Below are 56,055 nucleotides of genomic sequence, written 5' to 3'. Positions count from 1 at the left end.
TGACCAGGCTGACCGAAGCGCGCAAATCCGTCGCCATCACGGGGGCGCCTTTCAGGCGGGGCACGCCGCGCACCACCGCCTCATTGCCATTGACGCTGATATCGGCGCCCAGACGGGTCAGCTCGGGGGCGTGCATGAAGCGGTTCTCGAAGATCGTCTCGCGGATCACCGACGTCCCTTCCGCTGTCGTCATCAGCGCCATGAATTGCGCCTGGGCGTCCGTCGGGAAACCCGGATAGGGCTGGGTCTCGATATCGACACCCTTCACACGGGCGCCATTGCGCTCGACCCGCACGCCGCCCTCGACCGGCTGCACCGTCACGCCGGCCTCGTTCATCGCATTCCACAGCGCCTTGTTGTGCGCCCAGACGGCGCCGTCCAGCACCACATCGCCGCCGGCCGCCGCAACAGCCAGCGCATAGGTCGCGGTCTCGATCCGGTCGCCGACGACAGCGTGGGTGACGCCCTTCAGCCGCTCGCGCCCCTGGATGCGGATGGTCGAAGAGCCCGCGCCCTCGACCTCGGCACCCATCGCCGTGAGGCAGGCCGCGAGGTCGGCGATTTCCGGCTCGCGCGCGGCATTCTCGATCACGGTCTCGCCCCGCGCCAGCGCCGCAGCGAGCATGGTGTGTTCGGTCGCGCCGACAGAGGCGAAAGGCAGATCCACCTCGCCGCCGACCAGGCCGCCCGCAGGCGCCCTAGCGTCGACATAGCCCTCTTCCAGCGTGATCTGTGCCCCCAGCGTCTCCAAGGCCTTCAGGTGCAGATCCACCGGACGCGCGCCGATGGCACAGCCGCCCGGCAGCGAGACACGGGCCCGGCCTTCGCGGGCGACCAGCGGGCCGAGCACATTGAACGTGGCGCGCATCTTCCGCACCAGGTCGTAGGGCGCGAATGTGTCGGTGATCTCGTCCGCATGCAGCTGCATCTGGGCGCCGGGGCCCTCCTCCACACGCAGCCCCAGACGCGCCAGCAAATGCCCCATGAAGCGGGAATCGGCCAGGCGCGGCATATTGGTGAGAATCAGCGGCTCGTCCGTCAAAAGCGCAGCGGCCATGAGTTTGAGCGCGGAATTCTTGGCGCCGCTGATGGCGATTCGGCCGTTGAGCCGGGCGCCACCCTGGATGACGATACGGTCCATGCTTACTCCCCGGTACAGATTGGTCGGATAATGCGAGCCGGCATGCAGCCCGGCGAAGCAGGCGGCATTATGACGGCTTTCCGGGCTTTTCCGGGGCCGTTTCCGCAGCTGCGGGTGTTTCGGGTGCAGTCGCGTCCCCGGCAGGCTTCGCAGCAGCCTTGCGGCGGCGCAGATTGGCCCGCAGGGCCTCGGCCAGACGGGCCTCGCGGGACCCCGGTTCGGGCTTGCCGGACTTGCGCGGGGCGGACGGACCGCCATTCTGGGATGGTGTCTTCATGTAATTGGTCATGTCGAACGCTGCACATCGCGTCAAGACACTCTTGGCCTCGCTCCTCCCTTGGGTTATACGCCCGTCTCTCGATCGCCGACAGGCGAACCCGGTGCGCCGCTATAGCTCAGGGGTAGAGCGTTCCCTTGGTAAGGGAGAGGTCGAGTGTTCAATTCACTCTAGCGGCACCATTTCTTTCATTTCCATCCGAAACGCCCGTTCAAGGGCCGATCCTGCGTCGCCCGGCGCTAGGATATGGACGGCACACAGTCCCGGCGATAACGTCCGCCGCCGAATATCGGGGGACGGTCCGGGGAATGCTGGGTTCAGATCTTTTTCGTGCTGCGGGCCTGCTGGCCGCAACGGCAGCCGGTGCGGCTGCACTGGCCGGTTTTGCGCCGGAACTGCGTGCCGCCGGCGTTCTGCCCGCACCGGCCGGACGCGAGACGCTGGTCTATACGGTGATCGAGATGACCGAGCGCTTCGACACGCGGCGCGCCTGCCCGCTGGATCTGGACACCGCGCGGCAGAAGATCGAGCGGCAGATCGACCGTCTGGGCTTCCAGCCCGTCTACAGTCCGATCGCGGATGGGCCGGACGTTCTGACCCATGAATTCCTCGCCGAACATGACGTCAGCGCCCCGGCGTCGGCTCCGGCCTGCGCCTGGCAGGTCGCCGCCTTGCTGAACGGCCGCATGACGCCGGCCAGCCGCGATATCGACGGCCAGCCCTTGTCGGCGGTCGACCGGCTGACGCCGGCGCTGACACATCTGCTGGCCGACCGGTCCGCAGCGCCGTCATCCTGACTGCAGCGCGCATTGGAACCCATTGCGATCTGGCCGGTTACTGCTCACGCGCGGGCGGAGCCGGTCCATCCCGGATCGCCCTCCGGCCCCTCTCCGGCTTCGCCCGCCATGCGCTTGACGTCGGCCCGGCATAACGCACCATTGAGGCGATGACCGATTATTTCCCCTCCATCCCGCCCCGCAAGGCCGACGACCTGCCCGTCTCCGGCGGTCACACGCTCTATTTCGAGGAATGCGGAAATCCGGACGGGCTGCCGCTCGTCTTTCTGCATGGCGGGCCGGGCTCAGGCGCTTCGGCCAAATACCGGCGCATGTTCGATCCGGACGTGTTCGATCTCATCCTGTTCGACCAGCGTGGCTGCGGGCGTTCGACGCCGCATCTGTCGATCGAGGCAAACACCACTGCCCATCTGATCGAGGATATCGAGCGGCTGCGCGAACATCTCGGCTTCGAGCGCTGGATGGTGTTCGGCCCGTCCTGGGGATCCACCCTCGCCCTGGCCTATGCCGAAGCCTTCCCGGAGCGGGTGAGCGGACTGGTGGTGGAGGGTGTTTTCCTCGCCCAGCCATCCGATCTCGACTGGATGCACGGCCCCGACGGTGCCCGCAATGTCTTCCCCGATGCCTGGGCGGATTTCGCCGCTCCGGCGCCGGAGCGGGCCCGCAAGTCACCGCGCGCCATGATGGAATGGTGTTTCGAACAGATGCAGGCGGAGATCGCCGACGGTCTGACGCTGCTGCGCCGCCTGGACGACGCGAGTGTCAGCCTGGAGGAGATTCGCCAGTCCACACTGTACCGCTGGACCGAGTATGAGGACCGCCTCTCCTATCTCGACAATCCGCCCGAAGCGGTGCTGTCGGGCCTGCGGGCCCGCGGCGCAGAATTCGTGGCCGCCCACTCGCTGATCGAGGTGCACTATTTCCGCAATGGCTGTTTCCTCGAGCCGGACCAGCTGATCCGCAATGCGCGGCAGCTCTCCAACATCCCCATGCACATCCTGCATTCACGCTATGACATGGTGTGTCCGGCCAGTGCCGCCTTTCGACTGGCCCGCGCCTGCCCCCATGCCGGTTTCGACCTGGTCACCGTCAACGGCCACGCCATGACCGAGACCACTCAGCCCATCCTCAACCGCATCATGGCGCGCATGGCGTCCGTGGTAGAATAGCTGTATATCAAACTGCCGGCGCCACCGGCCGCCAGGCATGGATGGCAAGCGCGACGCTGCCACCGGTGAAGTCGCCGCCATTCGCGGTCAGTTCGACCGGCGTGTCGGCATAGAAGGCCGTCGGCCCGATCACACCGATATTGCTGGCGCCGGGCGATACCCCCAGCGAGCCGCCGAATTTCGACGCCTCGCCGGATATCCCGCAATCGAAGGAGGCCGCGCCGGTGATCGCGCTGCGTGTTGTCACCGAGACGGCAAACACGATGGAGCGCGCCGGGATCACAACGCTGCTGGCGGCGCTGGCACCGGAAAGCCCCGTCAATATGTCCTCGATCAGTACGGCCTCGGTGGCCGCACCGCCCTCGCCGGCCGTCAGGATGGTGTTCGCAGCCGCAGCGATCCAGGTATTGCGGCCTGCATCGAACGCCACGCTGCGCGCCTCGTCGCGCACATGCACCCGCCAGCCATCCGCCGGCACGATCGCTGTCCAGAAACCGTCGCGCCAGATCGCCAGCGTGCCCGCCGCCATTGCTGCCCAGTCATCGCCGCTGGCGCCGGCCGGCACGATCCAGACATCGCCCTCGCCAGGCGTCTCGGGCTGGACGGCCAGCGCCCGGCTTTCCACACAGGCCTGCGTGAGGGCGTCGAGCCGTAGCAGCGCCTCGTTCACGGTGACATGTTTTTGCGCCTGGGCCGGCATGACCAGCGGCAGGGACAGGTTGGGGGTGGTTTCGCTCATGCTGACGGTCTCCCGGTTCGTCCCGTCATTGTGCAGCCGGTTTGGCGTGCGGGGATTTCCCCCATGCACTGTCCACGCACCGCAGCGCCTCTTGACGCACGCGCCGTGCGCGCCTTTTCTCCGCGCCAGAACAAGAACACACGCTTCGAGGACAATCGCGCATGACCGACGATATCCGCGCCCTGGCCGGGGGATTTCCGGCCTTGAGCCCACAGGATTGGCGGCCCCTCGCCGAGAAGGCGCTGCGGGGCGCGGACTTCGAGGAGACGCTGTCGCGCACCACGGTCGACGGGATCGATCGCGGACCGGTCTTCTTCGACCGGCCCGAGGGCGCACATGCCGTCGACGCGGCCCCGCGCGACATCCACCTGCCCTGGGGCATGCGCCAGACTCTGGTCGAGGCCTCGCCGGAAGCGGCCAATGCCGCGGCGCTGGCCGATCTGATGGGCGGCGTGTCCGAGCTGGAATTGCGGCTCGATCCGGAAGGCCGCTTCGGTCTCAAGGCCAATGATGTCGACCTGATGGACGCGGCCCTGAAGGGTGTCGACCTCACCCTCGCCCCGGTCCATCTGGACAGCCTGGGCGGCCAGGGCCACCACGCCCATGCCTTCCTTACGCTGATGGCGCGCCGCCGGGTCGATGGCGAACAGATCGAGGGCGGGCTGGGCATTTCCCCGGTCGAGCGCGCCGCGCGCCAGGGCGTGGCGCTGGACGATCAGTGCTTCCCCAAGGCGATCGAGATTGCCGAACTCGCCCATGCCGCCTTTCCCAATCTGAAAGTCTTCCGCGCCGATGCCGCCCTTGCCTTCGAGGCCGGCGGCAGCGAGGTGCAGGAACTGGCAATGATGGCCGCCTCGGCCGCAACCTATATCCGCCTCGCCCTCAAGGCCGGACTGGGTGCCGACGCCGCCGCGCGATCGGTCGAGGCACGCCTGGTCGCCGATACCGATATTCATCTTACCATCGCCAAGCTGCGCGCGGCCCGTCGCATCTTTGCCCGCATCGCGGAAAGCTTCGGCGCGTCGGACCAAGCCCGCCGTCTCAGCCTGCATGCCACCACGGCACACCGCATGCTGTCGGCCAGGGATCCGTGGACCAATCTCATCCGCAATGCCTGCGCAGGCTTTGCTGCAGCCGCCGGCGGTGCCGACGCGATCACCGTGCGTCCGCTGACCGAAGCGATCGGACGGCCGACACCCTTTGCCCGCCGCGTCGCGCGCAATCTCCACATCCTGCTCGCCGAAGAGAGCCATCTGGGCAAGGTGACCGACCCGGCTGCCGGATCGTATCTGCACGAAAGCCTCGCCGATGCGCTGGCGCAGAAGGCCTGGGCGCTGTTCCAGGAGATCGAGGCAAAGGGCGGGCTCGCCTCGGCCCTCTCTTCGGAATGGTTCCAGTCGGAAATCGCCAAATCCCGCCGGGCCCATCTCAACCGCTACGAGGCCGGCACCGACCAGATCCTGGGCGTGACCCAATATGCCGACCCGGATCCGCGCGCCGTGGAGACGGACGGCAGCTGGCCCGATGACGACCTGCCCGCCTGCGCCCTCGCCCCGATCCGCTTTGCCGCCCAGTTCGAGGAGGCCGCCCAATGACCCGTCCCGGCCCCGACTTCACGCAGATCGATCTTGGCGACACGCAGAATCCCGGCAGCGGATCGCGCGAGCCCTGGGACACCGCCGAAGGCATTGCCGTGAAATCGCAATACCGGGCGCAGGATGCCGCCGGGATCGATTTCACCGGCTCCATCCCGGGTGCGGCGCCCTTCGTGCGCGGCCCCTATCCGACCATGTTCCTGCAGCGTCCCTGGACGATCCGGCAATATGCCGGCTTCTCCACCGCCGAGGATTCCAACGCCTTCTACCGCCGCAATCTGGCGGCCGGCCAGAAAGGCCTCTCCGTCGCCTTCGACCTGGCCACCCACCGCGGCTATGACAGCGATCATCCGCGCGTGGCGGGCGATGTCGGCATGGCCGGCGTGGCGATCGACTCGATCTACGACACCCGCACCCTGTTCGACGGCATCCCGCTGGACGAGATGTCGGTATCGATGACCATGAATGGCGCGGTGCTGCCGGTGATGGCGCTCTACATCGTCGCCGCCGAGGAACAGGGCGTGAGCCCGGACAAGCTCTCGGGGACGATCCAGAACGACATCCTCAAGGAGTTCATGGTCCGCAACACCTATATCTACCCGCCGCGGCCCTCGATGCGGATCATCTCCGACATTTTCGAGTACACCTCGACCCACATGCCGCGGTTCAACTCGATCTCGATCTCCGGCTATCACATGCAGGAAGCCGGGGCGCCGGCCGATCTGGAGCTGGCCTACACGATCGCGGACGGTCTGGAATACATCGCCACGGGTATCGAGGCCGGCCTGGATGTCGACGCCTTTGCGCCGCGCCTCTCCTTCTTCTTTGGCATCGGCATGAATGTCTTCATGGAGATCGCCAAGCTGCGCGCCGCGCGCCTCCTGTGGGCCAGGCTGGTGAAAGAGCGGTTCTCGCCGAAGTCCGACAAGTCGATCTGCCTGCGCACGCACTGCCAGACCTCGGGCTGGTCGCTGGCCGCCCAGGATGTGTTCAACAATGTCGGCCGCACGGCGCTGGAAGCCATCGCCGCGGTCGACGGTCACACCCAGTCTCTGCACACCAATTCGCTGGACGAGGCGCTGGCCCTGCCGACCGATTTCTCGGCCCGCATCGCCCGCAACACCCAGCTCCTTCTGGCCGGAGAAGCCCATCTGTGCGACGCGATCGATCCCTGGGGCGGCAGCCACTATATCGAGCGCCTCACCCACGATCTCGCCGTCCGGGCGCTGGACCATATCGCCGAAGTCGACGAACTGGGCGGCATGGCCAAGGCGATCGAGGCCGGTATTCCCAAACTGCGGATCGAGGAAGCTGCCGCGCGCACCCAGGCGCTGATCGACAGCGGGCGCCAGACCATCACCGGCGTCAACAAGTTCCGCCTGGACGAGGAAGAGGACGTGCCCGTCCTCAAGGTCGACAACTACATGGTCCGCAAACAGCAGATCGAGAAGCTGGAACGCCTGCGCGCCGAACGCGACCCGGCGGCCGTCGAGGCTGCCCTCAACGCGCTGGCCGAAGGCGCCCGCACCGGCGAGGGCAATCTGCTCGCCCTCTCGGTCGACGCGGCCCGCGCGAAAGCCACGGTCGGCGAAATCTCCGACGCGATGGAGACCGCCTTCAACCGTCATGTCGCGAAGATCAAGGGCGTGACCGGTGTCTATGGCGCGGCAGCCGGTGAGGACGACAAGGTGAAACGCGCCCTCGCCCTGGCGGAAGCCTTTGCGAAACGCCATGGCAGGAAGCCGAAAATCCTCATCGCCAAGCTTGGCCAGGATGGCCATGACCGCGGCCAGAAAGTCGTCGCCTCGGCCTATACGGATCTGGGCTGGGATGTGGTGATCGGCCCGCTCTTCCAGACACCCGACGAGGCTGCCGAACTGGCCGTGTCGGAAAATGTCGATGCCGCTGCCGCCTCATCGCTCGCTGCCGGCCACCTCACCCTCGTTCCGGAACTGCGCGACGCGCTGCGCGACAAGGGGCGCGAGGACATCCTGGTGATCGTCGGCGGCGTCATCCCGCCGGATGACGAACCCGTGCTGCGCCAGATGGGCGCCGCTGCCGTCTTCCCCCCCGGCACCGTTATCGCGGACTCGGCCCTCATCATGCTGGAACGCATGGGGATGGAGGAGGAAGAGGCGTAGCGCGTACCTTCATCCTTCCCTTGACGGGGAAGGTGTCCGGCGAAGCCGGACGGAAGGGGTAAATCCCGGTGGTGGCACGTTGGCAGAGACCTCGCCCCCCACCCACTCCACCGCGCATTCGCGCGGTCCCCCTCGCCCATCAAGGGCGAGGATGGTGCGTTTCAGATCACCAGGCCGTGCAGGGCCAGCCAGGCGAAGCCGAAATAGAGGGCGGAGAGTATGGCGGTCATGCCGGCGCCGGTGAGGAAATAGGGTTTCAGGGTCGGCCAGGAGAGCCCGTGAGCGATGGCCGCGACCTCGCGGGCGATCTCCTCGACCAGCCGGTCGCGCTTCTGGCCGGCCAGCGCCAGCAGGAGATCGTCATGCCAGAGCTGCGGCTGCTGGGCACTTTCCGCCAGCACTTCGTCGAAGGTCTGTGCGGCGATGATCTCGGCCACGGTCAGGCGCGGCCGCCAGCCGTGCTTGCGCAGCTCGCTGGCGGCAAAACTCAGCGTCGGCCAGAGCATGTAGAGATCGCGGATCAGGAAGGCCGTCAGCAGGAAAAGCAGCATCGCGCCGTATAGCCAGCCCTGCAGCACACCCAGCCGCTCCAGCGCGACCACGCCCAGCAGCAGACCCGCCTTGACGACCAGGGCGATGGAAAAGCGGCGCAGATGGTCGACCACGAAACCGCGCGCCTGGGTGCGGATGCGTTCGCGCACTTCCGCACCGGCGCGCTGGACCAGCGCCGCCTTCTTCTTCTCGACCTGGCCGGCCAGCAGCTTGCGCCCGATGAAGACGCCACCGGACACCGCCGACACGACCAGCGTGGCGATCCTGAATACGCTCATCGTCCCTACCGTCTGCGGACCGCGAACAAGCGGCCCTGTCATGCCCTGATCGCGCGATTCTGGCGCCGGCTGGCGGCGAAATCGCGGCAAGGCCTGACGACTAGATAGAAATCGCGGCCGTTCAGAGCAAACCGGCGATGACACGCTGCACGCCCCGGGAGGCGTTTTCCGGATCCCGGGCCACGACATAGCCGGCGGCGAGCGCGATCGCGACGGCGCTGAGCGGGTGCTTCTTGACGATGTGCTGGACCGTGTCGAACGGCAGATCCGCCAGGGTTTCCGCCGCCAGGCTTTCGGCCTGTTGCGCTTCGGCCTCTGCCGGCTTGTAGGGCAAAAGGAAGAAGTAGAGACACAGGCAGGACAGGCCGATCAACACAGCCCCGACGCTCACCGTCGCCCAGGCCAGTCCGAGGACCGGCGTCAGCACGACGACCAGCGCATAGGCCATGGACAGCGCCCCGGCAAAGCCGAACAGGGCGCCGCCCACAGCGGCCAGCAATCTGAGCTTGGCCTTTTCCATGACGCGATCCTCGTGCTGCCCTAGCGCCGCGACGACACGTAGGAGAGGAGCGCGCCGACGCCCATCGCGATACCGATGGCGGCCAGCGGGTTCTCGCGCACCTTGTCCTCGACCGTGGTGCGCGCCTCGTCGACGCCTTGCTGGGCGCGATCGGACCATTCCTTCGAGCGCTCGATACCCTCGCGCGACTTGGCGGAGGCGTAGCTGCCCGTATCCGAAAGCAGTTTCGACAAATCGCCGCGCAGCGCCTTGAGGTCATTGCGCAGTTCGTCGATATCGGAATCCACGGACTGGGCCGCATCCTTGGCATTCTGCTGGCCCGCCGCGATCTTGGCCTCGGTCTTCGTCGGCATGTTGCATGCTCCTTCGGCTGGTTTCCGGTTCGGGTTCCCCTTTGCAACACCTGCCACGGGCAATCGTTCCATCATTCCGCGCATTCATGCAGATCGCCGCTCCCCGGTCGCAAACGGACAGAGCCAAGCGGAACACTTGCCCGGTTTCACACGTTGTCCTTGCAGTTGGCCGGCTGTGTACCGCCTCCCCGCGTGTCGAGCCGGCGCCTCCGGGAGCCGCCCATGCCGATGAAGCGCATATTCAGGACAGCCCGCCGCCCCGCCAAGCGCGCGGCCGGTTATGCGCTGATCGGGCTTGGCAGCGTGCTCGCAATCACGCCGCTTCCCGCCGGCATCCTGCTGGCCGGGGTTGGCGCTGCGATCCTGATACCAGCCGACTCGGGGTTCCGGCGCTGGGTACGCGAGCGTCGGCAGAGCTGGAAGTGGCTGGACGGCACGCTCAACCGGATCGGACATGCCGTGCCCGGTTCCCTGGGCCGCTATCTCATCCGGTGAGACCGCCATGCCCCGCAAATCAGAACAGAAGCGGGCGGCCTGGCACCGCCCGCCCAGATGTGGCAGCCGGACCGGTCTAGCTTTCGATCAGGCAGTTGGTGGTGTCGTCGAGCGTGGTCATGACGCGCGATTCGGGATGGTCATAGCCCATCGAGATCTGGAACATCACCCGGAAGACATGCTGCTCCTCCAGGGCCGCCGGCACACCGTCGGACATGAAGGCGTAGATGCCCTGGATCCCCAGCGGGAACAGGTCGACCGCCGTTCCCTGGACCGTCGAGTTCGCCGACATCATCATCGATTGCGGATCGATGCGGTATTCGGTGGTGACGCTCTGGCCGATCCAGTCGCCATAGGTGGACTGGCAATCGGCGTCGCGGGACGGGTCCGGCTGGCCTGTCTGGTTCATGGCCGAGATAGACTGCAATTCCAGTGTGACGTCACCGGTATGGTCGTCCGCCATGGCCGGCCCGGCGAACAGCGCCGCAGCAAGGCTTGCACTCACAATCATGTGTCGTTTCATCGTCAGCGCCTTTTCCATTTACGGGGGAATTCCCGCCCTGAATATCTACAGGTTGCACAACCACTCGGCAATCCGCGCTGCGCGAACACGCATCCGGTTCATCGCAGCGTCAGCCTGGATGTGCCACAGTGAAGACCGGACACAGCAAAGCGAGGTTATCCGACATGCGCTCCCTCATCTGCCTGATTGCGCTTGCATCCGTGACGGCCTGCGCCTCGACACCGACCGCCTATCAGCCGATGGCCGGCGGCGATCGCGGTTATTCGGAAATGCGCATCGAACAGGACCGCTACCGCATCCGCTTTGCCGCCGGCAGCGACGCCTCCTTCCAGCTGGCCGAAGACTATGCCCTGCGCCGGGCGGCCGAGATCACCCTGCGCGATGGCGGCGACTGGTTCCTCGTGGTCGGACGCGCCCGCGACGGCAATGACCGCGATCCCGTCGGTGTCGGCGGCTCGGTCGGCCAGACCTGGGGATCCGGCGGTTTCCGCGCCTCCGGCGTCGGCATCGGGCTGCGCTTTGACGGCAGCGCCGGCGAAAAGGAAGTGATGCTGGAAATCGTCGTGCGGTCCGGCGAGCGCCCGCAGGATCCGCAGGCCTATGATGCCCGCGCCATCCTGGACTTCGCACCGCGCTAGCCGCGCGCCTACTCCGCCAGAAGGCCCAGCTCGCGCTGCTTCTTCTTGCTCAGGCCGGACGCGACCAGCTCGTGCGACTTGGCGATATAGGCCTCAAGATCGCTGTCCGGCAGACCGGGCGTATCATAATGCTGGATCCAGCTCATCCCGCGTGAGGCGAGATAGGGCGCCGGGCGCAGGCCGGGCTGTTCCTGCAGGATTTCGAAGGAAAGCGGTGTGACCTTGAAGGTGATGCCCGGATAATCCCGCTGGCCCCAGCCGCCGATGGCGAACACCTTGCCGCCCACTTTCCAGACATTGGCATCGCCCCACTGCACCACATGCGTGGTGGCAGGCAGTGAAGCGCAACAGGCGTTGAATTCGTCTTCGGTCATGGCCGGATGTCAGCCGGCAAGATCGCGCGCCTGGCTGACCCAGCTGTCGCGCTCGATCCGGCCTCGGCCATTGATGCGGTCATCCCAGACATCCACATCGGTTTCGCTCCAGGCGGCGATCTGGGCGAAGGTCGTGATGCCGCCGGCCTTGAGGGCCGCTTCAGCCTTGGGGCCCAGCCCCTTGATCCGGGTGAGATCATCCTCGCCGGACGCGGCCTCCGCCTTTGCCGGCTTCTCGGCAGCGTCTGCCGGCTTCGAGACAACCGGCTTGGATGCGTCTGCCGGCTTGGCTTTGGCCTTCGGCCTGGGCGCAGCTTGGGCGGCAGGCTCAGGCTGGGACACCTCAGGTGTTGCGGGAGCCGCCGGTGCGACCTGGGGCGCGGCCTCGGCAGACGGTGCGCTGCGGGCCGACGCCTCGCCGAGACGGCGGGCGAGATTCTCGTTCTCCTGACGCAGGCGGGCATTGTCGGCCTGGGCCTTGTCGGCATCGATGCTGCGCGCATCGCCGCTCCAGACCAGATAGCCCACCAGGAGGCCCAGTCCGGAGAAGATCACCAGCAGAACACCCATTTGCCAGATCAGCCAGAACATGCGTCAGTCCTCATTCGTCGAGATGGTGAATGATATCGCCGCATCCTGGTCCTGGACCAGTTCGACGGAAATGCGCGGGGTCTCGGCCCCGCCGGCATCGACCAGCCGGCTCACCTCGGCCATACGCGCCTGGTCCAGGCCGGCCTGCACGGCTTCGCGCAGCACGCCGACCGTCAGGACCGCATCGGCGGGACAGGCGGCAAAGGCGCGCGCCACACGGCGCAGCGCAACGACCGTCAGCGGGCTCGGCGCCGCACCGGCCCGGTCGAAGCGCAGATTCTCCGTACCCTGGGCCGCGCGCACGATTGCTGCGCACCCGTTGACATCGGCTATGCGGCTGACGGCCGGCGCGCCCGCAGGCATGACGATCCAGGCGGCTTCATAGGGTTCGGGCATGCCGGACAGCGCCGAGGCGACCGATTGGGCGATCTGCGGATTGGCCGCCTCGCCGACCAGGGCACCGGTTTCCGACTGCAGCACGATTGCGCCGCGATCGAGCCGGGCCAGCTGGCCGAGCAGGCGCCTGGCTGCGGCCTCCCAGTCCGGCGCGGCACCGCCGCCCGGAACCAGGGTGAGATCGGTATCCGCACCATTGGCAAAGGTTGTTTCGGCGAAGGATGCAATGGCGGCGCGGGCCGCAGCATCGGTGGCATCGCCGCGAATCAGCACCCGGCCATTGACCGCCATGTCGGCGCGGAAAACGAATCCATGCCGCAGACGCGCCTCGACCGTCTCGTCGGTGATGGCTGTCACGCCGCCGGCGACGCGGCCGCCCGACCAGGTCGAGGCCATGACAGTGGCCAGGGCATCGTCGCGCGCGGTGCCGCTGGGCGCAGCGCCGGTCACGATCGCGCGCTGCCCGTCGAAACGGACCGACGCCCAGTCATGTCCACGCAGGCTCAACGCCTGCTCTGCATTGGCCGTCAGCCGGTCCTCGAGCGCGCGGATCGAAAACGGACCGACGCTCATTGCGAGGGCCGACACGGCGACCAGCCCGGCGATCGCTCCGAGGAGGATCCGGCGCTGTCTCGGTGTCGTGGCGAAATTCGTCATTGCGTGAAAAACCGTCCCGCGGAGCATACAACCGACAGATATCGGCGGTTTCAGGGCAAGCCTGCACCGGAATTACCATTAAAAATTCGGCATCTCCAGTGGGCAAACCCCAGATTGGACACTCGATTGCCGCAACGCACAAACGCAGCGGCGAAAAAGAAGAGGGCCGCAGCACCGGCTGCGGCCCTCCCCTGTCCGGATTGCGCAGCCTGTTAGCGGCGGACGCGCAGGGTCACGCCATAGGTCCGCGGACGGCCCAGGAAGGCGTTGAAGGAACCGGACTGGAACGGCGCATCGAAGCCGACCTGGATGTAGTCCTCGTCGGTGATGTTCTGGCTCCACAGTTCCAGGTTCCAGCTGTCGTCGACCGCGCCGATACCGACACGGGCGTTGAACAGGGCATAACCGTCCTGGATCTTTTCCGGGTCGAGGTCGGAACCGGTGTTCTGCTCCGACATCCAGCGGCCGTCGAGGTGGGCCAGCCAGCCCATGCCGTTCTCGAACGTGCCTTCATAGGTGATCGCGCCGGAGGCATACCATTCCGGAGCGAGCGAGAAGTTCTGGCCCGACAGACGGTCGACATCCGGCGTACCGGTGGCCGGGAACTCGTCATAGGTGGCGTCGGCATAGGTGACACCGCCCTGCAGGGTCAGACCGTCGATCTCGCGCGGCAGCCACATGAGTTCCAGCTCGGCACCCTGGGTCTGGGCGCCCGGGATCGACGTCACGAAGAAGCCGATACCGTTGAACGTGTTCAGCTGGTAGTTCTCGAACTCGGAGGAGAACAGGTAGAAGTTGGCCAGCACGCTGTCATTGGCCCACTCGGTCTTGATACCGATTTCGAAGCTGTCGACCGTCTCCGCGTCGAAGGAGGCCGGATAGAGTTCCGGATTGGCAATGACGGCTTCGAAGTTAACCGGATCGCTGCCGGCCTGGGTGAAGCGGTCGAGGTTGAAACCGCCCGCCTTGTAGCCGCGCGAATACGTGCCGTACATCAGCAGGTCTTCGTTGAAGCGGTGCGACAGCGAGAGCAGGCCGGACATTTCCTCTTCCTCGAGCGACTGTGTGTGGTCGATCATGGAATAGACGTCGCGGCTCTGCGGCAGGCAGGAGAAGGTGCCGAACTGGGCCAGCGTCGCCCCCGGCAGGCCGGTCGCACCGGACAGCGCACCCAGCAGGGCCTGGTTGCCCGGCGAAGCAAAGTCGAGGGCCGGACCGAAAGCATGTTCCCAGACCGCACAGGCCGGGCTGTCGCTGTCGCTCCAGTCGAACGTCGCCGTCTTCTCGGTCGAGGTGTAGCGCAGGCCGAAGGTCAGGTCCGTCGCGTCCGTCATGTGCCACGTATTGTGGGTGAAGAAGGACAGGGCCTCGGCTTCCTGGTTGTAATAGTCGCCGCCGGAATTCCAGGCGCCGGCCGGAATGGCCTGGCCCGGGGCCAGCGGAGTGAATCCCGGGACCGGGTTGCCGAACGCGGCCGAAACAGCGGCCACGCCATTGGCGAGGTCAGCCACCGTCGTTGCCGAAGCACCGCCGGAGGCCAGCAGCGACAGGAAGGGCTCGAAGGCCGCGCCGACGACGATGCTGTCGCGGCGTTCCAGGGTCTCGTCGGAGAAATAGGTGCCGACCATCCAGTCGAAATTCTCGGTCGCACCGGACAGACGCGCCTCGAAGGTCGTCACATCGACGTCGACCGTATTGTCTTCCGGCAGGCGGTAGACGATGTCGGCGCCGGTGAAATCGACGTCCTGGCCACTGGTGATGCCGAAGGAGCGGTCGGAGGCGATCACGGTCAGATCGAAATTCTCGAACGCCCAGTTCAGCTCGCCGGAGAAACCATAGTCCTCGATCTGCTGCAGCGTGGTGCGGTTCGCCTGGACGACGCGGCTGAACGGATCTTCCTGACCCGGCAGCGGGCGGCCGCCCGGCTGCAGGGCATTGATGATGCCGGCCGTCGGACCGGAAACGATCGCCGCACCGACGCAGCAATCCTCGTCACGGTCGGTATAGTCGGCGCTGAGCAGCAGGTTCACATCGTCGGAGATGTCGAACAGGAGCTGGCCGTTGATCGTGTAGAAATCCTGGTTGGCATCCTCGGTCTCGCTGCGCGGACCGTTGAAGGTCTCGACCGACTGGAAGCCGTCACGCGCGCGGCGGGCAACATAGATGCGGCCGGCCACATTCTCGGAGAGGCCGCCGGTCATGCCGCCGGCAACGCCCCAGCCATCGGCTTCGCCGCCGGACAGGGTGGCTTCGGCATGGGCGCCGAACTCGTATTCCGGACGCTTGGTGACGACGTTGATGATACCGGCAGAGGTGTTGGCGCCGAACAGCGTACCCTGCGGGCCGCGCAGCACTTCGATCCGCTCGATCTCGCCGAGATCGCCGAAGCCGACACCGTTACGGGCGCGCGGCACGCCGTTGATGACGACACCGACGGAGGATTCCAGACCGGGATTGTCACCCACGGTACCGATGCCGCGGATGCGGGCGGTCGTCTGGAACTCGTTCGAGGTCGAGGTGACGTTCAGGCCCGGCGCGATAACGGCGAGGTCTTTCAGGTCGCGAACGCCGGCGTTGGAGAGGAGTTCCTCGCTGTAGGCCGTAACGGCGACCGGAACGTCCTGGATGCCTTCTTCGCGTTTCTGGGCCGTGACGGTGATGACGTCGACCGTGCGGCCTTCATTCTGGGCCGCGGCGTGACCGGCCGTCAGCGCAGCCGCCGAGGCGGCGGCGAACAGAATCGTGCGCTTGGTGAGTGACATGCTTTAACTACCTCCCGTATCGGCGGTCATTGCCGCCGTTTTGTTTTGAACGCGGACGAGCCGACGCCGTCCGGTTCTTCTCCGAACACTTCTCGATATACCGGGTCGGCCCGGGCTGAAAAGGCGCGAAGGCCGCCTGCAGACCGGCAGGACGCTTTGCGTGTCGGTTTTCCACCGCCATGTTGCAGGACTGTCACATCACAACCCGCAGCAGCGCCATTGCTGGCGCCTCGAAGGCGGGCTTAGATGGCCGGGTATTCGAGGAGACTGCGCGTGATCAAGACGACAAGCTGTGTTCTGGCCCTCATGGCCATCACCCTTCCCGCCTCTGCCCAGGCCATCCGGCCGCTGTCCCAGGAAGACGTGTTCCGCCTGGAAGCCGCCGCCGACCCGCAGATCGCTCCGGATGGCGGTATGGTCGCCTATGTCCGCCGCAGCAATGACATCGCCACCGACCGCACCCGCAGCGAGATCTGGATCGTCGGCGCCGATGGCAGCGGTCACCGCCAGCTCCTGCCCGGCGAAGGCGAGACCGGCAGTCCGCGCTGGTCGCCGGACGGCGCGCAGCTGGCCTATGTCCGCACGCACGACGAGACCACGACGCTGGAAGTCCTGACACTCGCTGACGGCGCCTCGCGCACCCTGACGACACTCCCTGCCGGTCAGTCCGGCCTGGCCTGGTCGCCGGACGGCACACAGCTGGCCTGGGCCGCCTTCCGGCCCGCTGCAGGCCCTGCCGCCGCAGACCTGCCCGAACGCACCGAAGACATGGACTGGGCAGCCGGCGCGCAGGTCGAGGAACGCCTCTCCTTCCGTTTCGATGGGGCCGGCGAACTGCCCATGGGCCGTCAGCAGCTCTTCGTCATCGATCTGGCCGGCGGCGAGCCGCGGCAGCTGACCGATGACGAAGCCGGCGCCGGCGGCGATTTCGCCTGGTCGGCCGATGGCCGCGCGCTCTATTTCTCCGCCGACCGCCGCCCCGACAATGGCGCCCTCGCCCCGGACAGTGAACTGCACCGGATCGACCTGGCCACCGGCGAGATCGAGACGCTGACCGGACGCACCGGTCCGGACACCACGCCGCGCCCCTCGCCCGACGGCACGCAGCTGGCCTGGCTGGGCTATGACGATCACCGGATGGGCTATCACAATGTCGAGCTATACGTCGCCGGTCCGGACGGAACCGGGCCGCGTTCAGTGACTGCAGAGCTCGACCGGTCGGTCTCGGCGCCGCAATGGAGCGCCGACGGCCGCATGATCTATTTCCTGTACGACGATTCCGGCCAGACCCGTCTTGCGCGGACCAATCTGGAGGGCCATATCGAGATCGGTCTGGACGACCTCACACCGCCGACCTTCGGCCGCCCCTATACCGGCGGCAGTTTCTCGGTGTCGATGAATGGGCATGTGGCCGCGACAGTCGGGTCATCCATACGTCCCCCGGACGTCATCCTTATGTCACCGCTAGGTGATACGCGCGTGCTCACTTCACTCAACGAAGATGTCCTCGCGGAGATCGATCTCGCCCCGGCCGAGGAGATCCACTGGGCCTCCCCGCATGACGGTCTCGATATCGAGGGATGGGTGCTCTACCCGCCCGGTTTCGACCCGGCACGCGAATGGCCGATGATCCTGGAAATCCATGGCGGCCCCTTCTCCGCGTACGGTCCGACCTTCTCGGCCGAGCTGCGGCTGATGGCGGCGGCGGGCTATGTCGTCGTCTACACCAATCCGCGCGGCTCAACGAGCTATGGCTACGACTTCGCCAACCTGATCCACCACGACTATCCCGGCCATGACTATGACGACCTGATGGGCGCGGTGGACCACATGATCGGCCGCGGCTTCATCGACGAGGACCGGCTCTTCGTGACCGGCGGTTCGGGCGGCGGCGTGCTGACGGCCTGGATCATCGGCAATACCGACCGTTTCGCAGCGGCGGCCGTCGTGAAGCCGGTGATCAACTGGACCAGCTTCGTGCTCTATTCCGACCTGCCGCAATTCTTCTACCGCTACTGGTTCGCCAGCGCGCCCTGGGAGGATCCGGAGGAATACTGGCGCCGCTCGCCGCTGTCGCTTGTCGGCAATGTCGAGACCCCGACGCTGATGATGGTCGGCGGCGCGGACCTGCGCACGCCGCGGGCGGAGACAGAGCAATACTATTCCGCCCTCCACCTCAACGGCGTTCCGACCCGGCTGGTTGTGATCCCCGACAGCTATCACGGCATCTCGAACTCGCGGCCCAGCCGCCTGCTCACCAAGGTCGCGGAAATCCTGCGCTGGTTCGAGGAGTACGATCCGGCGGCACAGGCCGGCGGGTCAGAGCCGGAGGCTGCGAACGACTGACCCGGCAGCCCGGTCAGGCCTCGCTGCTTGGCCGGGCGCCGACCGTGGCCCGCCACTGGGCGAGATGGGTCAGCGTGTCGGCCGGCTTCAGCTTGATCCAGCCGGCAAAGTCCACGAACACAAAGGCTGCGATATCGGCAGCGCTGAAGCGCTCGCCGGCCAGATAGGGCGCCTCCGCCAGACGCGCGTCCAGCACCTGGAAGAAAGCTTCGGCGCGGGCCCGGCCGCGCTCGACCAGTTCGGGCACCTGGGCATAGCGGTCCGGTCCGGTGATCGAGGAATCCTTGAAGAATTCGGAGCGGTTGCGCAGCGCCTCGGCGACGCCGAGCAGCCCCTCGCCCTCGGCCCGCGACATCCATTCTGCCACCAGCGCCTTCTCGACCGGTGTCGTGCCCAGCAGCGGCGGATCGGGAAAGACTTCCTCCAGATAGCGCGCGATCGAGGTATTGTCGCTGAGCACCGTGCCGTCATCGAGGACGAGGGCCGGGACCGTGCAGCGCGGATTGACGGCCCGGTAGGCTGGCTCGAACTGGGCCTTCACCCCCAGATCGACCTGTTCGGTTTCGATCTCGATGCCCTTCTCGGCCATGAAGATGCGAGCACGGCGCGGACTGGGCGCCGCGCGATAATCGTAGAATTTCATCGGCTTATCCTGACTGCCAGCTGACTACGCAAACCCGGACGGGCGTTCGGTCGCGACACCCAGCCGCGCCTCGATCGCACGCCCCAGCGCAATGATATTGCCTTCCTCGAAGAGGGGCGCCCACAGGCTGGTGGCCTGGGGCACGCGGAACTCGGCCTCGCCGGCATCCTCCTGCGCCCCGCCGAAAATCGTCCGGGTGCGCTGCCGGGAGTAGCCGGAGCGGAAGGCGAGCTGCGGGTGTCCGGTATAGTTGGTGATCAGCAGCATTCCGCCGGCAAAGTTCGGACCGATCACCGCGTCCAGCCCGTCGAAGGCCGCATGCACGTCCTGCATCACCTGACGCCGGAAACGGTCGATATTCACATAGTCGACGGCCGAGATGAAACGGGCCCGCCGCCAGGTATTGGGCCAGGCCTGCGGCGCCTGCCAGACCAGGCTGTCATCGCTGTTGTCCAGGGTGAGGTGCTCGAAGGCCGCAGCCGACTCCACCTCGACGCTCGCCAGCAGCGCGTCATAGGGCCGGTCCGGCAGCGAGAATTCGACAAGCTCGACACCCGCATCGCGTGCGGCCTGCAGCGCAGCCCGGTCGGCATCGGTGCCGTTTTCGAACCAGGCCGGATTCCACCCGACCCGCATACCGCGCACATCGCGCCCGGCATCCGCCTCGAACCCGGCCTCCAGCGAGCCGGGATCCAGCGGATCCGCGCCGTTGATCGCCGACAGGATCAGCGCGGTATCTTCCACGGAGCGCGCAATCGGTCCGATCTTGTCGAGCGACCAGCACAACGCCATGGCGCCGGAACGCGACACCCGGCCGAAGGACGGGCGCAGCCCCGTCGTGCCGCATCGATGCGAGGGCGACACGATCGAGCCGAGCGTTTCCGTGCCGATACCGAAAGCGACCAGTCCGGCCGCCGTCGCCGAGGCCGATCCGGCACTGGAGCCGGACGAGCCCTCCTGCGGGTTCCAGGGATTGCGGGTCTGCCCGCCGAACCAGCGGTCGCCATAGGCCAGCGCACCATTGGTCGTCTTGCCCAGCAGGACGGCCCCCGCCTCGCGCAACATCACGGCGATACGGGCATCCTGTCCGGCGACACGCTCGCGATAGGGCGTGGCCCCCCAGGTCGCCGCCACACCGGCTACATCGATGATGTCCTTCATGCCGTAGGGAATGCCGTGCAGCGGCCCCAGAAGGCGCCCCTCTGCCAGCGCGCGATCGCACTGATCGGCCTCGGCGCGGGCGATTTCCGGCGTCACGGTGACGAAACAGTGCAGCGTGCCGTTATACTGCGCGATCCGGTCGAGATAGATCTCGGTCAGCCGGCGCGCGGACAGGGCCCCGGAGCGTATCCACCCGGCCTGCTGCCAGACCGGTGCGAAGGCGATATCGGCATCATTGCCCGGCAATGGCCCGGCCCCATGCCCGGACAGGCTGACCGCGTTTGGCTGGGACCGGTAGGCCACACCCGGCAGACGCGGATCGAACATGCAGGACGGCGCCAGCGTGTTCGGCTTTTCCACCGCGCGCTGCTGCGAGGTTCGTGCAATCCAGTCATCGAGACCGGCAAGCACCTGCTCACGCTCGGCGTCCGTATAGCGGATATCGAACAGCGCCTCGGCGCAATGCAGCGTATCGGTTGAAACGGCCGGTGCAGCAGCATCCGCCGCCGCGGCGGGCGCCGCGTCCTGGCGCGCCAGTGCAGGGCCGGCCGCCCCGGCGGCAATGACAGCCACCGCTCCCCCCTTGAGCAGCTCGCGCCGCGTCGAAACCTTGTCAGACATTGCTCCCCTCCCCGGATTCTGTAACGAAGAGCGTGGGCGCCAACCCTCCGGAATTCAATACACAAGCGGCAGAGAAAGACCGGCCGACCCACAAATCGCCGCATTCCGCCCCATTTCGGCTCACAATTGGCGGTTAACCATGGTGTGAACGCCAATGCGGCGCGCGCCAACCGGGGGGAGGCCATGCCCTTAGACCAGATGGAAAACACCGTGCTCGACCGAAGCGATTTCGGCAGTACCCAGGACTATTCGACCGAAGCGACCGAGATGCGCGAGACCCGCGCACCGGCCGCCATGATCCAGCTTTCGCGTGCCCGGGCCATTGCCCGCGCCCGTCACGCCGATCTCCTGAAGTTCCGCCGCACATGGGGCGGTGCGATCAACGACCCGGCCGAGGACGGCAAGGCCGACGAGGCCCGTCCGGCCGTGAAGCCGATCGACCGGGCGGCGGTCTATCCCAAATCCCACATCCTGCACTTCTCGGTACTGGCAACCCTGGTGCTGTTCGAGGGGCTGGCGAATGCCTATTTCTTCTCGAAGGGCTCGGACCTCGGCCTGCTGGGCGGCTGGCTGCAGGCCATCACGGTCTCCTTCACCAATGTGATCGCGGCCTTCTTCCTGATCGGCTTCATCGGCCTGCGTCACATGTCGAACCGCAACAAGCCGGTCATCGCCGCGCTCGCCGCAGTCGGTGTCGGCGTCACGGTTGCCGCGCTGGGCCTGCTGAACCTCACTGCGGCCCATTTCCGCGACCTGCTGGAACTGAATGCGGCCACGCTCGCCCTGGGCGGCGCCGAGACCACGGGCACTGTGCTGACGCCGGTTCTGGATGCGCGGGCCAACCCGTTCAACCTGCAGACCCTGGAAGCCCTGCTGCTCTTCATCCTGGGCTCCACCTTCGCCGCCATCGCGGCCTACAAGGGCCGCACGTTCGACGATGCCATCCCCGGTTATGGCGGGGTCAGCCGCCGGCTGGATGCAGCTTCGCGCGATCTCGAGAAGGCTCTGGAAACAGGCTGGAAGGACGCGAAAAAGCTCTCGGCTCCCGAGCTGGAAGAGCTGGTCGAGGCCAAGGCGCTGCTGGATGAAATCTGCCAGGATCTGGCCGGACCGGGCCACCGGCGTTAAGACAGACGGGCCGGTGCGGGGCTGCACCGGTTCGACCTGCGACGGGAGGGGGCATGTCCGGACGCGATCTCATCGGGCTTTTCAACCTGATCATCATCGCCGGCGTTGTCGGCGCCATCAGCTATGCCGCCTTCGTTCTGAAGCCGGCCGAGTATGACAGCCAGACACTGTGCCTGGTTGACGGGACGCCGCCGCACCGTGTTGTCGTGATCGACAAGACCGATCTTTATTCCACCGCCCAGGCCGACGCGATCGGCGATGTGATCCTGGGCGAGCGCAACGCTCTGGCGGTCGGTGAACGCTTCTCGCTCTACGAGCTCAACGAAAGCGGCGAGCTTCGCAACACCAACCGCTTCTCCCTGTGCAATCCGGGCGCGGGCGAGCAGGTCAATCCGCTCTACCGCAATCCCGAACGCGTGCAGGCCCGCTACAATGCGCTGTTCGCCGAACCGCTGCAGCGGGCGCTGGCCGACCTCGTCCTGCCCAAGGACGCCCCGTCCAGCCCGATCATCGAAGCGCTCGCCCGGCTCGGCCAGGATCCGGCTTTCGACCGGACCGTGCCGCAACGGCGCATCGTGCTCGTCTCCGACATGCTGCAGAATTCGGACGTTTTCTCGGTCTATGGCCGCCGCCGGGGCCGTTTCGAACAGCGCGTTCCTCCGGCCCGCGCCGTCGCGGATATCATCCGCGAGACCTATGGCGACAGCCTGCGCGGCACCGAGCTGGAAATCCGCCTGATCCCGCGCGAGACGTGGGAAGCCGAGCAGCGCGGCGAGCTGCAGGCCTATTGGAGCGAGATTTTCCAGCAGCTCGGCGTTCGCGCCTACTGGCTGGATATCTAGCGCCGCCTCTCCTGTCCCTGACCAGGTTTTCCACACCCCCGGACCGGGATGCATAGGATATGCATTTCCCCGACTCGCGACGCGCACCACAATATCTGGTATCGAAACTGAAACGATGCGCTAGAGATGGGGCTCGCCATGTCCATTCAGCCCGCCCGCAACGCGACCGGAACACGCGCTCTGGACCGTGAGGCGCGCCGCCTGCTCGACCGCGACATGCTCACCTTCTGCGCCCGCCAGCCGCAGCTTGCGGAACTGGCCTTCACACTCGCCGATCACGGCCACACCCATGTCGGCCATGTGGCGAGCCTGACCTTCTTCACAATTCTCGATCTTGCCGGCGGCGACCGCGCGCTGGCTGACGAGTTGCAGCACCGGCTCCGCCATGCCGGTCTCGATACCGGCCTTTCCCTGCCCGACTGGCAGCCGCCGACGGGCGATGCCATCGAGCCGCTGCTCGATTAAGGTTTTGCATTGCCGCACCGCACAGGCGCCCTATCTTCGCAGGAAGTGACGAAACCCGCGGGACGATAGCCATGATCACGGTGCACCACCTCAACAATTCGCGCTCCCAGCGCATTCTCTGGCTGCTTGAAGAAATCGGGCAGACCTATGAAATCCGCAAATATGAGCGCGATCCGCAGACCATGCGCGCGCCGGCGGCGCTCAAGGAGGTTCACCCGCTGGGCAAGTCTCCGGTGATTTCCGATGGCGACCACGTCATTGCCGAGTCCGGCGCGATTACCGAGTATCTGGTCGACACCTACGGTGCCGCCCTCAAGCCGCAAGCCGGCAGCGACGATCACCGGCGCTATGTCTACTGGCTGCACTTCGCCGAAGGCTCGGCCATGCCGCCGCTGCTGGTGAAGCTGGTGGTCGACCAGATCGCCAAGGCCAGGATGCCCTTCTTTGCCAAGCCGGTCGCGCGCTCGATCGTGAGCCGGCTCAATGACGGCTTCGTCCAGCCCGAGATCGACAACATCTTCGGCTATATCGAAACCGAACTGTCCGGACGCGACTGGTTTGCCGGCGATGCCTTCTCCGCCGCCGACATCCAGATGAGCTTTCCGCTGGAAGCGGCAGCGGCGCGCGGCGGTATCGGCAAGGCCTATCCGGCGATCCAGGCCTGGCTGGAACGCATCCACAACCGCCCCGCCTATGTGCGGGCGCTCGAACGCGGCGGCGAATACGGGATCGTCGGGCGCTGATGTCATGAAAAAGGCGGGAGCCACGCTCCCGCCTCTTCCCTGTCAGACTGTCTGCAGTCGGCCTCTACTGGCTTGCCGTGCCGTCCGGCGTCTCGCGGAAGTCGGCATCCGTCTCCGCCGCCAGGTAAACCAGAGCGGCATAGGCCGCGACATTCTGGGCCAGCTCGTCCGGATCGATCTTGTCCAGCGTATCGTCCGGCGTGTGGTGCAGGTCGAAATAGTCCTCGCCATTCTGCTCCAGGCGTACGGTCGGCACGCCCAGCATGGCCAGCGGGATGATATCCGGACCGCCGCCGGGCTCGTTCGAGCCGCCGCGAATGATCCCCAGCGGTGCGATAACCCGGCCCACCTCGTCGATCACCGGCGTGCCGGCCTCCGAGACATTCGAGGACAGGCGCCAGATGGTCCGGGCGCCGAAATCGGATTCGGTTGCCAGCACATGATTGGCGACTTCATCGGCGTGCTGCTCGGCATAGGCGCGCGCGCCCAGCAGACCGACTTCCTCGGCTCCGAACATCACCACGCGGATCGTGCGGCGCGGCCGCTGCGGCAGGTCGGCGATCAGCTTGGCGGCCGCAACGGTGATCGCGACACCGGCCCCGTCGTCGACCGCGCCGGTCCCCAGGTCCCAGCTGTCGAGGTGACCGCCGATCAGCACGATCTCTTCCGGGTTTTCACGCCCGACAATGTCCAGCACCACATTGCCGCTGGTCACTTCACCGTGCCAGCCGGCAACGGAATTCACCGTCAGGCTGATGGCCTCGCCGTTGTTGTGGAGGCGGCGCAGATGATCGGCATCGGGATTGGAGACGGCGATCACCGGGATATCGGCCCAGCTCCCGTCGAGATCGCTCATCATGCCGGTGTGCGGGAAACGGTGGCTGTCCGAGCCGACCGAGCGGACGACCAGGGCCGAAGCGCCGGCGCGCTCGGCATGCTGCCAGCCGATGCGGCGGCGCTGATTGGCCGGGCCGTAGCCGGCGCCGACCTGGCTGCGCACCATGATGTCGCCGTCGATGAAGGCGATACGGCCTTCCAGCGAACCGTCTTCGGCCGCTACAAGATCGTCGACGGTGCGGAAATACACGATCTCCGACTGAACGGAGCCGGAACCGGAACCGCCGAGCGCCGTACCGTGGAGCTCCATCTCGTAGGGAGCGGTCATGGTGATGGACAGGCTGTCGCGATCCCAGAAGGGCATGGTGAATCCTTCGACCTCGACGCGGTCGAAACCCAGCTCCTGACCCAGCGCCGCCCCCCAGGCGCGGGCCCGCTCCTCGGCTTCGGATCCTGCCAGGCGCGGTCCGATTTCCGTCGTCAGCGACTCGACAATGTCATAGGCCAGATCGCTTTCGAGCGCGGTTTCCATCAGCGTGCGTGCTGTCGCGGCCGCTTCCGGTGAAATGTCCTGGCGCTCCTGACCGATTGTTTCCGCCGTGAGAAACATGGTCATTCCAAGGGCGACAATTGCTTTCATCCTTACCTCCCCACACATTCGGTGCGTCACTATGAAACGCTTTGCCCCCGGCGCAAGGGCCGGGGCTGTGAAAGCCGTTACCAACAGATGGGAGCGAAACGATGGACAACAAGATCGAACGGACCATTCAGGGCCGCACACGCGACCTGGGCGGGTTTGAAGTCCGCCGCGTCCTGCCCTATGCGCGCCGCCGCATGGTGGGGCCCTTCATCTTCTTCGACCAGATGGGCCCGGCCGAATTCGCTCCGGGCCAGGGCATCGATGTGCGCCCGCACCCGCATATCGCCCTGGCAACCGTGACCTATCTGTTCGACGGCGCGATGCAGCACAGGGACAGTCTCGGCGTCGACCTGACCATCCGCCCCGGCGATGTGAACTGGATGACGGCCGGCCGCGGCGTGGTGCATTCCGAACGCACCCCGGATGAGGAACGGGCTGCCGGGCACCGCCTCTACGGCATCCAGACCTGGGTGGCCCTGCCCTCGGACAAGGAAGGGATCGAGCCGGCCTTCCATCACCACAAGGCCGAAACCCTGCCGCGCTTCGAGCGCGATGGTGGCGATTTCCGGCTGATCCTCGGCACGGCGTGGGGGCACCGGTCGCCCGTCGAGGTGTTCTCGCCCATCGTCTACCTGCACGGCGAATTGCGGGCGGGCGCCTCGACCAAGCTCAATCTCGAGCATGACGACGTGGCGGTCTATCTCGTGGAAGGCGCCGTCACGATCGACGGTCAGGCGCTTGAGCCTGGCGAAATGGCCGTGATCGAACCGGGCACCGCGCCGGAACTCGGCGCGCAATTGCCCAGCCGCATCATGATCTGCGGCGGCGCCCCCCTGGGCGAGCGGCACATCTACTGGAATTTCGTCGCCAGCAAGGAAGGCGATATCGACACCGCCAAGCGTGACTGGGTCGCGGCGGCGGAAGCCGGTTTCCCGGCCGGAGGACGTTTCATCCTGCCGCCGGACGAACAGGAACACATCCCCCTGCCTGATGACATCAAGCCCGAAGAGCCGGTCAAACCGACCCCGGACAGCCCGACCAGCTGATCTCAGCCATCCTCGCCGGCGGACGGCACGGCGCGCCATTCCGGTGCGTCGAGCGCCCGGCCCGTGACATAATAGGTCGCAAAACTCGCGAGCCAGTGTCCGCCGGCATAATCCTCGCCCGTCACCGAGGCGATACCGGCCTCGCCATGGCGCTGCGCGCTGGCCCGCAGGGCTGCGATACGCGGGTCGCCCTGCGGCAGGGCGCGGGCGATGGCCTCCAGGTTCCAGGCGCGCGACAGGTTCACGCCGTCCAGGTGGACCAGCTTGCCATCGGTCGGATCGACAACCCGTCCGGGTTCCAGCCAGTCGGCGGATCCGTCCTCGGGGATACCCGGCAGGAAACTGCCCAGCCAGTTCGCGAACTCGGCCTGCGGCATCACCCGCCGCATGAGATCGGCCTCCATCAGGCATGGGGACAGGAAATCCTCGCCGGACGGTTCATAGGCGATCGGGCAGTCGCGGTCCCCGATGTGAAACTCTCGCGCCTTGTCGACGATCAGCCGCTCCAGCCCGGCATCGCCGGTCGCCCGCGCCCAGTCCAGCGCGAGGGCAAAGCCGAAGGCGGACTGGTTGTGCGTGCCGATCCGGATCGGATAGAGCAGGTTGGGCAGCCAGGCCTTGTAGCGGTCGGCCACCGCCGTCTCGAGCGGCTCAAGCGCGGCCAGCCAGCGCTCGGCCCGCGGATCGTCCCATTCGCGCAGCTCCAGACCAAGCTGCAGCAGCCAGGCCAGACCATAGGGGCGTTCGAACGAGCCGCGCCCCTCGCCCTGGAAATAGGCCACTTCGCCGGCAATATTCCCGGGCGTCAGATTGGCATCGAGTGCCGCTGTCGCGCGGTCGGCCAGCTCGCCGTCTCCGGCCTCGCGCAACAGCCGGACCAGCAGCCAGTGGCCGTGGACCGCCGAATGCCAGTCATAACAGCCATAGAAAGCCGGATAGAGTTCCCGCGGCGTCAGCGCGTCCTCGCCGGACTGCAGCACATGCGAGATCTTGTTGGGATATTCGCGCTGCACGCAATCCAGTGCCAGTTGCATGAAGCGGACATTGCGCTCGGACGGCTCGGCCGGTTCCTGTGCAAAAACAGACGAGGCAGAAAAAACCGAAGCAATTGCGGCACATGTCAGAAGTGTTTGCGATACCATTTCGATCCCCGTCCTTCACTTTCAATTTCCGGCGTGCCCGAAGGGCTTTTCTGCCCCCGGACGATCTGCTACCGCCGGAATACCAAAACCGTTCGACCCGTGTGGCAAGCGTCTTGCTCCCGGGATCGACGATAACAGGGTGCGCGAACAGTCCCGTTTCACACAAGCGCCCGCAAACAGGTGAGTGGCTCACCGGCATCCGCCCCGAATCCGGGACGGGCCGGACAACAAGGTGCGGGCAGACTGACCACACTGGGGAAGCAGGAAACATGTCGAATTCCGAAACGCGCGATGGCGGGCTCAAAGCCCTTGGCGTCAATGCCGGCCGCGTCAATCTGAACTGGAACGAGGCCCGCCTCTATGAGGAGGCTGTGCGCCGTGGCGAGGGTGAAGTCGCCGAGGGCGGTCCGCTGGTCGTGAAGACCGGCGCCCATACCGGCCGCTCCGCCAAGGACAAGTTCACGGTCCGCGATGCGGAGACCGAGAACCAGGTCTGGTGGGAGACCAATGCGTCGATCACGCCCGAACAGTTCGACACGCTGTGGCAGGACTTCAAGGCGCACATGGACGGCAAGGACGTCTTCGTCCAGCAACTCTTCGGCGGCGCCGACCTTGATCACCGCCTGCCGGTGCGCGTCGTCAACGAGCTGGCCTGGCACTCCCTCTTCATCCGCCACCTGCTGCGCCGCCCCGAGCCGGCCGAACTGGACGGGTTCGAGGCCGAGTTCACCATCGTCAACCTGCCCAGCTTCCAGGCCGATCCCGCACGTCACGGCTGCCGCTCGGAAACGGTGATCGCCGTCGATTTCGCGCGCAAGCTGGTGCTGATCGGTGGCACGTCCTACGCCGGCGAGACCAAGAAATCGGTCTTCACCATCCTCAACTACCTGCTGCCGAAGAAGAAGATCATGCCGATGCACTGCTCGGTGAATGTCGGCAGCCAGGACGATGCCGCGATCTTCTTCGGCCTGTCCGGCACCGGCAAGACCACGCTGTCGGCCGATGCCAGCCGCACGCTGATCGGCGATGACGAGCACGGCTGGTCGGAGAACGGCCTCTTCAATTTCGAGGGCGGCTGCTACGCCAAGATGATCCGCCTGTCGGCCGAGGCCGAGCCGGAGATCCACGCCACCACGAAGATGTGGGGCACGGTGCTGGAAAACGTCGTGATGGATCCGGAAACGCGCCGGCTCGATCTGGACGATGACAGCCTGGCCGAGAACAGCCGCGGCGCCTATCCGATGCACGCCATCCCGAACGCCTCGGCGACCGGCCGCTGCGGTCATCCGAAAAACCTGGTCATGCTGACCTGCGATGCTTTCGGCGTACTGCCGCCGATTGCCAAGCTGACCCCGGCCCAGGCGATGTATCACTTCCTGTCCGGTTATACGGCCAAGGTGGCCGGCACCGAAAAGGGCGTCACCGAGCCGACCGCGACGTTCTCCGCCTGTTTCGGCGCGCCCTTCATGCCGCGCCACCCGGCCGATTACGGCGCCCTGCTGCGCGAGCTGATCGCCGAACACGATGTCGACTGCTGGCTGGTCAATACCGGCTGGACCGGCGGCGCCTACGGCACCGGCCACCGCATGCCGATCAGGGCGACGCGCGGCCTGCTCAATGCCGCGCTGGACGGCTCGCTGAACAATGCCGCCTTCCGCGAGGACAAGCTGTTCGGCTTCATGGTGCCGATCGCGGTTCCCGGTGTGGATGACAGCATCCTCGACCCGCGTTCGACCTGGTCCGACCCGGCCGCCTACGACGCCCAGGCCGCCAGGCTGGTGACCATGTTCGTCGAGAATTTCACCAAGTTCGAGGACAATGTGGCGGCCTATGTCCGCGCCGCCGCACCCAAGCTGCCGGCGCGTGAAAAGACGCTGGAAACCGCGGCCGAATAGGTCTGCCGCCATCCAGATTGAAGGACCCCGGCTGCCGGCGGCCGGGGTCTTTTTGTGTCCGAAAACAGGAACAACCGACACGGGCCTGCGGATTTATGATTTTCACATTCCGGCACCCAGACCCGGAATTTTCAGGATGATCTTTCGCAAAATCGTCGATGCGGAAATTTTGTTCCAGATTTCGCCAAGACTGGCGCACCAGGTTTCAGCCAAAAAATTGCGTCAGTCCGGTGAAAAAAAACACTTCTGGCGCAAAATTTGTTTGACCCGCCAGCGCAAATGCGCCTTCCTAGGATGACTTCGCAAGCGCAGCACACCGCTGCCGCAGGGATGGACCCGTCATGACGCTCGACGCCATGAACATCGCCGGCCTTCAGACCCAGACCGTCACCGGTCTGTCCGGTCGCGGCGGCGCCATGCCCGGCGGCCTCGGTACCACCACGACCACCATTATGACCACCTCCTGGACACGGGGGGCGGCCGGCGTGCGTTAGCGGACCAGAAAACCGCAACACACCGAACCCGCTCCCCGGCCCGGCGAGCGGGTTTTTTTGTGCCCGAAATTCACACCTCACCACCAGCCAGACCCAGACGACCCAAAGGATCCAGACCCATGCCCCTCGACCTCGATGCCCGAAAACCACTGAAGCTCTGCGTTCTCAAATTCGGAAGCTCCGTCCTCCAGAAGCCCGATGACTATGTCCGCGCCGCTCACGAAATCTATCGCCACACGCGTGCCGGCGAGAAGGTTGTCGCGGTCGTGTCGGCCCTGGAAGGTGAAACCGACGCCCTCTTTGCCGTTGGCGGCGATGTGGGTCAGGGGTCCAGCGACGGCCTGATGGCCCGGCTGGTCCGGTGCGGCGAGCTGAAGTCTGCAGCGCTGATGGGTCTGGCGCTGGAGCGAACCGGCATTCCCTCTGCCGTGCTCGATCCGCATGAAATGGGTCTGATGGCCGATGGCGAGCCGCTCGACGCCAATCTCACGGGTCTCGATTCCGACCGCGTCCTGGCGCACTTCGAAAACGCTGACGTGATCGTTGCGCCGGGCTTCTTCGGGGAAGGTGTTGCAGGACCGGTCACACTCGGTCGCGGCGGGACGGATCTGACGGCCGTCGAGTTCGCCCACTGGCTCGATGCCGACCGGGTCCGGCTGATCAAGGATGTCGACGGGGTCTACACGGATGACCCGGCCAAGGTTGCCGATGCCGAACGCCTCGACCAGCTGGACTATGACGAAGCGGTCCGCGTGAGCCGGGGCCTGGTGCAGGAGAAGGCCATCTTCCGGGCACGCGACAACCAGATCGTGATCGAGGTTGCCGCTCTGGGTCGCCCCTATGCGACGCGCATCGCCGGACGCGTGCAGCAACGCCCGGGGCCTGTCCCCGCCGCGCGCAAGCTGAAAGTCGCAGTGCTGGGCCATGGCGCCGTCGGCGCCGGCGTCTGCTCCCACCTGCTGGCCCATCCCGGCCGGTTCGAACTCGCTCCGGTTCTCGTACGCGACCCGGCCAAACATGCAGCCGCCTGCGACCGGCCGCTCGAATTCACCGACGACCCGGCCGTCGCCCTCGCCGGAACGCCGGACATTGTGGTGGAAACGCTGGGCGGTACGGATACGGCCCGCGCGCTGAGCCAGAGCGTGCTGCGAGATGGCAGCCATCTTGTCACCGCGAACAAGGCCGTGGTCGCGCTCGATATCGAACGGCTCAACGATCTCGCCCGGCAGCAAGGACGGCAATTGCGCTACTCGGCCGCTATCGGCGGCGGTGTTCCGATCCTGGAACTGGTCGACCTGCTCGGCCGCAATGGCGAAATCCTGGCCGTCGAAGGCGTGATGAACGGCACGTGCAATTTCATCTTCGACCAGCTCAAGCAGGGCACCCGCCTCGCCGACGCCGTCAGCGAAGCCCAGCGGCTGGGCTTTGCCGAGGCCGATCCCAGCACCGATCTCGACGGTCATGATGCCGCTGACAAGCTGGTCCTGCTGGCCCATCACGCCTTCGGCGTCACGCTGCATCCCAGCCAGATCGAGAAGGAAAGCCTGAACGATCTCGACGGCAACCGGATCCGGGCGGTCAACGAGAAGGGCATGGTCTTCAAGCAGATCGCCCGCTGTGAAGCGACCCCGGACGGCCGCGTTGAAGCGCGGGTCGAGATCGTCGCCCTGGAACCCGATCACCCGCTGGCTGGCCTCGTCAACGAAGGCAATGGCTTCCTCGTGAAACTGCCGCAAAAGACGGTTTCCGTCCGCGGCAAGGGGGCCGGCCGCTGGCCCACAGCGGAAGCGGTCTTTGCCGATATCATGGACATCCAGCGGTCCTATCTGACCGGCGAAGCCGAAGCATCGCCCGTACCGGAGAATCCGCTTAGCCATATCCGCCGAATGTCGACGGGACAGGTGGCATGACGACAGCAAATCCGGCGGCCCGCGCCAGCGCGCCCGCCAGTGTGGGCAATGTCGGGGTCGGCTTCGACGTGCTCGGCCTCGCCTTCGACGCCGTGCGTGATGAAGTCTGCGCAACGCGGGAAGACCAGCCCGGTGTGCGTCTGGGCACGGTTTCGGGTCTGGTCGACAGCCTGCCGGCCGAACCGGAGCGCAATTGCGCCCTCGCCGCCGCAGCCGCCGTGCTTGATGCGGCCGGGGCCGATTTCGGCCTGCGGATCGATGTGCACAAGGGTGTGCCGCTCAGCGCCGGCATGGGCGGCTCCGCCGCTTCGGCCGTCGCCGCGGCCGGTGCGGCCAATGCCCTGCTCGACAAGCCCTTTTCAGACATCGAACTCCTGCCTCTGGCCATGGAGGGCGAGAAAGTCTCCGCCGATCCGCCGCCCTGGGACAATGTGATGGCCGCATTGCTGGGCGGTCTCGTCCTGGCGGCGCGCCTCGACCCGCCCCTGATCCGGCGCCTGCCCCTGCCCGAGGGGATCGCCTGCGTCGTCTTCCACCCCCAGCGCAAGATCGAGACCCAGGCCGCACGCGAACTTCTCTCGCCGCAGATCGCCAAGGACATCGCGGTCGAGCATTCGCGGAACATGGCCAGCTTCGTTGCCGGTTGCGCCAGTGGCGATCTCGACCTCGTGGCCAGCGGCCTGCGCGACATCTTCATCGAACCGCAGCGGGCCAGCCTGCTGCCCGAACTGGCACCGGTCCAGGCCGCCGCACTGGACGCCGGCGCGCTGGGCTGCTCCTTCTCCGGATCCGGTCCCTCCGTCTTCGCCTGGACCCGGGTGGCCGACCTCGACGCCACGCGGGCAGCCATGGCCGCGGCCTTTGCATCCGCCGGATGCCCGGCAACCGCCTATGACGCCCCTCTGAATTCCCCCGGGCTCCGGATCGAACCCCAACAGGGATAGTGCCGCTCATGCTGTTTCACTCCACCCGCGGCAACGCGCCTGCCGTCACCGCCGACATCGCGCTCAAGGCCGGAGCCGCTCCCGATGGCGGCCTGTACCTGCCCGGGAACCTGCCCGGCTTCGCCAGCGGCGACTTCGCCGATACGTCAGGGCTGGGCGATCTGGGCGCGCGCCTGCTCGCCCCCTTCTTCGAGGGCTCGCCACTGGCAGACGCCATACCGGACATCTGCCGCGATGCGTTCGACTTTCCGGCGCCATGCGTCACCCCGCAATCGAGCGATGATGGACCGGCCGTGCTCGAGCTGTTTCATGGCCCGACCGGCGCCTTCAAGGATTTCGGAGCCCGCTTCCTGTTCCGCAGTTTCAGCGCGCTGGGCCAGGACGCCGACGCGCCGATCACGGTCCTGGTCGCGACTTCCGGCGATACAGGCGGGGCTGTCGGCTGCGCGGCCGAGGGCGTGCCCGGCGTGCGCGCCGTCATCCTGTTCCCCAAGGGCCGCATCTCGGCCTTCCAGGAACACCAGCTGTGCTGCTGGAAGCCGCCTGTCTCGGCGCTGCGTGTGGCCGGCGATTTCGACGCCTGCCAGGCCCTGGTCAAGGCGGCCTTTGCCGATGCAGGCCTGACCGCAAGGCACTCGCTGACCTCGGCCAATTCGATCAGCATCGGCCGCCTGCTGCCGCAAATGATCTACTGGTCCCGCGCCGCGCTCGATGTTGAAGCAGAAACCGGGATGAAGCCCGGCCTCGTCATCCCCACAGGCAATCTGGGCAATGCCTTTGCCGCCATCCTGGCGCGGGCCTGCGGCCTGCCGATCGGCCCGGTCGTGCTGGCCACCAATGCCAACACCACCCTGTCCGACTGGTTCTCATCGGGCCGCTATTCAGCGCGCGCATCGATCGCGACCATTGCCAATGCCATGGATGTCGGTGCGCCGAGCAATTTTGAACGTCTGGACGGGTTCGACGGTGGCCGGATCGCCGGCGTTGAATGCATCGGCGACGACACGATCCGCACCCGCATCCGCACGACATTCGAGGACAGCGGCTATATTGCCTGCCCGCATACGGCGACGGGTCTGGAAGCCCACGCACGCCTGCCCGAAGCCGAACGCAAGGCCCGGCCCTGGATTGTCGCCGCAACCGCCCACCCGGGAAAATTCGCCGATATCGTCGAACCGGTCATCGGCCGGACAGTCGATCTGCCGCCTGCTCTCTCCGGCGTTCTCGAGCGCGAGGTGCGGGTCAGCGACATCGCGCCGGAACTGGCGGCTTTGACAGCAAGTCTGGACGCCGGAACCTGATTGTCGTCGACTAGCGCCCGTCGACAACGGTGTGGCGGACCAGCCGGCCGGCCGGCACCTGCGTGCGGAACCGGGCTTCATTGTAGGCGAGCCCCGCATCCACATCCCAGCAACCGGCCGAAACGGTGAAGCGGTAGGAACGCCCCGGCGGCACCGTCACGCCCGACGGCAGGCGGTTGAGCCCGTAGCTCGCGGCCGAACAGTTGGAGATGAGGATTGCGGTAAAGGTCCGGCTCGACCCGTTGACGATCTCCAGCACGCCGGTCGGCTCGCCCGGACGCACCAGCGGACCGCCGGTGACGAGCGAGGCGCAAGCGCTCAGACTCGCAGCAACACCCAACGTCGCGATGAGTTGAAAAAAGCGTTTCATGTCCCCTCCTGTGCCCCGCCGCCAGACCTGGCAGAGCGTTTGCCGGTGGATTTCACGAGGTTATCGAAGTGTAATCGACAGCGGCCATCCCCTGATCGGGGGAGCGGCCCGGGGGCGGCCTGCCGCTATAAGCGTGGACCAACACGCCGGAGGAAGCCGGGGGAAGATGTTAAACGCATGCCTACGAGCCACACTCGCCTGACACCGAATACGCGACTGGCCGCATTGCTTGTGGCCGGGCTCGCGGCGAGCCTGGTTGTAATCTGGGCGGCCTTGCGGCCGGCGATCCCCGGCGATCCGCTCCGGCCGGTGACCGGTCTTTCCCATGTGTTCTGGATCCAGATCGTGATCGGCTTCGGGTCCCTCGCGATATCAGGCTGGGTCTGGGCGCTGAAGCCGGCTGACACGGCAACGCGGCTCTTCGTGCTCAGCGGCATCGCGACCATGTGCTTTACCTATGCACCGGCGCCGTTGCGCGAGTCGACGGCCCCTGTACCCGACACGGTTTTCCTGGCGCTGGTGGGGCTGAACGGTGTCGGCGCCTCCCTGTTCGGCATCGCCATGACCGCGCTCTTTATCTGCTATCCCGGCCGCCTGCCCTACCGGCGCGTGCTCGCCATCGGCAGTGCAGCTTTCTTCGGTCTGTGGACCGTAATCGGCCTGGCCGGCGCCCTGCAGGGCCGAGACGAACCCATCTACAACATCCACCTGCTGACCACTGCAGAGATGCTGACGATCTGCCTCGCCGTCGCGGCCCAGATCGCCGTGACCGGCCGCGATCCCAAGGCACGGGCGGTGGCAATCTGGTTCGGTCTCGCCGTGCTGTTCGGCGCCGGCGGTTTCATCACGATGACTGCAATCCCCGGCGTGCTCGGGATCCCGGCGCCCCTGGATTCACACTATTCCTTCGCCTTCTTTCTGCTGATCTATATCGGCGTCGCTGCGGGGCTGCAGCGCTTCCGCCTGTTCGAGCTGGGCGACTGGGCCTATCGCATCCTGTTCTACGCGGCCGGTGCCGTTCTGCTGGTCGCCATCGACGCCGTTCTGGTCTCGCTGATCGCGATCGACCCCGGACCGGCCTTCGGCGTGTCGCTGCTGGCCACAGCGCTGGCCTATCTGCCGCTGCGCGATGTGATCGGCCGCCGCATCCTGCCCCGGCCCGGCCTGAAGCAGGACGAGCTCTTCCTCGCCGTGGTCGACACCGCCTTCGGTGCATCGGGGCGCAGCCGGCATCATCGCTGGCGCAGCCTGCTCGACCGGCTGTTTGCACCGCTGGAGATCGCCGAGGCCGACAGTGCGGTCGACCAGCCCGAGATCCGCGAGGAGGGCGTCGAAATGCGGCTGCCGTCAACGCCGGGACATCCCGCCCTCATCCTGCGTCATCCCTGGCGTGGCCGCGCCCTGTTCTCGCCCGCGCATCTCGCCACTGCACGCCAGCTGATCGAACTGATGGCTCATGCCGAAGAAAGCCGGCGGTCCTATGATCGCGGCGTGGCGGAGGAACGCAGCCGGATCGCCCGCGACATGCACGACAATATCGGCGCCCAGCTGCTCGGCGCGCTGCACTCCAGCGATCATGACCGCAAGGATCTGATGATCCGCGAAACGCTGACTGACCTGCGTGACATCATCAACAATGCCGCGACCCCGGGGCTCGATCTCGACGAAACACTCGCAGATCTGCGTGTTGAAACAGCCGAACGCCTCGGCGCTGTCGGGATCGAACTGGTCTGGGAAAACGACATCGGTGAAACGCCCGACCTGTCGACCCCGGCCACCCACGCCCTGCGCTCGATCATCCGCGAGGCCGTCAGCAACACGATCCGCCATTCCGGTGCCACGCGTCTGTCGGTCCAGCTGGGCCGCGAAGCCGGCAGGGCCCGCCTTGTCATCGCCGACAATGGTCACGGCTTTGACCGCAAGCGTGTCAGCGCCGGCAACGGTCTCTCCAACATTGAAAGCCGGAGCGAGACACTGGGAGGACAAATGACATGCGACAGCTCGCCCGGCGGAACACGGATCGAGATCCGCTTTCCGCTGAAACAGCCCGGAGTGCCGGCATGAAACGTATCCTGATCGTCGAGGATGTCGCCCAGACCCGCCGCTGGCTGTGCGAGATTGCCGAGAACGCCTTTCCCGGCTGCTCCATCGAGGAGGCGGCCAGCATGCGCGGCGGCCTGGCCGCAGCCGCAGCCAGTGCCGACTTCGACCTCGCCCTGATCGATCTGGGACTGCCGGACGGTTCGGGACTGGAAGTCCTGCGCAGCCTGAAACTGGTCTGCCCCGACGCCGTCCCCATCGTCACGACCGTAATGGGCGATGACGCGCATATCGTTGCCGCGCTGTCGGCCGGCGCCGAGGGCTATCTGCTCAAGGAAAACCCGGCCGATCTGCTCACCGCCCAGCTGAAACGCCTGGCCGACGGGACGCCGGCCCTGTCGCCCTCGATCGCCCGGCGGATCATGGAGCATTTCCGCTATACCGGCCCGGCGGCCGATCCGGAGGAAGAGCTGACGGCGCGCGAAAAGGAAGTCCTCGGGCTGATCGGGCGCGGTCATCGCAATGTCGACGTGGCGGCCAGTCTCGACCTCGCCGAGAGCACGGTGGCCAGCCACATCAAGTCGATCTATCGCAAGCTGGGCATCTCCTCGCGTGCCGAAGCATCCTGGCACGCCACCCGGATGGGGCTCACCCTCAACAAGCCGGGCGAGCCCACCGGGCGCTGATCCCGGTCAGTCCCAGCCGAACTGCACGACGATGTCGGCATTGCCGTCACCGATCTGGTGATAGGTGGTGTGCTGGCCGCTGCCGATCTGCAGCACGCCGAGGATATTGCCATTGCCCTCCTGCACGGTGTTGGCCGTGTGGCCTTCGCCCACCTGTGCGACGCCGACGAGATTGCCATTGCCGGACTGATAGACCGAGCCGGTCAGATTGTCGCCGAACTGGCGGGTCAGCGCACGATTGGCGAGACCGGCCTGCAGCACATCCTGCCAGTTGTCATAACCCTGCTGGCGAATGTCGAGCCGGTTGCGATAGCCATCCTGGCGGGCTGCGGCCGCGTTCTGGTCGCCGCGCTGGGCGATCCGGGCCCGGTTGCGCCAGCCGTCGAAGCGGCCCTCCACCATATTGCCATAGCCGGACTGTTCCACGCTGACGCGCGAGCGCGACTGGGCATCGGCCTCACCGGCGGCAAACGCGATCGAGGCCAGAGCGGCCCCGGCGAGCATCATCTTCGAGAAGGTCATCATCCTGTCTCCCTGTCGGGGGCCGGCTCCATGCGGCGGCCTTTCATGCAAACCGGTCTAGCAAGCCGAGGCTGAGCGCAGTCTGAGGCGATGGTTCATCTCAAAGTCACCCGGCGTGACATCGGGCTTACCCGCGCGTGACCCCGAATTAAGTTGTCCCGGAATGCTTGCGCACCCCTATTGGGCCGCGACAGACAGGGAGGGATTTCATGAAAAAACTTGCACTTGCCGGCACGGCTCTGATGCTGGCCAGCCTCGCAAACGGGCTGGCCGAGGCGCGTGACGATGACGCGATCGGCGCGCTCGCGGATGTTATCGAAGCGAACTATTATGACGAGGCCCGCGCCCGCGAGATCGCCGACGCCCTGCGCAGCGAAGCCGCCGCTGGCGCCTTTGGCGAAGCCCCGTCCCCCGACGCCCTTGCCTCTGCGCTGACGAACCGGCTGCACGCCGAGGACCGGCATTTCTCCGTCCGCTATATCGGCCCGGAACGGGCGGCGGAGATCATCGCGCGCCGTGCAGCCGCCGAAGCCGGTGAAGCGCCCGAACAACCTGCCGATCCCTGGGCCGGCCTGAGACGCGAGAATTTCGGCTTTGCCGATATCGACATCCTGCCGGGCAATATCGGCTATATCGATCTGCGCCAGTTTGCACCGATCCAGCCGGCGGAAAGCACGGCCCGCGCCGCGCTCGACTTCATCGCCAATACGGATGCCGTGATCTTCGACCTGCGCCAGAATGTCGGCGGTGCCCCGTCGATGGTGCAATACCTGATCAGCCACTTCCTCGACCCCGAGGAACCGGTGGTGATCAATACCTTCGTCGCGCGCAACCTGCCCTATCCGGACCAGCTGTGGTCGCTGCCGGTGCATCCGGCCGGCAACCGCCCCGACGTGCCCCTGATCGTGCTGACCTCGGGCAATACCGGGTCGGCCGGCGAGGCCTTCCCCTACCATCTGAAGGCGATGGAGCGCGCCACGATTGTCGGCGAGACCACACATGGCGCCGGCAATCCGGGCTCGACCTTCTTCACCCCTGAAGGCTATGCGGTTTTCATCTCCACCGGCTCGGCCCGCAATCCGATCACGGGAACCAACTGGGAAGGCACCGGCGTCACGCCGGACATCGCCGTTCCAGCCGGCGATGCGCTGGAGGCGGCGCTCGACCGCCTCTACGACACGCTGCTGGCCTCTCATGAGGCTGACAGTGCGGGGCGTCAGGACGTGGAATGGGCGCGCGAACTGCTGGCCGCTCAGCGCGAGCCCGTCGACATCCCGGCGCGCCAGCTGCGCCGCTATGCGGGCACCTATGGCAATCGCCACTTCGACACCGTTGACGGCACGCTCGTCTATACGCGTGAAGGCGGCTCGCCGACAGAATTGCTGCCCGTCGGGAACCACCGCTTCGCCATCCCAGGCAATAACAGCTATCGCTTCGTCTTCACGCCGGACGAGACCGGAAATGTCGGCCAGCTGGAAATGCAGATCGCCGGTTCGGGCAGCCGCAACTACCCGCGTTCCCGCTAGAGCGTGATCAGGTGAAGTGGGAACCGGTTCACCGGTTCGATCGCGCGGCAGCTCAAGATTCTAGAACAATGCGGCCTGCCGGGGTTCGCCCCAGCGGGCCGCATCCACACCTTCGTGCGCCAGCAGCCAGCGCTTGCGGTCGAGACCACCGCCAAACCCGGTCAATAAGGCATTGGCGCCGATGACCCGGTGACAGGGTACGACAATCGGAATGGGGTTGGCGCCATTGGCCAGGCCGACGGCCCGCACCGCCTTCGGCCGGTCGATACGCCGGGCCAGCTCGCCATAGCTGATCGTCTGCCCGACCGGAATATCGCGCAGGGCCCGCCAGACATCCCGCTGGAAATCGGTCCCCGCCCCTTCGGTTGAGATCCCGTCCAGCGCAGACAGCTCACCCGCGAAATAGGCCTCAAGCGCCCGGCGCGCCGTGCTGGGCGTGTCCGCATTGCTCAAAGACAGATCCTGGCCATAGCGCCGCTCCAGCTGCCGGTGCAGCCGTTCGGCATGATCGTCCCAGTCGACCGCGCGCAAAGTGCCAGCCCGGTCCGTGACCACAAAGGTCAGGCCGATCGGCGTGTCGATCTGCTCGATCAGAAAGTCCGGCAGAATGTCCGACGCTGGCATGCTGTCCTCCGATAGTGCTCGCAGCACACATTGTACCAGACCGGTGCGCTCGACTGGCGGTTTCCGGACATGATGCCCGGCGTCCGCCGGACTTTCACATCCATGTCCGAAAACCGCTAGACAGTCCGTCCGGCCCGGGCAAGCCTTGAGGCATGGATCTCGACCACGACGCCTGCTACCGCGCCATTTCCCAGCGCGATGTCCGTTTCGACGGCCGCATCTTCACCGGGGTGAAGACGACGGGCATCTATTGCCGTCCTGTCTGCCCGGCGACGACGCCGAAATCGCAAAACGTCATCTTCTATCCGTCCGCCGCGGCCGCACGCGAGGCCGGTTTCCGGCCCTGCCTGCGCTGCCGGCCGGAAACGGCACCGGATATGGGGGCCTGGCGCGGCACATCGAACACGGTCTCCCGCGCGCTGCGCCTGATCGAACAGGGCGCGCTGGATACAGCCTCGGTCGACGAACTGGCCGGCCGGCTGGGCGTCGGCGAACGGCAACTGCGCCGCCTGTTTCACCAGCATCTGGGCGCCTCGCCCGTCGCCGTCGCGCAAACCCGGCGGATCCATCTGGCCAAGCAGCTGATCCATGAAACGCACATGCCGATGGCCGAGATCGCCTTTGCCTCCGGCTTTTCCAGCATCCGCCGCTTCAACGAGACCTTCCGCGACATGTTCGCCCGGCCGCCGGGCGAATTGCGCCGGGCGAGCGCCAAAGCTGTCCCGGCCGACACGGCGGGCGGGTTGAGCCTGCTGCTGCGCTATCAGCCGCCCTATGACTGGGAGGCCATGCTGGACTTCCTGCGTCTGCGGGCCATCGCGGGGATCGAGCATGTCGGCGAGAACGCGTATTCGCGCACGATCGAGATTGACGGGGCCCAGGGGCATGTACGCATCGAACCGGCCAGCGGCGACGCGCTGCGCGCCACCATCGTCTTCCCGGCCCTCTCCGCCCTGCCCGCCATCATCGGACGCATCCGCCGGGTCTTCGACCTCGCTGCCGATCCCGCCGCCATCGCCGCGCATCTGAGCGAAGACCCGGATCTGGCCCGCCATATCGCGCGCCGGCCCGGCCTGCGGGTCCCCGGGGCATGGGACGGGTTCGAGCTGGCGATCCGGGCTGTGCTCGGCCAGCAGATCACGGTCACTGCAGCGGCTCGCCTCGCCGGCCAGCTGGTCGCCCGTCACGGAACGCCGCTGGCGGAGCCTGCGGGGCCCCTGACCCACACCTTTCCGCAGGCCTCGGCCCTTGCCGATGCAGACCTTTCGAGCCTGGGCATGCCCCGCAGCCGGTCTGCAACGCTGAGTGCGGTGGCCGCGGCCAGCCTGGCGAACCCCAACCTGTTCGACGCCCATCGCGGCCTCGACGAGGCGATTCAGGATCTGCGGACGATCCGCGGCGTCGGCGAATGGACGGCGCAATACATCGCCCTGCGGCAATTGCGCGAGCCCGACGCCTTTCCGGCGGCGGATATCGGACTGATGCGGGCGCTCGCGGCACCGGACGGGACCCGCCCCTCCGCCGAGGCCCTGACCCGGCGCGCCGAGCGCTGGCGTCCCTGGCGGGCCTATGCGGCCCAACATCTCTGGGCCGCCGATCCCGGATTGCACGTTTCCTGACACAACCCCCTGAAGCACAACCGGATTCTGACGCTTTTCATGCGAAATGACTGGCCTCGCGGCGGCCGGTCGCGTTATGCCTCCAATCAACCAGGGTTAATGCCCGGTCCAACGGCCCTGAAAGGGTCATGAAACCGACAAGCTGGCGTTCGGGTCCGCATGCAAGCGTGCGAGGTGCCGGAAAAGCCAGCCGGACCGGAGTGTATTTCCCGCCAGGATGTGTCCCGCACGGGTGTCAGCAAGGCGAAGCCTTGCCGCGGCCACTTGTGGACACCGGCGGAATGGATGGCGGTTTTTTAGCGGACAGGAGACGGGCCGGCGGCGCACGGAACTCGTGCGTCCGGCGCAATGTGACCCGCAGAGAGGAGCCCCCCGGATGGCGAACACGATGCAGATGGCCGGCCTGGCAGTTGCGGCCATCATTCTGGGACTGACCGGCGGCCCCGCAGCCGCATTGATCCAGACCGAGGACCAGGATGGACGGTCCGATGCCCGCCCCGCGGTCCAGGTCGTTGAATCTCTCGCCTGTACGCTGGAAGACCGGACCCAGTGCGTCGGCGAGACCCAGATCGTGGAAGACGTCGAGGAGTGGAACGACTTCCTCGAGCGCAAGCGCCCCTTCCCCGGCCTCCTGAAATTCTACCGCGACATCCAGACCGGCGAGCTCTTCCTGGAACTCACGGAGGATGAACTCGGCGAAGAATACATCTATTTCAGCTATGTCCATGACGGTTCGCGCCGCGACGGCATGCGCATGGCCGGCCTGATGGGCGAGAACGCCGTGATCTCCTTCCGCCGGCGCTTTCGCCATGTCGACGTGATCCGCCGCAATACCGACTATGTCATGGATCCGGATTCGACCCTGACCCGCGCGGAAGGCACCAATGTGCCCTTCACGGTGCTGGCCAGTCTGGAAGTCGTCTCCGAAAGCCGCCGTTCCAACCGCGTCATCGTGCGCGCCAACGACCTCTTCATGACCAACTCCCTGGTCCGCATCGGCCAGGCCTCGGCCATGGGGCGCGCCCTCGGGGTCCGGCCGGGCACGCTGAACGCCCGCAAGACCAATATCCGCTCGATCCGCAATTACGAGGACAATACCGAGATCGTCACCGAATTCGTGTTCGACTGGAGCGGCGCCAGCACGCCGGAAAGCTCGTCGGACACGACCGTGGTGCAGCACACGTTTGTGCGTATGCCCGATGACGGCTTCACGCCCCGCCGCGCCGATCCGCGCGTCGGCTTCTTCACGGAACGGCGCACCAATCTGACGCGCATCGATGGCAGCCCGGTCGACGATCTGATCCAGCGCTGGCGGCTGGAGAAAACCGATCCGGAGGCCGAGGTGTCCGATGTGGTCCGGCCCATCACATTCTGGATCGAGAACACCACACCGCTGGAATACCGCGACGTGATCCGCGATGCCGTCCTCGCCTGGAATCCGGTCTTCGAGACCGCCGGCTTCCGCAATGCGATCCAGGTCGATATCCAGCCGGACGACGCGGGCTGGGACGCCGGCGATGTGCGCTACAATGTGATCCGCTGGATCGCCTCGCCCCACCCGATTTTCGGCGGCTACGGCCCCCGTTTCACCAATCCGCTAACCGGCGAGATCCTGGGCGCCGATATTGTGATCGAACACGCCGCGGTTCAGCGCTGGGTGCAGACGGCCGATCTCTTCCCGCCCGTCGGTGACGGCAGTGCCGCGGCAGCGTCCGAAGCCGCCCTCGACAGCGAAGCGCTGGCCGCGATCAGCCCGGCCGGTATCAGCGAGGCCTGCGAGGCCGGCATGCACATGGCCCGCTCGACCGCATTTGCCCGTCTGGCCGCCGTCGCCGCCGCCCGCGCCGGCCATCGTCCGGACATCGACCCCGATGCGATCATCGAACAGGGGCTGAGCTGGATGGTGGCGCACGAGGTCGGCCATACGCTGGGCCTAACCCACAACATGATGGCCTCCTATTTCGGCGATCTGGAGACCCTGGCCAGCGGCGATCCGAGCGCCGGGCAGCGCCTGTCCGCCTCGGTCATGGACTATCCCGGCGTCAATCTGGCCGCGGCGGGCGAGAGCCAGGGCCCGTTCTTCCCCGGCCTGCCCGGGCCCTATGACAGCTGGGCGATCCGTTTCGGCTATGCGCCGGAGACCGGTGAGACCGGGGCGCGCAATGCCCTGCTCGCCCTGTCTAGCCTGCCCGAGCACGTGTTCGGCAATGATGCCGATGCCGTGCGGGTGCCGGGCCGCGGTATCGATCCGCGGGTGAATACCTATTCCCTGTCCAACGACCCGATCGGCTTTGCCGCGCGGCAGGTCGATGTCGCCCGGACGACCATGGCCGGACTGGTCGAGACCGTCCCGCAGGACGGCGAGAGCTGGGCCGGGACCCGCGCCGCCTTCGGTGTGCTGATGGGCATGTGGAAACAGGCCGGCGGTATCGTGTCGCGCTATGTCGGCGGAGTCTATGTCGACCGCTCGGTCGTCGGCCAGCCGGGCGCGGCCGAGGCCCCCTTCGTCCCGGTCTCCGCGGCCGAACAGCGCCGCGCCCTGCGCACGCTGGGCGAGACCGTGTTCGGACCGGATGCCTTCGACTTTCCGCCCGAGCTGATTGCCCGGCTGCAGCCGGAACGGCGGGGGTTCGATGCCCTGCGCCGGGCCGAGGAGCCGCGTGTCCAGGCCTATGTCCGCGATGCGCAGAATTCGGTGCTCGCACACCTTCTGCATCCGCGCGTGCTGAACCGTCTGACCGACAGCCTGGCCTATGGCGGCGACTACTCCACCCACGCCATGCTGAAGGATCTGACGCGGGAGATCTTCAAGGGCGATCCCTGGGGCCGTCCCAATGTCTACCGGCGCAATCTGCAGATCCAGTATATCGACCGGCTGATTGCCGTCGAAGACGCATCCTCGCTGCAGCATGTCCCGGCGGTCGCCGTGCGCGACACGCTGCGCCGGATCGCCGGCATGAATCACGGCTGGGATGTCTGGCTGGATGCCGAGACGCGGGCGCATCGCCGCTATATCCGCGAGCGGATCGCGGCGGCCCTCGACGCCTGACCGGCTCTATCGGGGCACCGCACGGAAGAAAGGCCCGCCGGTCGAACCGGCGGGCCTTTCCCGTGTCACCTTCCTGTCGACCCGGTCACGCCTGGTCCGTGCTCTCCGCGTCCATGGCCGCATGATCGCGCCTGGGCAGGAAACGCGAAATCCAGCGGCCGACCACGTAGAAGACCGGCGTGAAGATCAGGCCGAAGAAGGTCACCCCGATCATCCCGGCGAACACCGCAATCCCCAGGGCCTGGCGCATTTCCGCACCGGGACCGTGGGCAAAAGCCAGCGGCGTCACGCCGAGAATAAAGGCAAAGGAGGTCATCAGGATCGGCCGCAGGCGGATCCGGGCAGCCTGGGCCGCGGCCTTGAAGCGGTCGCTGCCGGCCTCGTCCTCGGCCTGGCGGGCGAACTCGACCAGCAGGATCGCGTTCTTGGCCGCCAGGGCGATCAGCACGATCAGGCCGACCTGGGTGAGGATATTATTGTCCAGACCCGTCAGGTTGATGCCCACCATCGCTGCCAGGATACACATCGGCACGATGAAGATGACCGCCCAGGGCAAGGTGAAGGCCTCGTACTGGGCCGCCAGCACCAGGAAGACGAACACCACCGCGAAGGCGAAGATCATCAGGCCGGAATCGCCGGCCGCCTTTTCCTGGTAGGCGATCTCGGTCCACTCATAGCCGAAACCCGGAGGCAGGTTGGCTTCGAGGATGTCCTCCATCGCATCCAGCGCCGTGCCCGAGGCTACGCCCGGCATGGCCTGGCCCTGGATTTCCACGGCGGTGAAGTTGTTGTGCCGCACGACACGGACCGGTCCTGACTCGGTGGTGATCGACGCCACCGAGGCGATCGGCACCAGCTCGCCATCCCGGCCGCTGACCCGCAGCCGGCCGATATCGGCGATATCGTCCCGGGCTTCGGCTTCGGCCTGGGCGGTCACGCGATAGGTGCGGCCCTGGTAGTTGAAGTCGTTCACATAGGTCGAGCCGAGATAGGTGCCGAGTGCGGAATAGACCGATGCCGGATCGACACCCAGGCGCTGGGCCCGGTCGCGATCGACATCGACGCGCACACGCGGCGAGTCGGTCGAGAAGTCGGTGAAGACCTGGGTCAGGCGCGGGTCCTGGTTGGCGGCGCCGATGATCTGCCAGGCCACCTGGCCCAGCGTGTTCAGCCCCTGGCCGGTGCGGTCCTGCACGATCACCTTGAAACCGCCGCCATTGCCCAGCCCCTGTACCGGAGGCGGTGCGATGATGAAGGCCCGGCCTTCCGGCACGATCTGGGCCAGCATGCCGGTCAGCTGCATCGACAATTCCTGCGCCGACATGCCCGGATGGCCCTGGCGTTCCTCGATCGGATCGAGCCGGATGAACATGGTCGAGCCGGACGAGTTCAGCGAGAAGGTCGCGCCGTCGAGGCCGACAATCGCGGCCATACCGTCCACGCCCTCGGTCTCGGCGACCGCACTCTGGACACGGGCCATGACCTCGTCGGTGCGTTCCAGGGACGCGCCGGGCGGCAATTGCACAATGCCGATCAGGAAGCCCTGGTCCTGGTCCGGGATGAAGCCGGTCGGGGTTTCCGACAGGCGCCAGCCGGTGAGCGCCAGAAGGCCCGCATAGGCAATCAGGACGATGACGATCATGCGCACCAGGCGCGACACAACGGCCCCATAACTGTCCGATAGCCATGCAAAACCGTTATTGAACTGTCGCGCCGCGAAGCGCAGCGGGGCCAGCGGGCCCGGACGGGCGTCATGGGCATCCGCCTTGTGCGGTTTCAGCAGCAGGGCACAGAGCGCCGGGCTGAGTGTCAGCGAGACGACCAGCGAGATGATCGCCGCGGTCGCGATGGCGACGGCGAACTGGCGATAGAAAATCCCCGGAATGCCGCCCATGAATGCCGTCGGGATGAAGACCGAGATCAGCACCAGCGACATGGCGATCAGCGCGCCGCCGACCTCCGTCATCGACTTGCGGGCTGCGATGCGTGGCGAATTCCCCTCGCGTATCAGACGCTCGACGTTCTCCACCACCACGATGGCGTCGTCGACGACGATGCCGACGGCCAGCACCATGGCGAAGAGGGAGAGCGAGTTGATCGAGAATCCCAGCGCCAGCTGTACGGCGAAGACGCCGACAATGGAGACCGGGATGGCGATGATGGGGATCAGCGCCGCCCGCCAGGTCTGCAGGAAGACGATGATCACCAGCACGACGAGGAAGACCGCCTCGATCAGCGTGCGCTGCACCGCATGCACCGACGCCTCGACGAATTCGGTCGGGTTGTAGGGGATGATGTAATCCATGCCCTCGGGGAATTCGGCCTCGGCGGCCTCGATTTCCCGCAGCACGGCCGAAGCCGTGTTCAGCGCATTGGCGCCGGGCTGCTGGATGATCGCCATGGCGACCCCGGGCCGCTGGTCGAAATAACCGCGCACGAGATAGGTCTCGGTGCCCAGTTCGACCCGCGCGACATCCTCCAGCCGCGTGACGGCTCCGTCTTCGTTCCGGCGCACCACGACATTGCCGAACTCCTCCGCCTCGATCAGGCGGCCGCGCACCTGCACAGGCACCTGGAAGGAGGGCGCATCGCCGGCGCCATAGGGCGGCTGGCCGAGAATACCGCCGGTCGCCTGGATGTTCTGCTCGCGCAGGGCGGCGACGACATCGCTGGCCGTCAGGCCGTGGGCGGCGGCGCGGTCGGGATCGATCCAGACCCGCATGGAATAATTGCCGGCACCGAACACCTGCACATCGCCGACACCGTCCAGGCGCAGCAGACGGTCGCGCACCCGGGTATTGGCGTAATTGCCGATATAGTCGGTATCCAGCGTGCCGTCCGTCGAGCGCAGCGACAGGATCAGCAGGAAGCCGGTGGACTGGGCCTCCACCGACACACCGGTCTGGCGGACGATTTCAGGCAGGCGCGGCTCGGCCCGGTTGACCCGGTTCTGCACCTTCACCTGGGCGGTATCGATATCGGTGCCCGGCTGGAAGGTGACGGAGATCTGCACCATGCCGTCCGCCGTCGAGGAGGAGGTCATGTAGAGCATGCCCTCGACGCCGTTGATCTCCTGCTCCAGCGGTGCAGCGACCTGTTCGGCGACGTCCTCGGCGGTGGCACCGGGATAGGCAGCCGTGACCGCCACCGTCGGCGGGGCGATCTCGGGATATTGCGAAAGCGGCAGCTGCGGATAGGCGAAAATACCCAGCAGCGTGACGATGACCGAGATCACCAGGGCGAAGATCGGTCGGTCGATAAAGAAATGGGACAGGCGCATGAGGGAGGCTTTCTTCCGCGCAGCTGTGGACGGGATCAGTCGACGGGCTGTGCGCTCGTGGCCGGCTGGGATTCAATGAAGGCGGCACCGCCCCGGGCCGGAGCGGCACGGGCAATCTCGGTGTCCCGGGGCACGACTTCGGCGCCCGGACGGGCCCGCAGGAGACCGTTCACGATCACCCGGTCACCCGGCTGAAGACCGTCGCGGATGACGCGCAGGCTGCCGCTCAGCGGCCCCTGGACGATATTGCGGGTCTCCACCATGTTCTGGTCGTTCACGACATAGACGATCCGGCGCGAACCGTCGGACAGGATCGCCGTCTGCGGCAGCAGCATCGCCTCATAGGGCGCGCTGCCGCGCACCCGGGCCGTACCCAGCATGCCCGGACGGATTAGGCCGTCCGGATTGGGCACGCTGGCGCGCATGTGGATCGTGCCGGTATTGGGGTTGATGACATTGTCGGCAAAGACGATCTCGCCGCGGCGTTCGAAGCCGGTCTCGTCCTGCAGGCGCACCTCGACCGGCGCGCCCTCATCCGTCGCGGGACGGCGCTGATAGCGCAGGTATACGGCTTCGGAGGCATCGAACTCGAAATGGATCGGATCGGAGCTGACGATCGTGGTCAGCACATCGCCGGCCGAATTGCCGCCAGAAACCAGATTGCCCGGATCGACCTGGCGGGCCGAGGCATGACCGGAGATCGGCGCGGTAACCTCGGTGAATTCCAGGTTCAGCTGCTGCGCCTCGACCTGGGCCCGGGCAGACGCCACCGCGGCTTCCGCCGTGCTGACGGCCGTGCGGCGCTGCTCCACCGCCTCCTGGGAGATGGTGCGCGATTCGATCAGGCGTTCGGCGCGTTCCAGATCGGTGCGCACCTGGGACAATTCGGCGCGCGCCTGGGTCAGACGGCCTTGCGCAGCAGCCAGTTCCGCCTGGAAGGGACGCGCATCGATGGTGAACAGGAGTTGCCCTGCCTCCACCTCGGCCCCATCTTCAAAGTGGACGGCTTCAAGATAGCCGCTGACACGGGCACGCACATCGACATGCTCCGGCGACTCGAAACGGCCGGTAAACTCGTCCCAGTCGGCGACCCGCTCGACGAGCGGTGTTGCGACATCGACCTGGGGCGCGGGCATCTGGCCCTGCTGCTGCCCGCCACCGCAGGCGGTCAGGAGAACGGCCGAAACAAGGAGGACACCGGTGGTGTTGGAAAATAGGCGCGCCATGGATCAATCCTGCAGACGAAAACGGACGCGCATGCCGCCGGCCGGCGGTGCCACGTCCTCCAAGTGTAAAATCTGGCCGGAATGTAGTAAGTCAACAGGTGATGACAACCCGGCCCTGTGAGAAAAATTCGCATGGTAGCTATTTATCCACCCCGGCCTCGCAATGCCGAAGCCACCAAGGCCGCAATCCTGGCCGCTGCACGCGGCCGGTTTGCCCGGGCCAGCTATGACACGGTGGGCATCCGGGAGATCGCCTCGGACGCCGGCGTCGACCCCGCCCTGGTGTCGCGCTATTTCGGCTCGAAGGAAGACCTGTTCGCCGCGGTGCTGAACCGGCCGGAGAAGATCGAGCGGATCGGCGACCTCTTCACCGGCGATATCGCAACGCTGTCAACGCGCATTGCCGACATGATCGTGGAGGAGCCGGACGACGAGAACACCGTCGAGGACTTCCTGATCATGCTCAACTCGATCGCTTCGGCGACCGCGGCCGGCATGGTCCGCGCCGTGATTTTCGAGCGTTGCGACCGCCCCGTCGCCGCCGCCCTGACCGGCCCCCACACGGAACTGCGCGCCCGCATGCTCGGCGCGCTCATCGTCGGGCACATCATGAACCGCACCATGTGGGGCGACCTCGCCAGGGACCCCGACCTGCGCACCCGCGTCCGCAAGCGGATCATGGAGCAGGTGGAGCTGAGCCTGGCGGAGTTGTAGGCGGCCGGGCGGCAGCCGAGACGCCTCCGCTGCACGCGTGCCGCCAACGGCGCGACACCCGCATTTCAGCCAACTTCGTCGACGTCGGACTTGCGCGGAAGCAAAGCCACCACCTATGATCGCAGTGCGACTCAGTCGCCATTTTAAATCACAAGCATCGTGGCGCATACAAACGCGCCCTTACAATCGGGGTACATGCATGAAAAAGATATCTTTCCTGAAGTCGGTCACACTGGGCGCGGCCGCCGCGCTTGCGTTTTCGACACTGCCCGGTGTGGCTCAGGCCCAGGTCCCGGACACCTTCACCGAGTGTGAAGCGCACAATTCGATTCAGGACATCTGCTACGTCTACGAATACGATCCGCTCCTCGGCCAGTACCTGTTGATCCAAGTCTATTTTGTTCCCCGCGGTGGCGAGACCCCGCCGCCGGACACGATCGACTGACCGGGTTGAGAGCCGGGTGAACCTCCCAGTTCACCCCTGCGGCTTGACGAAACAAAAAAGCCCCGGTCTCGCGACCGGGGCTTTCAATTTGGGTGCGGGGGTAGGATTTGAACCTACGACCTTCAGGTTATGAGCCTGACGAGCTACCGGACTGCTCCACCCCGCATCAGGATGGCCCGCGGAACCGGAGTGCCGTGGGGAGGCGCGTATGTAGGATGACACTGATGTGTCGTCAACCAGCCAGCTGCGCTTTACCTGCGTCCGCGATCATGGCCTAAACTCGGGTCATGACGGTTTCCACGAACGATCCGAGCGCCCCCGCCCCGACAGCCCTTCGCGAATGGCGTGAAGGCCGGCATTCCAATGCCATAGACCGGCTCGACAACGCAGCCCGGGCCGGCGACGAAGCCGCGCTCAGCCTGCTTGTGCAGCTGTGCGGCCATGAGCCGGGGATGGCGGAGACGCGCGCCCGGGCATTCGCCGCAATGGAGGCGATGCCCGACTCGATGATGCGCAATCGACACCGGGCCTATTTCCAGGCGGCCGGTCTTGCCGGACCGGCCAACTGGGCGCTGGCGTTGCAGGACCGGTACGCACAGGCCGAAAAGGGCGACTGGCTGGCGCATACAGAGCTGGGCCTGCTGGCCCTGATGGCAGGAGACGCGGCCACCGGCACCGCCTGGCTGGAACAGGCAGCGCAGGCAGGCTCCGGCCTAGCGATCGCCGCGCTCCTGCGTCTGGGCAGCGATACCGGCATGCTGTCTCCGGTTGCACGGGAAACCGGCGGAGGGTTCAGCCGCTCCGGTCACCCTATGGCCCAGGGCCTGATCAGCCGGGCTCAGCCTCTGCCGCTCGCCGACGGCCCGCAGACGGCACCGGGTGAGGTTGGACCAAGGCTCGAACGCATCGCGGAGGCCATCGACACCATCCCCCGCGCTGACGAAAGAATGAGCGACGCCCCCCGTATCGAGCGCTGGGACGACGTCCTGCCGGGGGCGGCATGCGACTATCTCACCGTCGGAGCCTCCCCCCTGCTCATGCCGGCTCAGATTCACGATCCGAAGACCGGCGAAACCCGGCAGGACCCCTACCGGACTTCGCTTACCGCCGCGATCCCCGAACAGGCGATGGATCTGGTCAGCTTCGCTATCAAGACCCGCATGGCGGCTCTGTCGAATCGCCCCGTCGATACCGGTGAGGCCCTCGCGGTACTGGCTTACAGGCCGGGCGAGGAATATCGCGCCCATTTCGACTTCATCCTGGATGTCCCCGGTGAGGCCACGCACGATCTGGAGCGCCGCGGGCAACGTGTCTCGACCAGCCTCATCAGGCTCAATTCGGAATTCACCGGCGGAGAAACCCGTTTCCCCCGCCTGGATCTCGCCTGGAGCGGCGGCCGCGGCTCCGCCCTGAGTTTCGATAACGTCTCGGCCGATGGCCAGTGCGACAAGGCCTCCCTGCACACGGGCGAGCCGGTGAAGGATGGCGTCAAGGTGATCGCCAGCCTGTGGCTGCGGGAGCGCGCCTAGCGCGCCGCATCGCCAGCCTCCCCGTTCTGCGTGAGCGGCAGCACATGCTGGACCAGGGCGACGAGCGTGCGGCCCGGTTCCTCGATCGGCGAGAGATGGGCGGAGTGTTCGAACCAGACCAGCTCCTTGGACGGCGCCTCCAGGCGCCGATACCAGGCCTCGACCAGGTCTGACGGCGTGGTGAGATCGTGCCGGCCGGCGAAGAAGACGACCGGGAAATCCACCTGCTCCACATCGCCCTGGCGCACAGCCATCAGATCGTCGAGCAGCGTCGTCACGCTCATGATACCGCCCGGATTGACCGCCTCGCGGTCGGCCTGTTCGTATTCCGGTGCCAGGCGGCGCGCGCGATAATAGAAGCCGGCATTGTCGCGATAGGCGGCCAGGCCGCCATAATGCACCGCCCATTCCCGCTCCGCACCGATCCGCTCGAACGTCACCGGCGTGTCGCCCGGATAGGGCGCGATGGCGGTGAGATCGGCGATGGCCTCGGCATTGCCGTCGGCCCGGGCGGCGGCGAGTGTCAGCGCGTGGCTGCGGCGTTCATTCTCGTCCATATCCACGATCTGGCCGATCCCGACATAGGCATGCACCCAGTCCGGCCGGGCCATCGCCGCCTGGAAGCCGGCGACCGTGCCCCAGGAATGGCCGACCACGATGATGCGCTCCTGGCCGAGATGCTCGCGCAGCCAGGCCATCAGCTCGACCGTGTCGGCCACGATGCGCTCGCGTGACAGGCCTTCGCGGCTGGCCGCCACGCCATTGTGACGGAAGGTCTTGCCGCCGCCGCGCTGATCCCACTGCACGACGGTGAAATAATCCTCCCAGGGCCGCTGGAAGGCCCAGCCGACAGCCATTTCCGGCGCACCGGGCCCGCCATGCAGGAACAAGAGGACGGGATTGCCGCGATCGGTGCCGCGGATCGATATCCACTGCTCCATGCCGCCGAGCTCGACGGTCATCAGCTCCTGGATGCCATCCGGCGTGACGATCTCGTTGACACCGGCCATCACGGCGCGGGCATCGGCATAGGGATCGGGATCGGGCGCACCGGTCTGCGCTGTGGCCTGGGCGGAGAACGCCAGGGCCGCCGCGGCGGTCAGGCGGGCGAAGGTCGTCAAGGGCATGTCGGTCTCGCATCAGCTGGATCTATGCCCAACGGATGCGGGCGGAGGCGGTTTTGGATGTTGCGGCAGGACGGGACGGTCGCGCTGCGTGTCCCTCTTCCGGGTTGCTCGAGGCATGCAGGGAGGTTTGAACGGGATACGCCGATGTCTGCCATTCGCGCCCGTCGGGCGCCGCCGGCGATGCTAAAACAACCTTATGAACACGACAGACATACGCATCCGTTCACTGAACGAAGACGATGCCGCCCGCATGTGCGAACTGAACCGGCAGCTGGGCTATGAGGCCGGCGTGCCGGAGATGAAGCAGCGCATGGAGCAGCTTGGCAAAACCGGTGGCCACTGGCTGCGGGGCGCACAGATCGCGGACAGGCTGGCCGGCTTCATCCATTTCTACCTGCGTCCGTCGATCGAGACCGGCGCCGGCCTGGTGGTGCAGTCGCTCGTCGTCGACGAGGCCATTCGCGGCCGCGGCCTGGGCCGTATTCTCCTGGGCGAAGCGGAAGCCATGGCGCGGGAGCTGGGTCTGGCATCCGTCGGCCTGGCCTCGCGGGTGGAACGGGAGGACGCCCACGCCTTCTATATCCGGCAGGGCTATGCGGTGACCGCCACGTCGCGATATTTCCGGAAGGCGATCGGATAGCCGCAGGGCCTGAAGCATTTTCAGCAGAAGTGGGCACCGGTTTTGCGGTTCGAAAATGCGACCACCAAGGACCCGGCATTTTCAGCAAAAGTGGATACCGGTTCTCCGGTTCGAAAATGCGACCGCCAAGGACCCGCCATTTTCAGCAAAAGCGGGAACCGGTTCTGCGGTTCGAAAATGCGACCGCCAAGGACCCGCCATTTTCAGCAAAAACGGGGACCGGTTTTGCGGTTCGAAAATGCTGCGACATGGCTCCGGCCGGCGCGGGATCCAACGGCAAATCACCGGAATCCGGGCACAAAAAAACCGCCGCGAAAGCGACGGTTGATTTGTGAATTGTTATGGAGGGGGATCTAACGGGCAGACCGGGCAGCGACCTACTCTCCCACGCCTTGAGACGCAGTACCATCGGCGCTAGGGGTCTTAACGGCCGTGTTCGGGATGGGAACGGGTGCGGTCCCCCTGCAATAACCACCCGGTCAGCGCGTTAGATCCAAAAGAAGAGACATGTCTGATGTATTTTGAGGTGTTGCTTTGCTTTGTCCGACGAAGCGATCGCCGGGCATGAGCATCATAAGATCAAGCCTATCGAGTAATTAGTACCAGTCAGCTTCATGTGTCGCCACACTTCCACACCTGGCCTATCAACGAGGTAGTCTTCCTCGACTCTCAAGGGAAAACTGGTTTTGAGGGGGGCTTCCCGCTTAGATGCATTCAGCGGTTATCCCTTCCGTATATAGCTACCCTGCTATGCTGCTGGCGCAACAACAGGTCCACCAGAGATACGTCCACCCCGGTCCTCTCGTACTAGGGGCAGCTCCTCTCAATTTTCCGACACCCACGGCAGATAGGGACCGAACTGTCTCACGACGTTCTAAACCCAGCTCACGTACCGCTTTAATTGGCGAACAGCCAAACCCTTGGGACCTGCTCCAGCCCCAGGATGCGATGAGCCGACATCGAGGTGCCAAACAATGCCGTCGATATGGACTCTTGGGCATCATCAGCCTGTTATCCCCGGCGTACCTTTTATCCGTTGAGCGATGGCCCTTCCACGCGGGACCACCGGATCACTATGGCCGTCTTTCGACTCTGCTCGACCTGTCAGTCTCGCAGTCAGGCAGGCTTATGCCATTGCACTCATCGACCGATTTCCGACCGGTCTGAGCCTACCATCGCGCGCCTCCGTTACTCTTTGGGAGGCGACCGCCCCAGTCAAACTACCCACCACACAGGGTCCCGGACCCAGGTTCATGGGCCGCGGTTAGACATCAACAATTATCAGGGCGGTATTTCAAGGATGACTCCACCACAGCTGGCGCCATGGCTTCAAAGTCTCCCGCCTATCCTACACAAATAATCGCTAATGCCACTGTGAAGTTGTAGTAAAGGTGCACGGGGTCTTTCCGTCTGACCGCGGGAACTCCGCATCTTCACGGAGAATTCAATTTCGCTGAGTCTATGCTGGAGACAGCGGGGAAGTCGTTACGCCATTCGTGCAGGTCGGAACTTACCCGACAAGGAATTTCGCTACCTTAGGACCGTTATAGTTACGGCCGCCGTTTACCGGGGCTTCAATTCGGAGCTTGCACTCCTCCTTTTAACCTTCCGGCACCGGGCAGGCGTCAGACCCTATACGTCGTCTTGCGACTTCGCAGAGCCCTGTGTTTTTAGTAAACAGTCGCCACCCCCTGGTCTGTGCCCCTGGACACTGCTTGCGCAGCGCCAGGCTCCCTTCTCGCGAACTTACGGGAGCAATTTGCCGAGTTCCTTCAGCATAGTTCTCTCAAGCGCCTTGGTATGCTCTACCAGTCCACCTGTGTCGGTTTCGGGTACGGTCTAACGCGGGAGCTATTTCCAGGGACGCCTTGGCTGCCAGTTCAATCCGATAAGGACTGACAACTTCCGGAATCCGTCACTACCCGCCGGTGCAGGAATATTAACCTGCTTCCCATCGACTACGCATTTCTGCCTCGCCTTAGGGGCCGACTAACCCTGCGCTGATTAGCATTGCGCAGGAACCCTTGGACTTTCGGCGAGGGGGTCTCTCACCCCCTTTATCGCTACTCATGTCAGCATTCTCACTTCCGATACCTCCAGCAGCCCTCGCGGGTCTGCCTTCATCGGCCTACGGAACGCTCCGCTACCGCTCAACAAAGTTGAGCCCGCAGCTTCGGTGTATCACTTAAGCCCCGTTACATTTTCCGCGCAGGAGCGCTTGACCAGTGAGCTGTTACGCTTTCTTTAAAGGATGGCTGCTTCTAAGCCAACCTCCTGGTTGTCTAAGCACTCCCACATCGTTTCCCACTTAGTGATAACTTAGGGACCTTAGCTGGCGGTCAGGGCTGTTTCCCTCTCCACTACGGACCTTAGCACCCGCAGTGTGTCTGCCTCGTATTACTCCATGGTATTCGGAGTTTGGTTAGGTTTGGTAAGTCGTTGGGACCCCCTAGCCCATCCAGTGCTCTACCCCCATGGGTATTCACGAGACGCTCTACCTAA

The 56,055-nt window shown here is 65.9% G+C and carries 48 protein-coding genes, 2 tRNA genes and 2 rRNA genes (2 of these 52 running past the window's edge); 28 read left to right on the top strand and 24 right to left on the bottom strand.

What is annotated here, in order from left to right:
* Both murA and PKE71_RS06055 read right to left on the bottom strand, forming a co-directional pair.
* Nucleotides 1–1,141 carry the 5' portion of a UDP-N-acetylglucosamine 1-carboxyvinyltransferase gene (gene murA, locus PKE71_RS06060; protein ID WP_271186067.1) on the bottom strand. 137 nt of this gene lie to the left of the window's left edge, so 1,141 of the gene's 1,278 nt are visible here — the first part of the coding sequence; the start codon lies at nucleotides 1,139–1,141; the stop codon falls past the left edge of the window.
* 67 nt (nucleotides 1,142–1,208) lie between these two features.
* A complete protein-coding gene (locus PKE71_RS06055; RefSeq protein WP_271186066.1) occupies nucleotides 1,209–1,430 on the bottom strand; it encodes a hypothetical protein in 222 nt (73 codons plus the stop codon).
* A 95-nt stretch (nucleotides 1,431–1,525) separates the two neighbouring features.
* Here PKE71_RS06055 and PKE71_RS06050 point away from each other — a divergent pair.
* The 3 genes from PKE71_RS06050 (at nucleotide 1,526) to pip (ending at nucleotide 3,384) form a co-directional block, all read left to right on the top strand.
* Nucleotides 1,526–1,600: transfer RNA gene (locus tag PKE71_RS06050), tRNA-Thr, on the top strand.
* 126 nt (nucleotides 1,601–1,726) lie between these two features.
* Nucleotides 1,727–2,215 carry a hypothetical protein gene (locus PKE71_RS06045; protein WP_271186065.1) on the top strand — a complete coding sequence of 163 codons (489 nt, stop codon included), beginning with the start codon at nucleotides 1,727–1,729 and terminating at the stop codon, nucleotides 2,213–2,215.
* Nucleotides 2,216–2,364: 149 nt separating this feature from the next.
* Nucleotides 2,365–3,384: a prolyl aminopeptidase gene (pip, locus tag PKE71_RS06040; RefSeq protein WP_271186064.1), complete on the top strand. Its 1,020-nt coding sequence runs from the start codon at nucleotides 2,365–2,367 to the stop codon at nucleotides 3,382–3,384.
* A gap of 7 nt (nucleotides 3,385–3,391) precedes the next feature.
* Here pip and PKE71_RS06035 read toward each other — a convergent pair whose 3' ends face one another.
* Nucleotides 3,392–4,123, bottom strand: a complete 732-nt coding sequence (locus PKE71_RS06035) for a DUF2793 domain-containing protein (RefSeq protein WP_271186063.1) — start codon at nucleotides 4,121–4,123, stop codon at nucleotides 3,392–3,394.
* 161 nt (nucleotides 4,124–4,284) lie between these two features.
* On the opposite strand from PKE71_RS06035, the gene PKE71_RS06030 reads away from it, so the two are divergent.
* Together PKE71_RS06030 and scpA are read left to right on the top strand one after the other, a co-directional pair.
* On the top strand, nucleotides 4,285–5,718 hold the full coding sequence (locus tag PKE71_RS06030; RefSeq protein WP_271186062.1) for a methylmalonyl-CoA mutase family protein: 1,434 nt from the start codon (nucleotides 4,285–4,287) through the stop codon (nucleotides 5,716–5,718).
* Nucleotides 5,715–7,859 carry a methylmalonyl-CoA mutase gene (gene scpA / locus PKE71_RS06025; protein ID WP_271186061.1) on the top strand — a complete coding sequence of 715 codons (2,145 nt, stop codon included), beginning with the start codon at nucleotides 5,715–5,717 and terminating at the stop codon, nucleotides 7,857–7,859. The genes PKE71_RS06030 and scpA overlap by 4 nt, the downstream gene beginning before the upstream one ends.
* 161 nt (nucleotides 7,860–8,020) lie before the next feature.
* Here scpA and PKE71_RS06020 read toward each other — a convergent pair whose 3' ends face one another.
* From PKE71_RS06020 to PKE71_RS06010, 3 genes are all read right to left on the bottom strand, one after another.
* Entirely contained in the window at nucleotides 8,021–8,689 is a 669-nt protein-coding gene (locus PKE71_RS06020; RefSeq protein ID WP_271186060.1) for a hypothetical protein, read from the bottom strand.
* 121 nt (nucleotides 8,690–8,810) lie between these two features.
* Nucleotides 8,811–9,209: a hypothetical protein gene (locus PKE71_RS06015; protein WP_271186059.1), complete on the bottom strand. Its 399-nt coding sequence runs from the start codon at nucleotides 9,207–9,209 to the stop codon at nucleotides 8,811–8,813.
* A 20-nt stretch (nucleotides 9,210–9,229) separates the two neighbouring features.
* A complete protein-coding gene (locus tag PKE71_RS06010; protein ID WP_271186058.1) occupies nucleotides 9,230–9,562 on the bottom strand; it encodes a DUF883 family protein in 333 nt (110 codons plus the stop codon).
* A gap of 222 nt (nucleotides 9,563–9,784) precedes the next feature.
* On the opposite strand from PKE71_RS06010, the gene PKE71_RS06005 reads away from it, so the two are divergent.
* The gene (locus tag PKE71_RS06005) at nucleotides 9,785–10,057 is read left to right on the top strand and encodes a hypothetical protein (RefSeq protein ID WP_271186057.1); all 273 of its coding nucleotides are present in this window, start codon (nucleotides 9,785–9,787) and stop codon (nucleotides 10,055–10,057) included.
* A 76-nt stretch (nucleotides 10,058–10,133) separates the two neighbouring features.
* On the opposite strand, the gene PKE71_RS06000 is transcribed toward PKE71_RS06005, so the two are convergent.
* Complete coding sequence (locus PKE71_RS06000; RefSeq protein WP_271186056.1) at nucleotides 10,134–10,568, bottom strand: hypothetical protein; 435 nt, start codon at nucleotides 10,566–10,568, stop codon at nucleotides 10,134–10,136.
* Nucleotides 10,569–10,744: 176 nt separating this feature from the next.
* On the opposite strand from PKE71_RS06000, the gene PKE71_RS05995 reads away from it, so the two are divergent.
* Nucleotides 10,745–11,218, top strand: a complete 474-nt coding sequence (locus tag PKE71_RS05995) for a CC0125/CC1285 family lipoprotein (protein ID WP_271186055.1) — start codon at nucleotides 10,745–10,747, stop codon at nucleotides 11,216–11,218.
* An 8-nt stretch (nucleotides 11,219–11,226) separates the two neighbouring features.
* Here the strand turns inward: PKE71_RS05995 and PKE71_RS05990 are convergent, their stop codons facing one another.
* The 4 genes from PKE71_RS05990 to PKE71_RS05975 all read right to left on the bottom strand — a co-directional run bounded on the left by PKE71_RS05990 (nucleotide 11,227) and on the right by PKE71_RS05975 (nucleotide 15,998).
* Entirely contained in the window at nucleotides 11,227–11,592 is a 366-nt protein-coding gene (locus PKE71_RS05990; protein WP_271186054.1) for an MmcQ/YjbR family DNA-binding protein, read from the bottom strand.
* A 9-nt stretch (nucleotides 11,593–11,601) separates the two neighbouring features.
* Nucleotides 11,602–12,183, bottom strand: a complete 582-nt coding sequence (locus tag PKE71_RS05985; protein ID WP_271186053.1) for a hypothetical protein — start codon at nucleotides 12,181–12,183, stop codon at nucleotides 11,602–11,604.
* A 3-nt stretch (nucleotides 12,184–12,186) separates the two neighbouring features.
* Nucleotides 12,187–13,236, bottom strand: coding sequence for a hypothetical protein (locus PKE71_RS05980; RefSeq protein ID WP_271186052.1), 1,050 nt, complete (start codon nucleotides 13,234–13,236; stop codon nucleotides 12,187–12,189).
* A gap of 212 nt (nucleotides 13,237–13,448) precedes the next feature.
* Complete coding sequence (locus PKE71_RS05975) at nucleotides 13,449–15,998, bottom strand: TonB-dependent receptor (RefSeq protein ID WP_271186051.1); 2,550 nt, start codon at nucleotides 15,996–15,998, stop codon at nucleotides 13,449–13,451.
* A 273-nt stretch (nucleotides 15,999–16,271) separates the two neighbouring features.
* On the opposite strand from PKE71_RS05975, the gene PKE71_RS05970 reads away from it, so the two are divergent.
* On the top strand, nucleotides 16,272–18,344 hold the full coding sequence (locus PKE71_RS05970) for a S9 family peptidase (protein ID WP_271186050.1): 2,073 nt from the start codon (nucleotides 16,272–16,274) through the stop codon (nucleotides 18,342–18,344).
* 13 nt (nucleotides 18,345–18,357) lie between these two features.
* On the opposite strand, the gene PKE71_RS05965 is transcribed toward PKE71_RS05970, so the two are convergent.
* Together PKE71_RS05965 and PKE71_RS05960 are read right to left on the bottom strand one after the other, a co-directional pair.
* Nucleotides 18,358–18,987 carry a glutathione S-transferase family protein gene (locus tag PKE71_RS05965; RefSeq protein WP_271186049.1) on the bottom strand — a complete coding sequence of 210 codons (630 nt, stop codon included), beginning with the start codon at nucleotides 18,985–18,987 and terminating at the stop codon, nucleotides 18,358–18,360.
* Nucleotides 18,988–19,011: 24 nt separating this feature from the next.
* Nucleotides 19,012–20,769 carry an amidase gene (locus PKE71_RS05960; RefSeq protein WP_271186048.1) on the bottom strand — a complete coding sequence of 586 codons (1,758 nt, stop codon included), beginning with the start codon at nucleotides 20,767–20,769 and terminating at the stop codon, nucleotides 19,012–19,014.
* A gap of 183 nt (nucleotides 20,770–20,952) precedes the next feature.
* Between PKE71_RS05960 and PKE71_RS05955 the strand changes: the two genes are divergently transcribed.
* The 4 genes from PKE71_RS05955 to PKE71_RS05940 all read left to right on the top strand — a co-directional run bounded on the left by PKE71_RS05955 (nucleotide 20,953) and on the right by PKE71_RS05940 (nucleotide 23,947).
* Entirely contained in the window at nucleotides 20,953–21,897 is a 945-nt protein-coding gene (locus tag PKE71_RS05955) for an ABC transporter permease subunit (RefSeq protein WP_271186047.1), read from the top strand.
* A gap of 53 nt (nucleotides 21,898–21,950) precedes the next feature.
* Nucleotides 21,951–22,739: a hypothetical protein gene (locus PKE71_RS05950; protein ID WP_271186046.1), complete on the top strand. Its 789-nt coding sequence runs from the start codon at nucleotides 21,951–21,953 to the stop codon at nucleotides 22,737–22,739.
* Between the two features lie 138 nt (nucleotides 22,740–22,877).
* Complete coding sequence (locus tag PKE71_RS05945; RefSeq protein WP_271186045.1) at nucleotides 22,878–23,204, top strand: hypothetical protein; 327 nt, start codon at nucleotides 22,878–22,880, stop codon at nucleotides 23,202–23,204.
* Nucleotides 23,205–23,275: 71 nt separating this feature from the next.
* The gene (locus PKE71_RS05940) at nucleotides 23,276–23,947 is read left to right on the top strand and encodes a glutathione S-transferase (protein WP_271186044.1); all 672 of its coding nucleotides are present in this window, start codon (nucleotides 23,276–23,278) and stop codon (nucleotides 23,945–23,947) included.
* Nucleotides 23,948–24,011: 64 nt separating this feature from the next.
* Here the strand turns inward: PKE71_RS05940 and PKE71_RS05935 are convergent, their stop codons facing one another.
* Nucleotides 24,012–25,424, bottom strand: a complete 1,413-nt coding sequence (locus tag PKE71_RS05935; RefSeq protein ID WP_271186043.1) for a M20/M25/M40 family metallo-hydrolase — start codon at nucleotides 25,422–25,424, stop codon at nucleotides 24,012–24,014.
* 101 nt (nucleotides 25,425–25,525) lie between these two features.
* On the opposite strand from PKE71_RS05935, the gene PKE71_RS05930 reads away from it, so the two are divergent.
* Nucleotides 25,526–26,470, top strand: a complete 945-nt coding sequence (locus tag PKE71_RS05930) for a pirin family protein (RefSeq protein ID WP_271186042.1) — start codon at nucleotides 25,526–25,528, stop codon at nucleotides 26,468–26,470.
* Nucleotides 26,471–26,472: 2 nt separating this feature from the next.
* On the opposite strand, the gene PKE71_RS05925 is transcribed toward PKE71_RS05930, so the two are convergent.
* Nucleotides 26,473–27,504: a DUF2891 domain-containing protein gene (locus tag PKE71_RS05925; RefSeq protein WP_271186041.1), complete on the bottom strand. Its 1,032-nt coding sequence runs from the start codon at nucleotides 27,502–27,504 to the stop codon at nucleotides 26,473–26,475.
* A 377-nt stretch (nucleotides 27,505–27,881) separates the two neighbouring features.
* On the opposite strand from PKE71_RS05925, the gene PKE71_RS05920 reads away from it, so the two are divergent.
* The 6 genes from PKE71_RS05920 to thrC all read left to right on the top strand — a co-directional run bounded on the left by PKE71_RS05920 (nucleotide 27,882) and on the right by thrC (nucleotide 34,156).
* A complete protein-coding gene (locus tag PKE71_RS05920; RefSeq protein WP_271186040.1) occupies nucleotides 27,882–29,507 on the top strand; it encodes a phosphoenolpyruvate carboxykinase in 1,626 nt (541 codons plus the stop codon).
* Nucleotides 29,508–29,643: 136 nt separating this feature from the next.
* Nucleotides 29,644–29,805 (top strand): hypothetical protein, encoded by a 162-nt coding sequence (locus tag PKE71_RS05915; RefSeq protein WP_271186039.1) that lies wholly within the window; start codon nucleotides 29,644–29,646, stop codon nucleotides 29,803–29,805.
* Between the two features lie 43 nt (nucleotides 29,806–29,848).
* Nucleotides 29,849–30,001 (top strand): hypothetical protein, encoded by a 153-nt coding sequence (locus PKE71_RS05910; RefSeq protein WP_271186038.1) that lies wholly within the window; start codon nucleotides 29,849–29,851, stop codon nucleotides 29,999–30,001.
* Nucleotides 30,002–30,120: 119 nt separating this feature from the next.
* The gene (locus PKE71_RS05905) at nucleotides 30,121–31,911 is read left to right on the top strand and encodes a homoserine dehydrogenase (RefSeq protein WP_271186037.1); all 1,791 of its coding nucleotides are present in this window, start codon (nucleotides 30,121–30,123) and stop codon (nucleotides 31,909–31,911) included.
* Nucleotides 31,908–32,855, top strand: coding sequence for a homoserine kinase (locus PKE71_RS05900; protein ID WP_271186036.1), 948 nt, complete (start codon nucleotides 31,908–31,910; stop codon nucleotides 32,853–32,855). The genes PKE71_RS05905 and PKE71_RS05900 overlap by 4 nt, the downstream gene beginning before the upstream one ends.
* An 8-nt stretch (nucleotides 32,856–32,863) precedes the next feature.
* The gene (gene thrC / locus PKE71_RS05895; protein ID WP_271186035.1) at nucleotides 32,864–34,156 is read left to right on the top strand and encodes a threonine synthase; all 1,293 of its coding nucleotides are present in this window, start codon (nucleotides 32,864–32,866) and stop codon (nucleotides 34,154–34,156) included.
* Nucleotides 34,157–34,166: 10 nt separating this feature from the next.
* Here the strand turns inward: thrC and PKE71_RS05890 are convergent, their stop codons facing one another.
* Nucleotides 34,167–34,526 (bottom strand): hypothetical protein, encoded by a 360-nt coding sequence (locus tag PKE71_RS05890; RefSeq protein ID WP_271186034.1) that lies wholly within the window; start codon nucleotides 34,524–34,526, stop codon nucleotides 34,167–34,169.
* Nucleotides 34,527–34,703: 177 nt separating this feature from the next.
* On the opposite strand from PKE71_RS05890, the gene PKE71_RS05885 reads away from it, so the two are divergent.
* Together PKE71_RS05885 and PKE71_RS05880 are read left to right on the top strand one after the other, a co-directional pair.
* Complete coding sequence (locus PKE71_RS05885; RefSeq protein WP_271186033.1) at nucleotides 34,704–36,590, top strand: sensor histidine kinase; 1,887 nt, start codon at nucleotides 34,704–34,706, stop codon at nucleotides 36,588–36,590.
* A complete protein-coding gene (locus tag PKE71_RS05880; RefSeq protein WP_271186032.1) occupies nucleotides 36,587–37,252 on the top strand; it encodes a LuxR C-terminal-related transcriptional regulator in 666 nt (221 codons plus the stop codon). The genes PKE71_RS05885 and PKE71_RS05880 overlap by 4 nt, the downstream gene beginning before the upstream one ends.
* A 6-nt stretch (nucleotides 37,253–37,258) precedes the next feature.
* Here PKE71_RS05880 and PKE71_RS05875 read toward each other — a convergent pair whose 3' ends face one another.
* On the bottom strand, nucleotides 37,259–37,777 hold the full coding sequence (locus PKE71_RS05875; protein ID WP_271186031.1) for a curlin-associated protein: 519 nt from the start codon (nucleotides 37,775–37,777) through the stop codon (nucleotides 37,259–37,261).
* Between the two features lie 206 nt (nucleotides 37,778–37,983).
* Here PKE71_RS05875 and PKE71_RS05870 point away from each other — a divergent pair, with 206 nt between their 5' ends.
* On the top strand, nucleotides 37,984–39,300 hold the full coding sequence (locus PKE71_RS05870) for a S41 family peptidase (RefSeq protein ID WP_271186030.1): 1,317 nt from the start codon (nucleotides 37,984–37,986) through the stop codon (nucleotides 39,298–39,300).
* A 60-nt stretch (nucleotides 39,301–39,360) separates the two neighbouring features.
* Here PKE71_RS05870 and PKE71_RS05865 read toward each other — a convergent pair whose 3' ends face one another.
* The gene (locus tag PKE71_RS05865; protein WP_271186029.1) at nucleotides 39,361–39,924 is read right to left on the bottom strand and encodes a methylated-DNA--[protein]-cysteine S-methyltransferase; all 564 of its coding nucleotides are present in this window, start codon (nucleotides 39,922–39,924) and stop codon (nucleotides 39,361–39,363) included.
* Nucleotides 39,925–40,076: 152 nt separating this feature from the next.
* On the opposite strand from PKE71_RS05865, the gene PKE71_RS05860 reads away from it, so the two are divergent.
* Complete coding sequence (locus PKE71_RS05860) at nucleotides 40,077–41,543, top strand: AlkA N-terminal domain-containing protein (protein ID WP_271186028.1); 1,467 nt, start codon at nucleotides 40,077–40,079, stop codon at nucleotides 41,541–41,543.
* A 376-nt stretch (nucleotides 41,544–41,919) separates the two neighbouring features.
* A complete protein-coding gene (locus PKE71_RS05855) occupies nucleotides 41,920–44,592 on the top strand; it encodes a zinc-dependent metalloprotease (RefSeq protein WP_271186027.1) in 2,673 nt (890 codons plus the stop codon).
* Between the two features lie 85 nt (nucleotides 44,593–44,677).
* On the opposite strand, the gene PKE71_RS05850 is transcribed toward PKE71_RS05855, so the two are convergent.
* Nucleotides 44,678–47,872: an efflux RND transporter permease subunit gene (locus tag PKE71_RS05850; RefSeq protein ID WP_271186026.1), complete on the bottom strand. Its 3,195-nt coding sequence runs from the start codon at nucleotides 47,870–47,872 to the stop codon at nucleotides 44,678–44,680.
* Between the two features lie 35 nt (nucleotides 47,873–47,907).
* Nucleotides 47,908–49,098 (bottom strand): efflux RND transporter periplasmic adaptor subunit, encoded by a 1,191-nt coding sequence (locus tag PKE71_RS05845; protein WP_271186025.1) that lies wholly within the window; start codon nucleotides 49,096–49,098, stop codon nucleotides 47,908–47,910.
* A gap of 132 nt (nucleotides 49,099–49,230) precedes the next feature.
* Between PKE71_RS05845 and PKE71_RS05840 the strand changes: the two genes are divergently transcribed.
* Nucleotides 49,231–49,812, top strand: a complete 582-nt coding sequence (locus PKE71_RS05840) for a TetR/AcrR family transcriptional regulator (protein WP_271186024.1) — start codon at nucleotides 49,231–49,233, stop codon at nucleotides 49,810–49,812.
* A gap of 199 nt (nucleotides 49,813–50,011) precedes the next feature.
* Nucleotides 50,012–50,257: a hypothetical protein gene (locus tag PKE71_RS05835; RefSeq protein WP_271186023.1), complete on the top strand. Its 246-nt coding sequence runs from the start codon at nucleotides 50,012–50,014 to the stop codon at nucleotides 50,255–50,257.
* An 89-nt stretch (nucleotides 50,258–50,346) separates the two neighbouring features.
* On the opposite strand, the gene PKE71_RS05830 is transcribed toward PKE71_RS05835, so the two are convergent.
* Nucleotides 50,347–50,423: transfer RNA gene (locus PKE71_RS05830), tRNA-Met, on the bottom strand.
* A gap of 121 nt (nucleotides 50,424–50,544) precedes the next feature.
* On the opposite strand from PKE71_RS05830, the gene PKE71_RS05825 reads away from it, so the two are divergent.
* Entirely contained in the window at nucleotides 50,545–51,786 is a 1,242-nt protein-coding gene (locus tag PKE71_RS05825) for a prolyl hydroxylase family protein (RefSeq protein WP_271186022.1), read from the top strand.
* Here the strand turns inward: PKE71_RS05825 and PKE71_RS05820 are convergent.
* Nucleotides 51,783–52,913, bottom strand: a complete 1,131-nt coding sequence (locus PKE71_RS05820; RefSeq protein WP_271186021.1) for an alpha/beta fold hydrolase — start codon at nucleotides 52,911–52,913, stop codon at nucleotides 51,783–51,785. The two genes, PKE71_RS05825 and PKE71_RS05820, sit on opposite strands and share 4 nt — an antisense overlap.
* Nucleotides 52,914–53,109: 196 nt before the next feature.
* On the opposite strand from PKE71_RS05820, the gene PKE71_RS05815 reads away from it, so the two are divergent.
* Complete coding sequence (locus PKE71_RS05815; protein ID WP_271186020.1) at nucleotides 53,110–53,553, top strand: GNAT family N-acetyltransferase; 444 nt, start codon at nucleotides 53,110–53,112, stop codon at nucleotides 53,551–53,553.
* A gap of 364 nt (nucleotides 53,554–53,917) precedes the next feature.
* Here PKE71_RS05815 and rrf read toward each other — a convergent pair.
* Together rrf and PKE71_RS05805 are read right to left on the bottom strand one after the other, a co-directional pair.
* Nucleotides 53,918–54,032: ribosomal RNA gene (gene rrf, locus PKE71_RS05810) — 5S ribosomal RNA — on the bottom strand.
* Nucleotides 54,033–54,128: 96 nt separating this feature from the next.
* A 23S ribosomal RNA gene (locus PKE71_RS05805) occupies nucleotides 54,129–56,055 on the bottom strand; it runs 863 nt beyond the window's last position.

This window comes from Maricaulis virginensis, assembly GCF_027922185.1.
GTDB classification, from domain to species: Bacteria; Pseudomonadota; Alphaproteobacteria; order Caulobacterales; family Maricaulaceae; genus Maricaulis; species Maricaulis virginensis.
Note: the sequence above shows the minus strand (reverse complement) of the source record. Positions and strands in the feature narration are given on the sequence as shown.

Bases quoted from the DNA above. Each gene is read 5' to 3' on its own strand.
- PKE71_RS06055 (WP_271186066.1), bottom strand. From the start codon at position 1,430: ATGACCAATTACATGAAGACACCATCCCAGAATGGCGGTCCGTCCGCC.
- PKE71_RS06045 (WP_271186065.1), top strand. From the start codon at position 1,727: ATGCTGGGTTCAGATCTTTTTCGTGCTGCGGGCCTGCTGGCCGCAACG.
- pip (WP_271186064.1), top strand. From the start codon at position 2,365: ATGACCGATTATTTCCCCTCCATCCCGCCCCGCAAGGCCGACGACCTG.
- PKE71_RS06035 (WP_271186063.1), bottom strand. From the start codon at position 4,123: ATGAGCGAAACCACCCCCAACCTGTCCCTGCCGCTGGTCATGCCGGCC.
- PKE71_RS06030 (WP_271186062.1), top strand. From the start codon at position 4,285: ATGACCGACGATATCCGCGCCCTGGCCGGGGGATTTCCGGCCTTGAGC.
- scpA (WP_271186061.1), top strand. From the start codon at position 5,715: ATGACCCGTCCCGGCCCCGACTTCACGCAGATCGATCTTGGCGACACG.
- PKE71_RS06020 (WP_271186060.1), bottom strand. From the start codon at position 8,689: ATGAGCGTATTCAGGATCGCCACGCTGGTCGTGTCGGCGGTGTCCGGT.
- PKE71_RS06015 (WP_271186059.1), bottom strand. From the start codon at position 9,209: ATGGAAAAGGCCAAGCTCAGATTGCTGGCCGCTGTGGGCGGCGCCCTG.
- PKE71_RS06010 (WP_271186058.1), bottom strand. From the start codon at position 9,562: ATGCCGACGAAGACCGAGGCCAAGATCGCGGCGGGCCAGCAGAATGCC.
- PKE71_RS06005 (WP_271186057.1), top strand. From the start codon at position 9,785: ATGCCGATGAAGCGCATATTCAGGACAGCCCGCCGCCCCGCCAAGCGC.
- PKE71_RS06000 (WP_271186056.1), bottom strand. From the start codon at position 10,568: ATGATTGTGAGTGCAAGCCTTGCTGCGGCGCTGTTCGCCGGGCCGGCC.
- PKE71_RS05995 (WP_271186055.1), top strand. From the start codon at position 10,745: ATGCGCTCCCTCATCTGCCTGATTGCGCTTGCATCCGTGACGGCCTGC.
- PKE71_RS05990 (WP_271186054.1), bottom strand. From the start codon at position 11,592: ATGACCGAAGACGAATTCAACGCCTGTTGCGCTTCACTGCCTGCCACC.
- PKE71_RS05985 (WP_271186053.1), bottom strand. From the start codon at position 12,183: ATGTTCTGGCTGATCTGGCAAATGGGTGTTCTGCTGGTGATCTTCTCC.
- PKE71_RS05980 (WP_271186052.1), bottom strand. From the start codon at position 13,236: ATGACGAATTTCGCCACGACACCGAGACAGCGCCGGATCCTCCTCGGA.
- PKE71_RS05975 (WP_271186051.1), bottom strand. From the start codon at position 15,998: ATGTCACTCACCAAGCGCACGATTCTGTTCGCCGCCGCCTCGGCGGCT.
- PKE71_RS05965 (WP_271186049.1), bottom strand. From the start codon at position 18,987: ATGAAATTCTACGATTATCGCGCGGCGCCCAGTCCGCGCCGTGCTCGC.
- PKE71_RS05960 (WP_271186048.1), bottom strand. From the start codon at position 20,769: ATGTCTGACAAGGTTTCGACGCGGCGCGAGCTGCTCAAGGGGGGAGCG.
- PKE71_RS05955 (WP_271186047.1), top strand. From the start codon at position 20,953: ATGCCCTTAGACCAGATGGAAAACACCGTGCTCGACCGAAGCGATTTC.
- PKE71_RS05950 (WP_271186046.1), top strand. From the start codon at position 21,951: ATGTCCGGACGCGATCTCATCGGGCTTTTCAACCTGATCATCATCGCC.
- PKE71_RS05945 (WP_271186045.1), top strand. From the start codon at position 22,878: ATGTCCATTCAGCCCGCCCGCAACGCGACCGGAACACGCGCTCTGGAC.
- PKE71_RS05940 (WP_271186044.1), top strand. From the start codon at position 23,276: ATGATCACGGTGCACCACCTCAACAATTCGCGCTCCCAGCGCATTCTC.
- PKE71_RS05935 (WP_271186043.1), bottom strand. From the start codon at position 25,424: ATGAAAGCAATTGTCGCCCTTGGAATGACCATGTTTCTCACGGCGGAA.
- PKE71_RS05930 (WP_271186042.1), top strand. From the start codon at position 25,526: ATGGACAACAAGATCGAACGGACCATTCAGGGCCGCACACGCGACCTG.
- PKE71_RS05925 (WP_271186041.1), bottom strand. From the start codon at position 27,504: ATGCAACTGGCACTGGATTGCGTGCAGCGCGAATATCCCAACAAGATC.
- PKE71_RS05920 (WP_271186040.1), top strand. From the start codon at position 27,882: ATGTCGAATTCCGAAACGCGCGATGGCGGGCTCAAAGCCCTTGGCGTC.
- PKE71_RS05915 (WP_271186039.1), top strand. From the start codon at position 29,644: ATGATCTTTCGCAAAATCGTCGATGCGGAAATTTTGTTCCAGATTTCG.
- PKE71_RS05910 (WP_271186038.1), top strand. From the start codon at position 29,849: ATGACGCTCGACGCCATGAACATCGCCGGCCTTCAGACCCAGACCGTC.
- PKE71_RS05905 (WP_271186037.1), top strand. From the start codon at position 30,121: ATGCCCCTCGACCTCGATGCCCGAAAACCACTGAAGCTCTGCGTTCTC.
- PKE71_RS05900 (WP_271186036.1), top strand. From the start codon at position 31,908: ATGACGACAGCAAATCCGGCGGCCCGCGCCAGCGCGCCCGCCAGTGTG.
- thrC (WP_271186035.1), top strand. From the start codon at position 32,864: ATGCTGTTTCACTCCACCCGCGGCAACGCGCCTGCCGTCACCGCCGAC.
- PKE71_RS05890 (WP_271186034.1), bottom strand. From the start codon at position 34,526: ATGAAACGCTTTTTTCAACTCATCGCGACGTTGGGTGTTGCTGCGAGT.
- PKE71_RS05885 (WP_271186033.1), top strand. From the start codon at position 34,704: ATGCCTACGAGCCACACTCGCCTGACACCGAATACGCGACTGGCCGCA.
- PKE71_RS05880 (WP_271186032.1), top strand. From the start codon at position 36,587: ATGAAACGTATCCTGATCGTCGAGGATGTCGCCCAGACCCGCCGCTGG.
- PKE71_RS05875 (WP_271186031.1), bottom strand. From the start codon at position 37,777: ATGATGACCTTCTCGAAGATGATGCTCGCCGGGGCCGCTCTGGCCTCG.
- PKE71_RS05870 (WP_271186030.1), top strand. From the start codon at position 37,984: ATGAAAAAACTTGCACTTGCCGGCACGGCTCTGATGCTGGCCAGCCTC.
- PKE71_RS05865 (WP_271186029.1), bottom strand. From the start codon at position 39,924: ATGCCAGCGTCGGACATTCTGCCGGACTTTCTGATCGAGCAGATCGAC.
- PKE71_RS05860 (WP_271186028.1), top strand. From the start codon at position 40,077: ATGGATCTCGACCACGACGCCTGCTACCGCGCCATTTCCCAGCGCGAT.
- PKE71_RS05855 (WP_271186027.1), top strand. From the start codon at position 41,920: ATGGCGAACACGATGCAGATGGCCGGCCTGGCAGTTGCGGCCATCATT.
- PKE71_RS05850 (WP_271186026.1), bottom strand. From the start codon at position 47,872: ATGCGCCTGTCCCATTTCTTTATCGACCGACCGATCTTCGCCCTGGTG.
- PKE71_RS05845 (WP_271186025.1), bottom strand. From the start codon at position 49,098: ATGGCGCGCCTATTTTCCAACACCACCGGTGTCCTCCTTGTTTCGGCC.
- PKE71_RS05840 (WP_271186024.1), top strand. From the start codon at position 49,231: ATGGTAGCTATTTATCCACCCCGGCCTCGCAATGCCGAAGCCACCAAG.
- PKE71_RS05835 (WP_271186023.1), top strand. From the start codon at position 50,012: ATGAAAAAGATATCTTTCCTGAAGTCGGTCACACTGGGCGCGGCCGCC.
- PKE71_RS05825 (WP_271186022.1), top strand. From the start codon at position 50,545: ATGACGGTTTCCACGAACGATCCGAGCGCCCCCGCCCCGACAGCCCTT.
- PKE71_RS05820 (WP_271186021.1), bottom strand. From the start codon at position 52,913: ATGCCCTTGACGACCTTCGCCCGCCTGACCGCCGCGGCGGCCCTGGCG.
- PKE71_RS05815 (WP_271186020.1), top strand. From the start codon at position 53,110: ATGAACACGACAGACATACGCATCCGTTCACTGAACGAAGACGATGCC.